General features: G+C 38.0%; 55 protein-coding genes and 1 other annotated feature (2 of these 56 only partly in view). Of the genes, 43 read left to right on the top strand and 12 right to left on the bottom strand.

Going from position 1 to position 57671, the window contains the following annotated elements; genetic code table 11:
* The 3 genes from BMSHG_RS13080 to BMSHG_RS13070 form a co-directional block, all read left to right on the top strand.
* A protein-coding gene (locus BMSHG_RS13080; RefSeq protein ID WP_019154914.1) for a response regulator transcription factor crosses the window boundary here: on the top strand, positions 1 to 170 show its 3' portion. 433 nt of this gene lie to the left of the window's left edge; the window shows 170 of its 603 coding nt (coding positions 434-603); the start codon falls outside the window, past its left edge; it ends in the stop codon at positions 168 to 170.
* A gap of 103 nt (positions 171 to 273) precedes the next feature.
* The gene (locus BMSHG_RS13075; RefSeq protein WP_019154913.1) at positions 274 to 582 is read left to right on the top strand and encodes a rhodanese-like domain-containing protein; all 309 of its coding nucleotides are present in this window, start codon (positions 274 to 276) and stop codon (positions 580 to 582) included.
* A 62-nt stretch (positions 583 to 644) separates the two neighbouring features.
* Complete coding sequence (locus BMSHG_RS13070) at positions 645 to 833, top strand: sporulation protein Cse60 (protein ID WP_019154912.1); 189 nt, start codon at positions 645 to 647, stop codon at positions 831 to 833.
* 18 nt (positions 834 to 851) lie between these two features.
* Here BMSHG_RS13070 and BMSHG_RS13065 read toward each other — a convergent pair whose 3' ends face one another.
* On the bottom strand, positions 852 to 2117 hold the full coding sequence (locus BMSHG_RS13065; RefSeq protein WP_019154911.1) for a BaiN/RdsA family NAD(P)/FAD-dependent oxidoreductase: 1266 nt from the start codon (positions 2115 to 2117) through the stop codon (positions 852 to 854).
* A 212-nt stretch (positions 2118 to 2329) separates the two neighbouring features.
* Between BMSHG_RS13065 and BMSHG_RS13060 the strand changes: the two genes are divergently transcribed.
* Entirely contained in the window at positions 2330 to 3949 is a 1620-nt protein-coding gene (locus tag BMSHG_RS13060) for a putative polysaccharide biosynthesis protein (RefSeq protein WP_019154910.1), read from the top strand.
* 60 nt (positions 3950 to 4009) lie between these two features.
* Positions 4010 to 4729, top strand: a complete 720-nt coding sequence (locus BMSHG_RS13055; protein ID WP_019154909.1) for a pseudouridine synthase — start codon at positions 4010 to 4012, stop codon at positions 4727 to 4729.
* A gap of 62 nt (positions 4730 to 4791) precedes the next feature.
* On the opposite strand, the gene BMSHG_RS13050 is transcribed toward BMSHG_RS13055, so the two are convergent.
* Complete coding sequence (locus BMSHG_RS13050; RefSeq protein WP_019154908.1) at positions 4792 to 5013, bottom strand: DeoR family transcriptional regulator; 222 nt, start codon at positions 5011 to 5013, stop codon at positions 4792 to 4794.
* A gap of 409 nt (positions 5014 to 5422) precedes the next feature.
* Here BMSHG_RS13050 and BMSHG_RS13045 point away from each other — a divergent pair, with 409 nt between their 5' ends.
* From BMSHG_RS13045 to pepV, 4 genes are all read left to right on the top strand, one after another.
* On the top strand, positions 5423 to 6697 hold the full coding sequence (locus BMSHG_RS13045; protein ID WP_019154907.1) for a M48 family metallopeptidase: 1275 nt from the start codon (positions 5423 to 5425) through the stop codon (positions 6695 to 6697).
* Positions 6698 to 6793: 96 nt separating this feature from the next.
* Positions 6794 to 7507, top strand: a complete 714-nt coding sequence (locus BMSHG_RS13040) for an ABC transporter ATP-binding protein (protein WP_019154906.1) — start codon at positions 6794 to 6796, stop codon at positions 7505 to 7507.
* The gene (locus BMSHG_RS13035) at positions 7500 to 8675 is read left to right on the top strand and encodes an ABC transporter permease (RefSeq protein WP_019154905.1); all 1176 of its coding nucleotides are present in this window, start codon (positions 7500 to 7502) and stop codon (positions 8673 to 8675) included. The genes BMSHG_RS13040 and BMSHG_RS13035 overlap by 8 nt, the downstream gene beginning before the upstream one ends.
* An 11-nt stretch (positions 8676 to 8686) precedes the next feature.
* Positions 8687 to 10084, top strand: coding sequence for a dipeptidase PepV (pepV, locus tag BMSHG_RS13030; RefSeq protein ID WP_019154904.1), 1398 nt, complete (start codon positions 8687 to 8689; stop codon positions 10082 to 10084).
* A gap of 31 nt (positions 10085 to 10115) precedes the next feature.
* On the opposite strand, the gene cysK is transcribed toward pepV, so the two are convergent.
* The gene (cysK, locus tag BMSHG_RS13025) at positions 10116 to 11051 is read right to left on the bottom strand and encodes a cysteine synthase A (RefSeq protein WP_019154903.1); all 936 of its coding nucleotides are present in this window, start codon (positions 11049 to 11051) and stop codon (positions 10116 to 10118) included.
* Positions 11052 to 11206: 155 nt separating this feature from the next.
* Between cysK and thpR the strand changes: the two genes are divergently transcribed.
* The 4 genes from thpR (at position 11207) to BMSHG_RS13005 (ending at position 14832) form a co-directional block, all read left to right on the top strand.
* Entirely contained in the window at positions 11207 to 11758 is a 552-nt protein-coding gene (gene thpR / locus BMSHG_RS13020) for an RNA 2',3'-cyclic phosphodiesterase (RefSeq protein ID WP_019154902.1), read from the top strand.
* Between the two features lie 23 nt (positions 11759 to 11781).
* Positions 11782 to 12741, top strand: a complete 960-nt coding sequence (locus tag BMSHG_RS13015; protein ID WP_019154901.1) for a nuclease-related domain-containing protein — start codon at positions 11782 to 11784, stop codon at positions 12739 to 12741.
* A gap of 21 nt (positions 12742 to 12762) precedes the next feature.
* The gene (locus tag BMSHG_RS13010; RefSeq protein WP_019154900.1) at positions 12763 to 13701 is read left to right on the top strand and encodes a diacylglycerol/lipid kinase family protein; all 939 of its coding nucleotides are present in this window, start codon (positions 12763 to 12765) and stop codon (positions 13699 to 13701) included.
* Positions 13702 to 14055: 354 nt separating this feature from the next.
* Complete coding sequence (locus tag BMSHG_RS13005) at positions 14056 to 14832, top strand: phosphotransferase family protein (RefSeq protein ID WP_019154899.1); 777 nt, start codon at positions 14056 to 14058, stop codon at positions 14830 to 14832.
* Here BMSHG_RS13005 and BMSHG_RS13000 read toward each other — a convergent pair.
* Positions 14829 to 15098, bottom strand: a complete 270-nt coding sequence (locus BMSHG_RS13000) for a YtzH-like family protein (RefSeq protein WP_019154898.1) — start codon at positions 15096 to 15098, stop codon at positions 14829 to 14831. The two genes, BMSHG_RS13005 and BMSHG_RS13000, sit on opposite strands and share 4 nt — an antisense overlap.
* Before the next feature lie 177 nt (positions 15099 to 15275).
* Here BMSHG_RS13000 and trmB point away from each other — a divergent pair, with 177 nt between their 5' ends.
* Together trmB and BMSHG_RS12990 are read left to right on the top strand one after the other, a co-directional pair.
* Positions 15276 to 15914: a tRNA (guanosine(46)-N7)-methyltransferase TrmB gene (gene trmB, locus BMSHG_RS12995; protein ID WP_019154897.1), complete on the top strand. Its 639-nt coding sequence runs from the start codon at positions 15276 to 15278 to the stop codon at positions 15912 to 15914.
* A 102-nt stretch (positions 15915 to 16016) separates the two neighbouring features.
* The gene (locus BMSHG_RS12990) at positions 16017 to 16856 is read left to right on the top strand and encodes a YtnP family quorum-quenching lactonase (RefSeq protein ID WP_019154896.1); all 840 of its coding nucleotides are present in this window, start codon (positions 16017 to 16019) and stop codon (positions 16854 to 16856) included.
* Positions 16857 to 16901: 45 nt separating this feature from the next.
* Here BMSHG_RS12990 and BMSHG_RS12985 read toward each other — a convergent pair whose 3' ends face one another.
* Positions 16902 to 17216 carry a PepSY domain-containing protein gene (locus BMSHG_RS12985; protein WP_019154895.1) on the bottom strand — a complete coding sequence of 105 codons (315 nt, stop codon included), beginning with the start codon at positions 17214 to 17216 and terminating at the stop codon, positions 16902 to 16904.
* A gap of 254 nt (positions 17217 to 17470) precedes the next feature.
* Between BMSHG_RS12985 and BMSHG_RS12980 the strand changes: the two genes are divergently transcribed.
* From BMSHG_RS12980 to murC, 8 genes are all read left to right on the top strand, one after another.
* Positions 17471 to 18538, top strand: a complete 1068-nt coding sequence (locus BMSHG_RS12980) for a M42 family metallopeptidase (RefSeq protein WP_019154894.1) — start codon at positions 17471 to 17473, stop codon at positions 18536 to 18538.
* Positions 18539 to 18585: 47 nt separating this feature from the next.
* Positions 18586 to 19104, top strand: a complete 519-nt coding sequence (locus BMSHG_RS12975) for a DUF84 family protein (protein ID WP_019154893.1) — start codon at positions 18586 to 18588, stop codon at positions 19102 to 19104.
* A 40-nt stretch (positions 19105 to 19144) separates the two neighbouring features.
* Positions 19145 to 19654, top strand: coding sequence for a hypothetical protein (locus BMSHG_RS12970; RefSeq protein WP_019154892.1), 510 nt, complete (start codon positions 19145 to 19147; stop codon positions 19652 to 19654).
* A gap of 183 nt (positions 19655 to 19837) precedes the next feature.
* On the top strand, positions 19838 to 20863 hold the full coding sequence (locus BMSHG_RS12965) for a PTS transporter subunit IIC (protein ID WP_019154891.1): 1026 nt from the start codon (positions 19838 to 19840) through the stop codon (positions 20861 to 20863).
* Positions 20860 to 21189, top strand: coding sequence for a thioredoxin family protein (locus tag BMSHG_RS12960; RefSeq protein ID WP_019154890.1), 330 nt, complete (start codon positions 20860 to 20862; stop codon positions 21187 to 21189). The genes BMSHG_RS12965 and BMSHG_RS12960 overlap by 4 nt, the downstream gene beginning before the upstream one ends.
* 107 nt (positions 21190 to 21296) lie before the next feature.
* The gene (locus BMSHG_RS12955) at positions 21297 to 22091 is read left to right on the top strand and encodes a DUF1444 domain-containing protein (protein ID WP_026073446.1); all 795 of its coding nucleotides are present in this window, start codon (positions 21297 to 21299) and stop codon (positions 22089 to 22091) included.
* Between the two features lie 506 nt (positions 22092 to 22597).
* Positions 22598 to 24784, top strand: a complete 2187-nt coding sequence (locus tag BMSHG_RS26180; protein WP_019154888.1) for a DNA translocase FtsK — start codon at positions 22598 to 22600, stop codon at positions 24782 to 24784.
* A 462-nt stretch (positions 24785 to 25246) separates the two neighbouring features.
* Entirely contained in the window at positions 25247 to 26545 is a 1299-nt protein-coding gene (gene murC / locus BMSHG_RS12945; RefSeq protein WP_019154887.1) for a UDP-N-acetylmuramate--L-alanine ligase, read from the top strand.
* A gap of 55 nt (positions 26546 to 26600) precedes the next feature.
* Here murC and BMSHG_RS12940 read toward each other — a convergent pair whose 3' ends face one another.
* Positions 26601 to 27716, bottom strand: a complete 1116-nt coding sequence (locus BMSHG_RS12940) for an aminopeptidase (protein WP_019154886.1) — start codon at positions 27714 to 27716, stop codon at positions 26601 to 26603.
* A 224-nt stretch (positions 27717 to 27940) separates the two neighbouring features.
* On the opposite strand from BMSHG_RS12940, the gene BMSHG_RS12935 reads away from it, so the two are divergent.
* From BMSHG_RS12935 to ytxJ, 3 genes are read left to right on the top strand one after another with little or no spacing between them, the layout of a single operon-like run.
* Positions 27941 to 28408 carry a DUF948 domain-containing protein gene (locus BMSHG_RS12935; RefSeq protein WP_019154885.1) on the top strand — a complete coding sequence of 156 codons (468 nt, stop codon included), beginning with the start codon at positions 27941 to 27943 and terminating at the stop codon, positions 28406 to 28408.
* Between the two features lie 21 nt (positions 28409 to 28429).
* Positions 28430 to 28873 (top strand): YtxH domain-containing protein, encoded by a 444-nt coding sequence (locus tag BMSHG_RS12930; protein WP_019154884.1) that lies wholly within the window; start codon positions 28430 to 28432, stop codon positions 28871 to 28873.
* 22 nt (positions 28874 to 28895) lie between these two features.
* Complete coding sequence (gene ytxJ, locus BMSHG_RS12925) at positions 28896 to 29219, top strand: bacillithiol system redox-active protein YtxJ (protein ID WP_019154883.1); 324 nt, start codon at positions 28896 to 28898, stop codon at positions 29217 to 29219.
* A gap of 544 nt (positions 29220 to 29763) precedes the next feature.
* On the opposite strand, the gene BMSHG_RS12915 is transcribed toward ytxJ, so the two are convergent.
* Positions 29764 to 31926 (bottom strand): cell division protein FtsA, encoded by a 2163-nt coding sequence (locus tag BMSHG_RS12915; protein WP_019154881.1) that lies wholly within the window; start codon positions 31924 to 31926, stop codon positions 29764 to 29766.
* Positions 31927 to 32165: 239 nt separating this feature from the next.
* Here BMSHG_RS12915 and BMSHG_RS12910 point away from each other — a divergent pair, with 239 nt between their 5' ends.
* Positions 32166 to 33242 (top strand): bifunctional 3-deoxy-7-phosphoheptulonate synthase/chorismate mutase, encoded by a 1077-nt coding sequence (locus BMSHG_RS12910; RefSeq protein ID WP_019154880.1) that lies wholly within the window; start codon positions 32166 to 32168, stop codon positions 33240 to 33242.
* A gap of 248 nt (positions 33243 to 33490) precedes the next feature.
* Positions 33491 to 34489: a catabolite control protein A gene (ccpA, locus tag BMSHG_RS12905; protein WP_019154879.1), complete on the top strand. Its 999-nt coding sequence runs from the start codon at positions 33491 to 33493 to the stop codon at positions 34487 to 34489.
* Between the two features lie 61 nt (positions 34490 to 34550).
* Here the strand turns inward: ccpA and acsA are convergent, their stop codons facing one another.
* Positions 34551 to 36269, bottom strand: a complete 1719-nt coding sequence (acsA, locus tag BMSHG_RS12900; RefSeq protein WP_019154878.1) for an acetate--CoA ligase — start codon at positions 36267 to 36269, stop codon at positions 34551 to 34553.
* A 232-nt stretch (positions 36270 to 36501) separates the two neighbouring features.
* On the opposite strand from acsA, the gene BMSHG_RS12895 reads away from it, so the two are divergent.
* The 3 genes from BMSHG_RS12895 to BMSHG_RS12885 are packed head-to-tail and all read left to right on the top strand — an operon-like array spanning position 36502 to position 38987.
* On the top strand, positions 36502 to 37134 hold the full coding sequence (locus BMSHG_RS12895) for a GNAT family N-acetyltransferase (protein ID WP_019154877.1): 633 nt from the start codon (positions 36502 to 36504) through the stop codon (positions 37132 to 37134).
* 42 nt (positions 37135 to 37176) lie between these two features.
* Positions 37177 to 37824 (top strand): acetoin utilization AcuB family protein, encoded by a 648-nt coding sequence (locus tag BMSHG_RS12890; protein WP_019154876.1) that lies wholly within the window; start codon positions 37177 to 37179, stop codon positions 37822 to 37824.
* Positions 37821 to 38987, top strand: coding sequence for an acetoin utilization protein AcuC (locus tag BMSHG_RS12885; RefSeq protein WP_019154875.1), 1167 nt, complete (start codon positions 37821 to 37823; stop codon positions 38985 to 38987). Before BMSHG_RS12890 ends, BMSHG_RS12885 begins: the two co-directional genes overlap by 4 nt.
* Positions 38988 to 39024: 37 nt before the next feature.
* Here BMSHG_RS12885 and BMSHG_RS26175 read toward each other — a convergent pair whose 3' ends face one another.
* The gene (locus BMSHG_RS26175; protein ID WP_034658780.1) at positions 39025 to 41937 is read right to left on the bottom strand and encodes a transglycosylase domain-containing protein; all 2913 of its coding nucleotides are present in this window, start codon (positions 41935 to 41937) and stop codon (positions 39025 to 39027) included.
* Between the two features lie 133 nt (positions 41938 to 42070).
* Positions 42071 to 42302: a binding site (T-box leader), on the top strand.
* A 53-nt stretch (positions 42303 to 42355) separates the two neighbouring features.
* Between BMSHG_RS26175 and tyrS the strand changes: the two genes are divergently transcribed.
* The 5 genes from tyrS to BMSHG_RS12855 all read left to right on the top strand — a co-directional run bounded on the left by tyrS (position 42356) and on the right by BMSHG_RS12855 (position 47452).
* The gene (gene tyrS / locus BMSHG_RS12875) at positions 42356 to 43612 is read left to right on the top strand and encodes a tyrosine--tRNA ligase (RefSeq protein ID WP_019154873.1); all 1257 of its coding nucleotides are present in this window, start codon (positions 42356 to 42358) and stop codon (positions 43610 to 43612) included.
* A 470-nt stretch (positions 43613 to 44082) separates the two neighbouring features.
* Complete coding sequence (locus BMSHG_RS12870; RefSeq protein ID WP_019154872.1) at positions 44083 to 44622, top strand: NfeD family protein; 540 nt, start codon at positions 44083 to 44085, stop codon at positions 44620 to 44622.
* 19 nt (positions 44623 to 44641) lie between these two features.
* Positions 44642 to 46159, top strand: coding sequence for a flotillin family protein (locus BMSHG_RS12865; protein WP_019154871.1), 1518 nt, complete (start codon positions 44642 to 44644; stop codon positions 46157 to 46159).
* 169 nt (positions 46160 to 46328) lie between these two features.
* On the top strand, positions 46329 to 47219 hold the full coding sequence (locus BMSHG_RS12860) for a hypothetical protein (RefSeq protein WP_019154870.1): 891 nt from the start codon (positions 46329 to 46331) through the stop codon (positions 47217 to 47219).
* A 38-nt stretch (positions 47220 to 47257) separates the two neighbouring features.
* On the top strand, positions 47258 to 47452 hold the full coding sequence (locus tag BMSHG_RS12855) for a hypothetical protein (protein ID WP_019154869.1): 195 nt from the start codon (positions 47258 to 47260) through the stop codon (positions 47450 to 47452).
* A 60-nt stretch (positions 47453 to 47512) separates the two neighbouring features.
* On the opposite strand, the gene rpsD is transcribed toward BMSHG_RS12855, so the two are convergent.
* Positions 47513 to 48115 (bottom strand): 30S ribosomal protein S4, encoded by a 603-nt coding sequence (gene rpsD / locus BMSHG_RS12850; RefSeq protein WP_019154868.1) that lies wholly within the window; start codon positions 48113 to 48115, stop codon positions 47513 to 47515.
* Between the two features lie 501 nt (positions 48116 to 48616).
* Between rpsD and BMSHG_RS12845 the strand changes: the two genes are divergently transcribed.
* Positions 48617 to 50494: a sensor domain-containing diguanylate cyclase gene (locus BMSHG_RS12845; RefSeq protein WP_019154867.1), complete on the top strand. Its 1878-nt coding sequence runs from the start codon at positions 48617 to 48619 to the stop codon at positions 50492 to 50494.
* 92 nt (positions 50495 to 50586) lie between these two features.
* Entirely contained in the window at positions 50587 to 50784 is a 198-nt protein-coding gene (locus BMSHG_RS12840; protein WP_019154866.1) for a hypothetical protein, read from the top strand.
* 38 nt (positions 50785 to 50822) lie between these two features.
* Here the strand turns inward: BMSHG_RS12840 and BMSHG_RS12835 are convergent, their stop codons facing one another.
* Positions 50823 to 51302 (bottom strand): GAF domain-containing protein, encoded by a 480-nt coding sequence (locus tag BMSHG_RS12835; RefSeq protein ID WP_019154865.1) that lies wholly within the window; start codon positions 51300 to 51302, stop codon positions 50823 to 50825.
* Positions 51303 to 51540: 238 nt separating this feature from the next.
* On the opposite strand from BMSHG_RS12835, the gene refZ reads away from it, so the two are divergent.
* Positions 51541 to 52176, top strand: a complete 636-nt coding sequence (refZ, locus tag BMSHG_RS12830) for a forespore capture DNA-binding protein RefZ (RefSeq protein WP_019154864.1) — start codon at positions 51541 to 51543, stop codon at positions 52174 to 52176.
* Positions 52177 to 52219: 43 nt separating this feature from the next.
* Here the strand turns inward: refZ and hisJ are convergent, their stop codons facing one another.
* Positions 52220 to 53011, bottom strand: coding sequence for a histidinol-phosphatase HisJ (gene hisJ / locus BMSHG_RS12825; protein WP_026073444.1), 792 nt, complete (start codon positions 53009 to 53011; stop codon positions 52220 to 52222).
* A gap of 281 nt (positions 53012 to 53292) precedes the next feature.
* Here hisJ and ezrA point away from each other — a divergent pair, with 281 nt between their 5' ends.
* The 4 genes from ezrA to BMSHG_RS12805 all read left to right on the top strand — a co-directional run.
* A complete protein-coding gene (ezrA, locus tag BMSHG_RS12820) occupies positions 53293 to 54987 on the top strand; it encodes a septation ring formation regulator EzrA (protein WP_019154862.1) in 1695 nt (564 codons plus the stop codon).
* A gap of 171 nt (positions 54988 to 55158) precedes the next feature.
* A complete protein-coding gene (locus BMSHG_RS12815; protein ID WP_019154861.1) occupies positions 55159 to 56301 on the top strand; it encodes a cysteine desulfurase family protein in 1143 nt (380 codons plus the stop codon).
* A gap of 1 nt (position 56302) precedes the next feature.
* The gene (thiI, locus tag BMSHG_RS12810) at positions 56303 to 57505 is read left to right on the top strand and encodes a tRNA uracil 4-sulfurtransferase ThiI (protein WP_019154860.1); all 1203 of its coding nucleotides are present in this window, start codon (positions 56303 to 56305) and stop codon (positions 57503 to 57505) included.
* Between the two features lie 136 nt (positions 57506 to 57641).
* Positions 57642 to 57671, top strand: partial view of an alpha/beta-type small acid-soluble spore protein gene (locus BMSHG_RS12805; protein WP_019154859.1) — the 5' portion only. 174 nt of this gene lie beyond the right edge of the window; only the first 30 of its 204 coding nucleotides appear in the window; its start codon is at positions 57642 to 57644; its stop codon lies beyond the right edge, outside the window.

Below are 57671 nucleotides of genomic sequence, written 5' to 3'. Positions count from 1 at the left end.
TAGAAGTTTTAAAGTTAGTCGCAGAAGGAAAAACAGCAAAAGAAATATCAAAAGAGCTGTACTTATCCTCTGGAACCGTAAGAAACTATATCTCTGAAGCGATTAATAAATTAAACGTCAAAAATAGAATTGAAGCCATTGCCGTTGCCAGGGAAAAAGGGTGGATGTAGAGTCTATCCTAAAAACACACAAGTCATGTGTGTTTTTTCATGTGCGAGATTATGATAAAATGTTTTTACTGTTTAAATAGTGATTAATGTGAGGTGTTGTGTGATGGAACCAATTAAGACCATTACAACGGAAGAATTAGAAAAGAAAATCGAAAATGGAGAGAACTTACTTCTCATTGATGTGAGAGAAGAGGAAGAGGTCGAACAAGGAATGATTGAAGGAGCGAAGCATATTCCAATGGGTCAAATTCCAAATCATTTGGATGAACTTGACAAGGACAAGGAATATATTTTTATTTGTCGCTCTGGGAGAAGAAGTGAAAATGTATGTCATTACTTACAGGATCAAGGCTATAAGGTGCGTAATATGGTTGGCGGAATGCTTGAATGGAACGGTGAAGTCATTCTCTAATTGTTATAGAATTCTCCTAAATTGACGATACTGGTAGTAAAAAAGATTGGGAGAGAGGATAAGTGATCCAGGTTAAAGTATTTGATCAGGAACATGAAAAGGATTTAGAAAGAGAAATGAATCGTTTTTTAGAGCGATTAGACGAAAAAAAATTACTCGATATTAAATACAATATTGCTGCATTTCCAGAGGATGAAGAGGACGAGGAACAGGTATACTGTTTTTCAGCGATGATTGTGTATAGAAAATAATAGAGCCGTTTGGCTCTATTATTTGTTTTTAGCAAAGGCAGCTGCATTGATACCAGCAAGTCTTCCTGTCACTAAAGCAGAGGTAATATTATAACCACCTGTGTAACCGTGGATATCAAGAATTTCGCCACAGAAGTAGAGGCCGTTCTTTTTCTTCGATGCCATCGTTTGTGGCTCAATTTCTTTCACAGAAACTCCACCACCTGTCACGAACGCTTTTTCTAAAGGCAGTGTTCCATTCACTTTAAATTCAAATTGTTTACAGCTTCGCGTGAATGTGCGGATTTTTTCAGAAGAAAGATTTGCACCTTGAATGGCTGGGTCAATTTCATTGTATTCAAGCAGAAACAATAAATATCGTTCAGGAAGTAATCCTTTTAAAATATTTTTCACGCTCTTTTTCGGCTCTGCTTTTATGATTTTCTGCAACTCTTGAAATAGCGGCTCCTCTTTTTTATCTGGAAGAGCATCTAAGCTCATTGTCACCTCAGATAGATTCCATTTTTTCATTGCCTTGACGACAAACTGGCTACATCTGAGAACAGCGGGACCACTGATTCCAAAGTGAGTAAAAATCATATCCATCTGATGAGTGATTATCGCCTTGCCTTTCGGGTTTAATACACTTAAGGAGACATCCCTTAACGACAACCCTTGCAATTCCTTTTTCTTAATAAAGGATTCTGATGAGGTCAACGGAACTTCGGTTGGGTATAAATCAGTGATCGTGTGCCCAGCCTTTATTGCCCACGCATAGCCATCACCTGTTGAACCAGTGTGAGGAACTGATTTTCCGCCTACGGCAATAATAACCGCTCCAGCTGTGTAGCACTGTCCATTATTCAAATGTACAGTGATTTGCCCCTCTTCATAGTCTATGTCAGCGACAGGGGAGTTGGTCTTTATTTGTACATTCAAATTCTCCAATCGGGTTAACAGAGCAGTAACAACAGACTGTGCTTTATTAGAAGCAGGGAACATTCTTCCGTGATCTTCTTCCTTTAATTCAATACCAAGTTTTTCGAAAAAGGCGATGATATCTTCATTATTAAAAATGGAGAAAGCACTATGTAAAAAGCGTCCATTTCCCGGGATATGTTTGATGATTTCATCGATCGGAAGTCGGTTTGTGACATTGCATCTTCCACCACCTGAAATCGCTAATTTTCTCCCAAGCTTGTCCCCTTTATCGATTAATAGAACTTTTGCGCCTTTTTCTCCAGCAGCAATGGCTGCCATCAGACCAGAAGGCCCACCACCAATGACGATTACATCAAATTGCATCTATTCATTCTCCTTAATGGCTCCGTTTAATTGGAGTATATTTATTTTGAAATGGGGCTTCTACTTTTGAAAAGCATCTAATCAGTATATTATAGAACATGAACGATTGTCATGAAAAGGATACATATAAAGGTAGAAGTTATTTTTAAAGAGGTGTAAACTGTTAAATTGGAAGCTTTTTTTTCGCTGATTTCTAATTAGGATGGGATGTTATGTCGTCAAAGCTGTTAAGAGGGACGTTTGTTTTAACCTCTGGTACATTTATTTCGAAATTTCTTGGGTTGTTCTATGTCATCCCTTTTTTCGCCTTAGTTGGGAATGAAGGAACGGCTCTTTATAATTATGCCTATATTCCCTATACGATTTTCATCAGTATAGCTACAGCAGGGATTCCGGCATCGGTTTCTAAATTTATTTCAAAATATAATGCCATTGAAGAATATGCCGTAGGAAGGAAATTATTTAAAACAGGTCTTGTTTTAATGGCGATTACAGGGATTATCTCCTTTCTTATTTTATATATAGCTGCGCCTACTTTAGCAGCGATGGTCATTACCGATCCAGATTTTATTGATCATATGGCTGATGTTACAACCGTTATAAGAGCGGTCAGTTTCGCTCTGATCATTATTCCGTTTATGTCCATTATTAGGGGATTTTTTCAAGGACATCAAACGATGGAACCGACAGCTGTTTCTCAGGTAGTTGAACAAATTGTCCGAATTGCTTTTGTGTTAGCTGGCGCCTTTATCGTTTTGAAGGTGGCTCAAGGTAGTTTAGTAACGGCAGTCAGCTTTTCCGTTTTTGCAGCTTTTATCGGCGGGTTAGGTGGACTTGCGGTTCTACTTTGGTATTGGGTTAAGAAAAAGCCGATGTTTGATGAGCTTTTATTACAAGATAGACGGACGATGGATATATCCGTTAAAGATATTTATAAGGAAATCCTCCTTTATTCGATTCCCTTTGTATTAGTCGGAATTGCCAATCCATTATTTCAATTTATTGACCAGCTAACCTTTAATCCAACAATGGTATCGATAGGATATGCATTTAATGATGCCGAATATGCTTTTTCGATTCTTAACTTTCAGTCTCAGAAACTCGTCATTATTCCTGTATCTCTAGCAACAGCTTTCTCGTTAACATTGATTCCAGCGATAACGAAATCCTACACAGAGCAAGATCAGTTGGGATTAAATCGTCAATTGAATCAAACGTTTCAAGTACTAACCTATTTAACTTTACCAGCTGCCTTAGGTCTATCATTGTTAGCTGAGCCTTTTTATACCGTTTTCTATAAGCCAGATGCTTTAGGAACGGAAGTGCTAGAAGCGTATGCACCAATTGGGATGCTGTTTGCTCTTTATGCGGTGACAGCAGCGATTTTACAAGGAATTGATGCGCAGAAATTTAATATTCTTAGTTTATTAGTCGGGATCTTAATTAAGCTCAGCTTAAATATCCCATTGATGAAAATGATGGAAACAAAGGGAGCGATTTTGGCAACAGCCATTGGTTATAGTACAGCGATTTTAATTAATTTATTTGTCATTAAAGCATTCTCAAAATATCGCTTCCGTCTTGTCTTTAGAAGAGGTATTTTAATCATCATTTTTACAGCGATTATGTATTTTGTGACAAAGCTAGTTTACAGTTTACTCACGCTGTTCCTTTCACCAGATGTGAAAATCGAAGCGCTAATTATCGTGATTATCTGTGCTTTAGCCGGTGCGGGCGTCTATTTCTTTCTAGGCTTAAAATCAAAACTGGTAAATTTCCTATTTGGTGCAAGGGTTGATAGAATTAAACAGAAACTAAGATTGAAAATATAGAACAAAAACAGGTCCTCACGTAAAGTGAAGGCCTGTTTTAACACTTTGTGGAGGATCAGAATGAGAATTGATAAAATGCTTGCTAATCTTGGCTACGGAAGTAGAAAAGATGTGAAAAAGTTGTTGAAGGATGGAGCCGTTAAAGTCAATGATAAGCTTGTGAAGGATGCGAAGGAGCATGTCAATCCTGAACAAGATACCGTTACCCTTAATGGAGATGTGATAGAGTATAAAGAGTTTATTTATTTAATGATGAATAAGCCACCTGGAGTGATTTCAGCGACTGAAGATAACTATGATCAAACCGTTGTTGATTTATTAGAGATGGAAGATGCGGTATTTGCGCCATTTCCGGTGGGGAGATTGGATAAGGATACAGAGGGCCTCTTACTTATAACAAATGATGGACAGCTTTCACATCGCTTGCTATCGCCAAAGAAACATGTTCCGAAAACATATTTTGCGGTTATTGATCAAGAAGTGACCGAAGAGGATGTTAAGGCATTTAAAAATGGAGTGGTGTTAGACGATGGATATGAGACGAAGCCAGGAGAACTCACGATTTTAAAGTCAGGACTTCATTCAGATATTGAATTAACGATCACAGAAGGAAAATTCCATCAAGTAAAAAGAATGTTTGAAGCGGTTGGAAAAAAGGTAATCTACTTGAAACGACTATCGATGGGACCATTGAAGCTTGATGAATCGCTCGAGCTTGGGGAATATCGTGAACTGACAGATGATGAGTTGCAGAGCTTATTGGAGTACGAAGTCAAATAGAATAAAGAAATCGCCTCATTGATGGAGGCGATTTCTAATTTTCCAAAGTCAATTAACTACATTTACGATGTCATTTTTACTTTCTTTTCTGTTGTTGTCCACTTACCACGACTTGGACTTTCTACTAAGTCGTTATAAGCCAAGACATTTAAATCTCGTTGGATCGTCCGAGGAGTTGTACCAAATTCTTCTACAAGCTCTTGAGTTGTTACAGTTCCTTGTTGATTAATAAACATGTAGACGGATTTGATTCGGTTTATCATCCGGTTAGTCGAAGGTTTCAAAAAACCACTCCCTATCCCTTTTTAAAAAACCTGTGGCATCATCCTACAACTGACAGCTTCTATGAGAATTATTCTCATACAATATGTACTCTTCTTTGCCCAAGACAACCCCTTTATCAATTTCTTTCAACTATACTTTCATGTTGAACCTTATAACATAATTCTAAACTTATTTTCTAATAATTTCTACTTTAATGTATAAATTGTTGAATTTCATTCCTCCTTTTCTTCATTTCTCTGTAAATACATATGGGAGTGTACAAGTTAATTATGAATGAAATTTGAAAATTCTCATAACTTTTTGTTAGCAATTCTTACGGTGTTTCTTCATAAATAAAATTCCCTCTATTCGTTCTTTTGCAGATCGGTTATAATTCATATCAGATTATATGAAAGGAAGATTTTGTATTTGGATACAACCATTGAAAATCAACTAGTAAACAGGAAGGAAAATTTTTATTTTGGAGTTGTTCTCCTATTTAGTGTTTTAACGTACATCATTTTAGCTTTTTCCATAATTGGTTTGCTTGTCATCGCTTTTATTTTATTTCTTTCTCTCGTGCTTCATGGTCTTTATATTGGAGGTATTCGAAGAAATGGTGTAAAGCTAAGTGAAGAACAATTTCCGGAACTGTATGAAAAAGCGTTGATAGTTGCAAAGGACATGGGGTTATCAAAAATTCCCGATCTCTATGTTGTGGAATCTGAGGGGATGCTCAATGCTTTTGCAACTCGTTTTTTTCAAAAGGATATGGTCGTCCTTTACTCTGGAATCTTTGATCTAATTGAAAAAGAAGGAGAAAAGGAAGTCCTTTTTGTTCTTGCTCATGAGTTTGCTCATTTAAAAAGAAAGCATGTTTTGATCAGCATATTCATTTTGCCAGCAATGTGGATTCCTTTCTTGGGAAATGCCTATTTACGAGCCTGCGAGTATACTTGTGATCGTTATGCAACCTATTATATTCAATCATTAGATGCGTCAATCAATGCGTTATTGATGTTAGCGATTGGAAAGGAACTGTATTCGAAGGTGAATCATGAAGTGTATATGAAGCAACTTCAAACAGAATCTGGATTTTTTGTTTGGCTGAGCGAAAAGCTATCTACACATCCTCATTTACCAAAGAGAATCTATGAATTATCTACCTGCTATTCCCCTGACACAACAGTAGAGTTAAAGGAGCCAAAGGGGCGCGTTTGGGTAGGATTAATCATAGCAATCATATCGATGATGATCATCATTACAGGTTTAACATTTGCCTATCAAGCGCTTGAAAAATCAAATTTCTTTTCAGAATTTGCCTCGGAAATGAATGGGAGTACGCCATTAATTGATGCGGCAATTGCTAATGATGTGGATAAAGTCGAATCTCTTTTGAATGATGGAGCTGATATGAATGAAATGGATTTAGAAGGCTCCACAGCTCTACATTGGGCAGTTGTTTATTCATCATATGAAGTAGCGGAATATCTTCTTCAAGCTGGTGCCGATCCAAATACAATGGACGATTATGAATTAACACCATTAATGAGTGCGGTTTTTAATGACGACATTGTGATGGTAGAAACATTGCTAGAATTTGAGGTATATACAGATATTGAAGACTCTACAGGTAAAACGGCTTATGACTATGCTATAGAAAACGGATATGATGAAATAGCATTATTAATAAAGGAGAATTAAAGAGTAGATAAGATCATCCCTTTTGGATGGTCTTTTTCAAGATATGGAAAACTTTCCCGATGTTCATTCGTATGTAAGAATAGGAGGTGTCTCGTTTTGAGTCTTTTAACCGTTAATATTGTACAAGCAGGCTATGAAAAAGAACAAGCGATTATTAAAGACATTCAATTTTCATTAAAAAAAGGAGAACTGATTGGCCTGATTGGACCAAATGGGGCCGGAAAAAGCACCACGATTAAATCGATTCTAGGATTAATGGGGAATATGGAAGGTGAAGCCCTATTCCACGATGGAGAGAAATACTCCTATATCCCTGAAAGGCCGATTTTTTATGATGAAATGACATTGTGGGAGCATTTAGATTTTGTTGCAGCAGTAGAAGAATTAGACGAAAAAGAGTATCAGATAAAGGTGAATGAGCTTCTTCGTGTATATAAATTACATGAGGCAGCCCATCAATTGCCAGCTACATTTTCAAAAGGAATGCAACAAAAAGCGATGCTTATTCTCGCTCAAATTACAAATCCTGCTGTTTATATTATTGATGAACCGTTTATTGGCTTAGATCCAAGTGCTGTGAAGCTTCTTCTATCTTCCCTTGAAGAAGAGCGAAAACGCGGTGCAGGGATTATTATGTCTACCCATGTATTAGATACGGCAGAAAAGGTTTGTGATCGTTTTCTCCTTATCAATAACGGAGTATTGGAAGCATCAGGGACATTAACAGAGATTCAACAGCAATGTGGGCTTATAGATGGTTCACTCTTTGACTGTTTTCATAAAATCGCTGAGGAACAGAGCAATGAGTAGCTTTCACATTTTTCGTCATCGTTTACTTCGAAATTGGAGATATCAAATCAACACCTTTCGTCAGATCGCCGATTGGACGATATGGCTTTATCTCATTATTCCAGCGAATGTGATCTCGATTTTTATTTATCGCTCATGGTGGTTAGAAGGGACTCCGGAGTGGATACAGTGGATGCCACTAGAATTGTTTTTTATTGTAGGTTATTTATTTACATGGACAGGGACATACCGAAGCTATATGGAAGAGGCAGACAAAGTTTTCTTAGTGAAGAAAAAAGAGTTATTTTACAGGCTGAAAAAGTGGGGATTTCAGTATTCATTACTATTTCAGGCGATGTCCACTTTCGTCATAATTGTAGTCTTCCTTCCTTTTTTAATGGAACATTACGAGTTAACATGGATTCACGTTGGTACATACTTTTTATTTTTGTTATCGCTGAAGTATTTGATTATGTATGTAAAGTTTCATATTAAAAAGATTGAGAGAAAAACGGTTAGAAGCCTAGCTTTTATTGGGGCTTTTATGGTGGTCAGTTGGTTTGTTCAATTGGTTGCAAGCTTTTGGTTGAATGCTCTCCTTTTCGTTTTCTTTTTAGCAATCATAATTGGATTGATGAGCATTTTTCTTTACTTCCCATTATTAAAGAAAAATTCTGTCATGGACGTAGAATTATTGATTGAAAGCGAGGAAAAGCAGAAACTTGTTAATCTTGTATATCAAATGTCTTATGATCTTGAAAAGACAAAAGTCATCACAAGGAAAAGACCATGGTTATTTCGAAAATCGCGGAGAATTTTTAGAAGAAGAACGGCAACAAATGGATTTATCGAACTTTTCGCGAAAGTGTTTATTCGAAATAGTTCGCATATCTTAACCTATTTCCAAATTTGCTCTGTGACAGCAGCTGCTGTACTTATCATTCCACCATTATGGATTAAGTGTGTCATTATAGGTGGTTTTTTAATCATGATGTGGAGTTGGCTAGTGGGGGTATGGGAGAGAATAGTATTATCCCATCCTTTTACGAAAAAATATCAAGAGCATGACGCCTATTTTTCTGCTAAAAAGCGGACTATTACGGTATTATTTGTATTATCTATATTAATTGTTGGGATTCTTTTTAGTATAGGTTCATTCTTTTATCACCATTTTTTAAATGTTAGTTGAGGAGGTTTCAAATGGATTGGAATAAAGAAGTGCTCGCTCGAAAAGAGGAGCTAATCAAAGATACACAACGTTTATTGAAAATCAAAAGTCTATTAGATGAAGAGAATGCAACTCCAGACGCTCCGCTTGGTGAAGGTGTGAAGGAAGCGTTGCAATTTATGCTCAAGCTTGGCGAAAAGGATGGGTTTGTCACAAAAAATGTCGACAACTTAGCTGGACATCTTGAATTTGGGCAAGGCGAAGAATTGATCGGAATCCTCTGCCATGTAGATGTAGTGCCAGAAGGAGACGGGTGGACAAGCGACCCATTTGGTGCTGAAATTCGTGATGGAAAGATTTTCGCCCGTGGTGCCATCGATGATAAAGGTCCGACTATGGCCGCCTATTACGCCATGAAAATGGTGAAAGAATTAGGACTGCCTTTAAATAAACGAGTACGCATGATTATTGGTACAGATGAGGAAAGCAATTGGCGCTGTGTCGACCATTATTTTAAACATGAAGAAATGCCGACATGTGGCTTTGCTCCCGATGCTGATTTTCCCATCATTTATGCGGAAAAAGGGATTGCTGATTATGATCTCGTTCAACAGGGTTTGGGGAGTAGTAATGACGGAAAGAATGTCCTTCTCTCTTTTGAATCGGGTCGACGATATAATATGGTTCCTGACTATGCCAAAGCGAATATTTCAGGAGATGGTTCCGATTTAGCTGGAGCTTTCGAACGTTTCTTAAATGAAAATGAAGTTACAGGTAAGCATTCTAATACGGCGGAAGGTTTCCTGTTAGAAGTAGAGGGCGTATCAGCTCATGGGATGGAGCCTGATAAAGGTAAAAACGCAGGACTCTTTTTAGCGAAGTTTCTTTCAGGTCAAGAACTTGATAGGCAAGCATCTGCTTATGTTCAATTTGTGACTACATATTTTCAGCAGGATTCACGTGGAAAAGCATTAGGCATTGCATATTCCGATGATATTACCGGAGATTTAACGATGAATGTCGGGAAGCTAAGCTATAAGAAAGACGTTGGTGGCACACTTGGACTTAATATGCGCTATCCTGTCACGACAAATCTAGATGAAACGCTCTCTAGACTAAAGGATAAGGTATTTAACGAAGGATTTGCGATTGAAAATTTCACGGATTCGAAACCACATCATGTTGATGAACAAGATTTCCTTGTGCAAACTTTAAAAAAGGTCTATGAGGAGCAAACAGGAGAAAAGGCTGAGCTTCTTTCGATCGGTGGAGGGACGTATGCACGCTCGTTAAAATCAGGAGTTGCGTTTGGTCCACTATTCCCTGGAAGACCGGACATTGCCCACCAAAAGGACGAATACATGATCATCGAGGACTTACTTAAAGCAACCGCTATTTATGCACAGGCTATATATGAACTGGCAAAATAAAAGGAAGCGCCAAATTTCGGCGCTTCCTTTCCTATTCTTCAAACCGGAATAAATCGCTTGATAAGTATCTTTCGCCTGTATCACAGGCAATGCAGACGATGGCATCTCCTGGTTGGAGTGTTTTTGCTACTTCTAGGGCAGCATAGCAAGCGGCGCCAGATGAAGGACCAACAAGAATTCCTTCTAGACTTGCGAGACGACGAGTAATATCGTATGCATCCTCATCAGTTATTTGATGAATTTTATCATAGACTTCTTGGTTTAACGTATCTGGGATGAAGCCAGGACTTGTCCCAACAAGCTTGTGCTTCCCTGGCTTTCCCCCTGATAAAACAGGTGAACCTGCGGGCTCGACGACATGTACTTGGATATCTTCATAATGCTCTTTAAGAACTTCTCCAGTCCCTGTAATCGTACCACCGGTTCCAGCGGTTGCTACAAAAGCTTTAAGTGGCTTTCCAATTTCCTTCATGGCTTCCATGATTTCTAATGCCGTTGAATGACGATGGGCATCAGGATTGGCATCATTTTCAAATTGCATCGGGATAAAGCTGTTTGGAATTTCAGCAGCTAATTCTTCAGCCTTGCGGATCGAACCCGGCATTTTTTCATCGCCAGGAGTAAGGACAACCTCTGCCCCATATGCTTTTAATATATTGATTCTTTCTTTTGTCATTGTATCTGGCATAACGAGAATGGATTTATAGCCTCTGGCAGCTGCATTCATTGCCAAGCCAATTCCAGTATTTCCGCTTGTAGGCTCAATAATCGTAGCGCCCTTTTTTAATAATCCTTTCTTCTCAGCTTCAATAATCATATTGAAAGCAGCTCTATCTTTAACACTGCGACTTGGATTATAAAATTCTAGTTTTAAATATACATCGACTCCATTTTCAGGAGCTAGACGATTTAGTTTTACCATTGGGGTATCCCCGATTAAATCGGAAATATTTTCAACAAACTTCATCAAATCTTCCTCTCTAGGTTTATCAACGAATTAGTCTCTTTCCTATCATATCGAAAACATATGATTCGGGGCAACTGGGTTGATTATGAATTTTTTGGTGGTTATGATGAAAAGAATAAGAAATACGTTTAATGTTTTTCAGAAAGGACGATATAATGGAAAGAAAACAACATTTTTTTTATGCGCTAAAGCTTCCAAAAGAAGTGAAGACCTATTTGGAACACACTTGCGAAAAATTACAGCAGGAGTTTCCTTTTAGCAGTTGGGTACATCGTGAGGATTACCATATTACGTTAGCTTTCTTAGGAAGTGCGAATCTAAAACAGCTGGCAGTCTCGATAAACACTATTGAGAAAGAGCTTGCGGAGTGGACCTCTATTTCATTAAAGCTCAATCATTTTGGGGTGTTTGGAAAAAGCGATTCCCCGAGAATTTTTTGGGCGGGTTTAGAAAAAGAAGAAAGTCTGTCTTTGCTTCGGAAAAAAGTGTATCAGGCCTGTATGCAGGCAGGATTTCAACTTGACACAAGAGATTTTAACCCTCATATCACCCTTGCTAGAAAATGGAAAGGGGAACAGCCCTTTTCGATGGAGAGCTTGACTAGAATAGAGCCTATTTCATTTATCGCAAATGAAGTTGTTTTATATGAAACGCATGTCCAAAAGCTTCCAAAATATGAGGTGAAAAACTCATTCTTTTTAAAGTAATGTAAAGTAAGGAAGGTCAAATAATGGGTCAGCTAATAAAGCTACAAGACTATGTTTCGCGATATGAACAGGATATTTTCTTATATCCTTCCCGATTTGTGAGATTGAAAACGCAACAATGGGACAAATGGAAGAGAGCATGGGAAAATGGGGACAGCCTTCAGGAAAGAGTGGAGACGCCTGCTGTTCCAGAATGGTATGAAGAGGAGAAAGAGCCTTTTTTTACACGAATTAAAGATTTATTTAAAAGAGGAAAAGAAGAAGAGGAGGAGGAGATTTTTGCGAAAGTCCCAACTAATACCTTTTCATTTTCTCCCTCTCTGTCGACTCAACCAAATACATTGGATGAATTAAAACGAAATTTTTTAGACCAGTTATATGCATTTCAATTAAAATGGGCAACGACAACGATTGCTGAACAATCCTTTATTGATAAACACTTTTATGAGGATGTAAGGCTGAAATATTTTTTACAAAGATTTCCGGATACCTATTTAGTCCTGTATCACCCTATTTTCCTATTAAAAACAGCACCTGTTGAGGTAGAAATTATCCTTATTACTCCAACTGAAGTTTGGTGTATTACCTTTTTAGAGGAAGAGGATCGGGCTGTGTTTGTGGGCTCCAATGAACACTTTTGGTTGAAACGCAATCAGGAGCAAGAGCAGAAGGTTTTAAACCCGTTGATTGCTTTAAATAGGACGGAGAAAGTAACGAAAAATATCTTAAATCATTACGAAATTGAGCTCCCGATTCAAAAAGCGGTCTTAACTCGTAATGGATATATCGATTACCCGTCTGCTCCTTATGATACAAAGTTTATTGAAAGACGCAATTATGAAAAATGGTTTCAGAACATGCGCTCACAACGCTCTCCTTTAAAGCATATTCAATTGAAGGCAGCACAAGCTCTCTTAAATTACTGCCAAACGACTAGTGTGCGCAGGCCTGAGTGGGATGTAGAACCGGAACAAGAATATTGATGAAAATGTAGGTTTTAGAGAATGAACAATATCCATTTCATTATTAACCCTCAAGCAAAAAATGGCTATTCGATGAACGTATGGGAGAAGGTCGAAAAAGAGCTTATATCAAAGCATCTACCTTATCATGCAGCATTAACGAAATATCGAGGACATGCTGTAGAAATGGTCAAATCCATTCATAGGAACCTCGCTCCTAAGGAAACGGCGCTGATTGTTGCCATTGGGGGCGATGGAACAATACACGAAGTTATAAATGGTGCATCTCAGGTGGAAAATGTCATGATTGGATTTATACCTGCTGGTTCAGGAAATGATTTTAGGCGGGGATACGGTATTCCAAAAGATCCTCTCACTGCGCTACAGTTTATTTTAGAACAAGTAAAAGAACTACCTTTACTCGTAGATGTTGGTGAAATCGAAAATTGTAATGGGAAGAAAACGAGCTTTATCAACAATATGGGGGTTGGATTTGACGCTCTTATTACAAAGGAAGCAAATTCTTCTCGTTTGAAAGGAATGCTGAATCGTTTTCATTTAGGAAGTCTTGTTTATGCCTATTTTGTGATGAAAGAATTGTTTTCTTTTAAGTGTAGCGATGTATTGGTGAGTATAGACGGGGAGAGCATCTCTTATAAAAACGTTTGGTTTGTGACGGTTTCTAATCAGCCTTTCTATGGAGGTGGGATGAAAATCTCCCCAAGGGCAAATGTTCGAGATGGTTTGTTAAATGTAACGATTGTACATAATCTCTCAAAGCTAAAATTTTTGCTTGTCTTTATAACCGTGTTTTGGGGTGGCCATACGAAATTTAAAGAAGTAGAGGAAATGGTCGGAAGGCAAATCTCGATTCAAACGAATGCCCCCTTCTATGCCCACGCAGACGGAGAATACATAGGAGAAACTCCTCTTACGATAAAGGTAAAACGTCAAGTCATGCCATTAATACTGAAAAAATAGATGAATAGCATGATTAAGAAGGTTGATAGATTTGTTTAGTAAGTGCTAGAAAGCTAATAATCAGCTTGCTGCTCAGATAAAGATAACAGTTGAAATTTTAATGAGGACTTGACGGAAATTGGTATTAGGAGATAAAATTTAAAGGATGAAGAATCCGTCTAAAATGAAAATGATTCATAGAAAGTCAAAAAAACATTTGTCTTTCAATTATCTTTCATTTATTATGAAGTTTGCACAAGATAGCTATTGTAGATCGTATCAGTAGCTGTCTTTTTTATTCGAACGAAGCAAGTTACTTAATTTCATTTCATAATGATGAACATTGTGAAATTTACTTACTGAAGGTGAACAATTTTGGAACACTTATTTGGACAAGAATGGGAAATTGTCCCTGCTGGAGGGGCAACGGGTGAAGCGTTTTTTGCACAACATGAAGGACAAAGGCTATTCTTAAAGCGAAACTCCTCACCGTTTCTAGCCGTCTTATCAGCAGAAGGAATTGTTCCGAAGCTTATTTGGACTAAGAGACTGGAGAGCGGAGATGTCATCACCGCTCAGCAATGGTTAGAGGGAAGAGAGCTTAAGCCACCTGAAATGAACGGTGAAAGAGTGGCCAAGCTCCTTCAAAAAATTCATGGTTCCGATCCCCTACTCGGAATGTTAAAACGAATGGGGAAAACTCCGTTACAACCAAGTCATCTTCTCGATTCATTAGAAAAAGCGTTGGATCAGGAGCTTCTTTGGCATCCCATTGTTATTTCATCGTTAAAATTTTTAAAAGAAGAGCTCTCGAATATCCCAACCCATCTTCAAGTTGTTTGTCATGGAGACGTGAATCACAACAATTGGCTATTAACGGAAGATAACCAATTGTATTTGATCGACTGGGACGGAGCGATGATTGGTGATCCTGCTTTTGATTTAGGAATGCTCCTTTATTGGTATGTTCCCGAAGAACAATGGGAGGATTGGGTTCACCTCTATGGGATTACATTAAATGATCATCTGCGATTGCGGATGAAATGGTATTTCATTGCACAAACATTACTGACCATTCAATGGTCAAAAAACAAGGATCGTACCGAAGAAATAGAGAAATGGCTCACGGTCATTAAGGATCTTTCAAATTAAGAAAATGTTTCAACATCATTAACCCATTGTGATAGTTGTTGTTGATGGGATTCAATATGATTATCTAAGTTGCTTGAATGAATGCCATTTTGGCTGTAGTTGTAGATTTGTTCTAATACATCATTATTCATATTTGAATCGGCCATTAATGATTTCACTAGGCGTTCTAATTGTTCAAGTTCTGATACAGACCCACAACAATCGACTTGGTGGTTGTTTAATATATCTTTCAATAATTGAAGTTGATCTTGTTGATTTAGTGGCACCTCGTACACCCTTTCAATAAGTCCAGATTTTTATAAGGAATTCACATCTAGCATGTGAATTCCTTATCTTGTTTATTCACGGTTCGATTCCACTTCGTTCTATTTTTAACTTGCGTGAAAACCTTCTTAATGATATGGTTTGTACGAATATTTATTTTTGATTTTAGGGGTGTACAGATGCGTTTACGACATAAACCGTGGGCAAGAGAAATGCTGGATTCACATCCCCAGTATGTCATCTCTTCTCCAGAACAACATAAAGGAAATTGGAAGGCTGTTTTTGAAAAGGACCAGCCAATCCATATTGAAGTAGGAACTGGGAAAGGTCGATTCATAACGGAAATGGCAAAGGCCAATCCACATATTAATTATATCGGCATTGAGCTTTTCGAAAGCGTCATTGTCTCTGCTCTTGAACGTTTAATTGAAGCTGACTTACCTAATGTTAAGTTATTAAATATAAACGGTGAAAAGCTAACGGAATACTTCGCAAAAGGTGACGTTAGTCGAGTGTATTTAAATTTTTCCGATCCTTGGCCAAAGAACCGCCATGCGAAAAGACGTTTAACATATAAAAGCTTTTTAAAACTGTATGAGGATATTCTTATTGATAATGGAGAAATCCATTTTAAGACCGACAATCAAGGATTGTTTGAATACTCCCTTATGAGTTTTTCAGAATATGGTCTACTACTGAAATATATAAGCCTCGACCTTCACAATAGTGACTTTGAAGGAAATATTATGACGGAGTATGAAGAGAAGTTTTCGCAAAAGGGTAGTCGGATTTATCGCTGTGAAGTACAGTATCGATAAAAGGAAAAAAGCTGTTCCTTTCCTTAAGGAGTAGCTTTTTATTTGTTCATAGTTTTCTAAATTTTGAACAAATGGTAAGATGTTTTTAAGGAGGGGATTTTAATGGAAACGTTACAAATTGGTGAGTACAAATTGACCTGGCTCCGTGGAGGAGTAACCCATCTCGACGGTGGGGCGATGTTTGGAGTTGTACCAAAGGCGTTATGGTCAAAAAAATATCCACATAATGAGAAGAATCAGATTCCATTAAGAACAGATCCAATATTAATACAAGGTAAGGGTGAAACCTTTTTAATTGAATCAGGAATTGGTGTTGGTAAGCTGACAGATAAACAAAAAAGGAATTTTGGCGTATTAGAAGAGTCGACAATCGAGCTTTCATTAGAGGATTTAGGCTTAACGACCGCTGATATTGATTATGTGCTGATGACCCATCTTCATTATGATCATGCGAATGGACTTTCAAAGCGTGTAGGGGAAGAGTATCTTTCCGTTTTTCCAAATAGTAAAATCATTACATCCAAAATAGAATGGGATGAAATGAGAGAGCCGAATATCCGCTCAAGGAATACATACTGGAAAGAAAACTGGGAACCCATTCAAGCTCAAGTGGAGACATTTGAGAACGAATGGACGTACGGTCCAATCAAAATGGTACACACCGGTGGTCATAGTGATGGACATTCGATTGTGATCCTAGAAGATGGAGGAGAAACGGCCTTACATATGGCTGATATCATGCCGACACATGCTCACCAAAATGTGCTCTGGGTGATGGCCTATGATGATTATCCGATGACCTCTATATATGCAAAACAAAAATGGCTTGAATTCGGACTATCCCAAAAAGCATGGTTCACATTTTATCATGATGCCGTTTATCGAGCAGTAAAATGGAATGAAGAGAATAAACTCATACAAACGGTGAAAAGAGTGGAGTAGAAGGACTCAAAATGGGACAGGAGGCGATCTCCTGTCCCATTTTTCTTAGCTTATTTCTTTAGTTTCAATAATGCTTCCGGTAGCAGCGTCAGCAATAAACTCATATTGCTTCATGCTGTCATCCGTGAATCGTGAGATACCACCTTTATAGACAGTATAAGTTAAATTGTGATTCTCATACGGCTCTGCTTTCATTTGAATCCATGAACCACTTATCGGTCCAGATTGCTTAAATAATTCTTTTGCATTTGCTAATGCTTTTTCAGGAGAAACATAGGTTTTCGCATCCAATAATTGCTTAGTGGCAAAACCACTTATAACTCCCACACCCAGTCCTAAGAAAAAAGATTTCCAATTCAAAGAAAGGCCCCCCCTCTAGAAAGTATGCACGATATCCATCATATCACCAAGACATATCAAAAAAAAATCAGCCTTAATCGTAGAGTTCATGCCCCCATTTTAACATAAACTAAATACAGAAGGTGGTAAGTCGAAAGAAACTTCTGTAAAATAAAAAGTATACGCTACATTTCAGTACCTAGAAAAAGCGAAATCGCCATGGACGAATAGATTGTGGATTTTTACATAGGATGGCATGAGAAGGAGTCGAAAAAATGAACGAAAATACGAAAGCACTCTTTAAAACATTAACGGAGCTTCCTGGAGCACCAGGGAATGAACATCTAGTTCGTAAGTTTATGAAAGAGCAACTATCAAAATATAGTGATGAAGTTGTTCAAGATAAATTAGGTGGAGTGTTCGGGATAAGAAAAGGTGACGGTCCTACGGTAATGGTCGCAGGACATATGGACGAGGTTGGATTTATGGTAAGTGCGATTACCGACAATGGAATGCTTCGTTTTCAAACATTAGGCGGATGGTGGAGCCAAGTACTTTTGGCCCAACGTGTCCAAATTATCACTGAAAACGGACCTATTATTGGAGTAATTGGCTCAATCCCTCCACATTTATTAGATGAAGCAAAACGTAGCAAGCCGATGGAAATTAGTAATATGTTAATCGATATTGGTGCCGATGATAAAGAAGATGCAATCAAAATCGGGATTAAGCCAGGGCAACAAATTGTTCCTATTTGCCCATTTACACCGATGGCTAATGAGAAAAAAATCATGGCCAAATCATGGGATAATCGATATGGCTGTGGACTATCGATTGAATTATTAGAAGCATTAAAAGATGACGTGCTTCCGAATACCCTTTATTCTGGAGCAACGGTTCAAGAAGAGGTTGGATTAAGAGGAGCGCAAACAGCAGCAACAATGATTAAACCGGATATTTTCTTTGCTTTAGATGCTTCACCAGCAAATGATATGACAGGTGACAAAAAGGAATTCGGACAGTTAGGAAAAGGAACACTGCTTAGAATACTAGACCGTTCAATGGTCACTCATCGTGGTATGAGAGAATTTATCCTTGATACGGCTGAGCAAAACGATATTCCTTATCAATACTTTGTTTCCGCCGGCGGGACGGATGCAGGACGTGTTCATTTAACGAATGAAGGAGTTCCTAGTGCTGTAGTGGGGATTTGTTCACGCTATATTCATACTCATGCTTCAATCATTCATGTAGATGATTACGCAGCTGCAAAGGAATTGCTGATCAAATTAGTGAAGTCCTGTGATCGAACGACGGTAGAAACGATTAAGCAAAATAGTTAAGTCTATCATGAAAAAAGAGTTATTTTTTGAAAGAAGGAAGAGCAGTAATGAAAGTAGTCATCGGTACGAAGAACCCAGCGAAAATAAAGGCGGTACAAGCTGCTTTTGAAGGATATGATGTCCACTTTGAAACACGAAATACAGCCTCTGGGGTCAATGAACAACCACTTTCCGATGAGGAGACGATCAAAGGAGCAGTGAATCGTTCTATAGCAGCCCTTAAAGAGGGAAAAGGGGATATAGGCATAGGTCTTGAGGGCGGTGTTCAAGAGCATGGAGGAGAGCTGTTTCTTTGCAATTGGGGAGCTTTAACGATACAGGGAAAAACGCCTTTTGTAGCAGGTGGGGCACGAATCCCACTACCGAAGGAAATCGCCGATCGCTTAAGAGCTGGTGAGGAGTTGGGGCCAGTCATGGATCAGTACACTCAAAAAGAAAACATTCGTAAGCATGAAGGAGCTATAGGGATCTTTTCGAACGGAAGAGTTAATCGAGCGGAGATGTTTTCTCATGTAATGAAGCTGTTGATTGGTCAATACGAGTTCTATAGGAAGAATAATAAATAAATTGTTTTTGGTTAGTGCTTTTATGCAAGGAGGAAAAGGTATGAGAAATCACGATAAAGCAATTCTGCTTTTTGTGATGGTCACCATATGGCTTACGGGCTGCTCTGCATCATTTGAAGAAGAACAAGCTGATGCGACTGGAGCGGTCGAAGAAGCCTTTAAAGAAGCGCCTAAAGAAAGTAACCATGAAAATGAGGATATCCAATATTACTTACCATTTGGATTCGAGGTTGAGGAAGAAACGGCCAATAATATTATATTAAAGAATGGGGCAAAAACCTATATTCTATTCTATAATCTCCAAGAAGACATGAATAGTGAAGTTGTTTTAAACGCTACTCTACAACAAAAGGAATTTGATGTTGATCAGCGTTTAACTGAAGGCGACAAATTAGGCTATTTCCTGATTGAAAAAACAAGTGAAAAAGATAATGAAGTAATCGTAGGGATTGGTGGAGTAAAGCTTACAAGTGAAGTGAAAACAAAAAACTTATCATCTGAAGCAGAAACGATGATGCGCATTGCCAACTCCGTCCAGTTTAATCTCTAATTATAAGCCATGACATAAGTTCAGCCATTAAGCTGAACATGTCATGGCTTTTTTCGTTAAATGTAGATAATCCAACTTGAGATAAGGAATATTAAAAAAGTAGTTCCCTTTTCTGTTAGCTAAAGATAAAATAGATATCATTACAAGTGTAAAGACACCTGTTTGAATGAGAGGGGAAAAAGAATGAGAGATTTTATACATAGAAAAGGAGTCAGTTTATCTCCGAAAGTATACTTTATTGATGCATTAAGTAGTATGGCGCTTGGTTTATTTTCATCTTTAATTATTGGGTTAATTATTCAAACAATCGGAAACCAGTTCCATATTGATTATTTGACTGAAATGGGGACATTGGCTATGGGTCTTATGGGTCCAGCCATTGGGGTAGCAGTGGCCTACGGGTTAGGTGCTCCACCACTCGTTATTTTTGCTGCAATTGTTAGTGGAGCGGCAGCTGCAGCATTTGACGGCGGTCCAGCTGGGAGCTTTGTAGCAGCCCTTATTTCAACGGAAATCGGGAAGTTGGTAAGCAAAGAAACGAAAATTGATATTATCGTTACACCATTAACAACCATTTACGCTGGCTATACGACTGCTTATTTTATTGGACCTGCAGTGGGGTCTCTCATGAAAGGATTAGGAAATCTTATTATGTGGGGGACTGAACAAAGACCTATTATTATGGGAGTTGTTGTCGCTGTTCTAATGGGACTTGCCCTTACAGCCCCTATTTCGAGTGCTGCAATCGCCTTAATGCTTGATTTAAATGGGATAGCAGCAGGAGCAGCTACAATTGGGTGTGCGGCGCAGATGGTTGGCTTTGCTGTTAGCAGCTATCGGGAGAATAAATGGAGTGGTTTAGTTGCTATAGGAATCGGGACATCGATGTTGCTTGTACCGAATATTATCAAAAACCCAAGAATATTAATCCCACCAACCATTGCTGGAGCTTTGTTAGCCCCCATTGGAACGACCCTTTTCATTTTGCATAACAATGCTGCAGGAGCAGGAATGGGAACAAGTGGATTTGTCGGTCCGATCATGACGTTTACAACGATGGGCTTTGGAGGAGATGTGATTTTCAAGGTCATCTTGTTGCATATTATTGGACCTGCTATCATTAGCTTGTTACTATCAGAATATATGAGAAAAAAAGGTTGGATAAAAGCAGGTGATCTGCTTATTCAAACAGAAGGAGCAAAAAAATGAAAAAGCTAGAAAGCATGGAGCAATTTGAACAATTACGTAATGAAGGAAAACATATTTTTATGTTCTCAGCGGATTGGTGTCCGGATTGTCGTTTTATTGACCCATTCTTACCAGAACTTGAAGAAAAATACAAAGACTACACATTCATCTATGTAGACCGTGATCAGTTTATCGATTTATGTGCTCAAGTGGATGTTTTTGGTATTCCAAGTTTTATCGCCTATGGAGATGGAAAAGAACTGGGTCGTTTTGTTAGCAAAGATCGAAAAACACAAGAACAAATTGAACAATTTATTGAAGGACTAGCAAAAGAAATATTGATTTGATTGTACGAGCATGGAGCCTCCGTCTTTGAGATGGGGGCTTTTTTATTGTAAAATAGATGAGATTGGGATTGAGAAGACTCCATCTTGAGGAGGAAATGAAGTTGAAAATGGATAGCGTGAAGATGAAAAGAGAGTTAGAAAAAAGACTACAAAGTCCTGAACGGACGTTTACTTACGACAAAAAGAATGACCAACTAAGGATTGAAAATAAAGAAACAGGAAAAGGAATTACGATTTCATTACCGGGAATTGTCGGAAAGTGGGAAGAACAAAAGGAAAAGGCCATAGATGCGGTTGTTTATTATGTTGAACAAGGGCTTTTAGCGATGGTCGAACCACTCACGTTGGAAGGGCATGAAAAAAGAATATATCCGGTCATCCGCTCTACCTCTTTTCCAACTGTATCAGAAGATGAGGTGGAACTTTTACACGATGAGCATACAGCAGAAACAAGAATCTATTATGCTCTAGACTTGGAAAAGACATATCGATTAATTGATCAGAAGCTGATGGAAAAAGAAGGTTGGGAGAAAAAGCGGATTAAAGAGATCGCATTGTTCAATGTACGCTCTTTACGTACCGATTTAAAAAAAGATGAAGTAGCAGGTAATATTTTCTATTTTTTAAATAAAAACGATGGGTATGATGCTAGTCGTATCTTAAATGAATCATTTTTGAAAGAAATGGAACAGCAAATAACAGGAACGATGGCAGTTGCAGTGCCTCATCAAGATGTGCTAATTATCGCTGATATTCGCAATGATACAGGCTATGATATTTTAGCACAGATGACAATGAGCTTTTTTGCAAGTGGTAGAGTTCCCGTTACAGCTCTTTCCTTCCTGTACGAAAATGGGGAATTAGAACCGATTTTTATACTAGGAAAAAACAAGAAAAAATAACAATTAGTGGAAGGGTCAGACCGATTTCAGGTGGCCCTTTTATCTTTTTTGAAAACTTGCACGCAAAGGGTTTTCGCTTGCATAATAAGTAAAAGTACTTGGCAAAAAAATAAAAAAATAAAACAGGTATTTAGAACCGTTCCTTCAGATTTGTCTCGATATTTTTATTTTTATTGCTAAAATAAACATAAGAGTTATACTAAGATGTTGATATTTTCATATTGAAGAAATCTTCCAAACGATTTTTAAGATTAGGATTAGAAAGAGTGATTGATTTTGAGTTGGTTTAAGAGATTGTTACATTATTTTAAAAGTGAGGAAGATGAATACATAGATGAGCTACCTCAAAATAAGAATGAGGGAAATCGAGATGTGGACGCTAAGGTGATTTATCAATACCCTAAAGGCCAATTTCGTTTTCCTTTAATTCCAGATGAGGAGCTTAAGAAAAAAAGAAAAAAAGCAATGAGGAGAGGAAAGAGAACCGAAAGCATTCAAATGAAACCATGTCTTCGAGAAGGGAAACGAGGCGAAATACACCAGCCGTACAGGAAGCTCGTGCTAGAACAAGTCATACTCCGGTACAAAAAAAGCCAAGTCCGTCTTCTCGACCATTTCGTCCGACAGAAATTCCTTCTCCTATTTATGGATTTGATAAACATCCGAAACGGACCGCACCAGTTGAATTTGAATTGGACACTTTTTCTTCTCATCTAGAGGTTGACCCTCAGCGATTAGCGTCAGAACGAGAAGAAAAAAATACGGCGCGAGTTGAAGAAACACCTCTTATGACACCTACTAAGAGAACAATGGCAGAGGAGTTATTGGAACCACAGGAGGAAAAGTATGTTGAAGTGGCCCCTATACAAGAAGCAGATAAGGTTCTAGAGGTCGAAGACGAATTATATATCGAGGAAGAAACGAGCTTACAACAGCAAGAACTTGTCCAGCAGTTCGCCAATCGAGAGTTAGAGTATCAATTCGATGTCGAAGAAGAAATCATAGAGGCGGAAGCAGAAGATGTGTTTGCGGATCATATTGAGCAAGAAGAAGTGATCCAAGAAGAGCTAATCGACCAACCAGAGTCCGAAAGAGTGACCGAAGCTTCTGAATCAAATAGGAGATCCCATCTTCCCTTTAATGTTCTTATGCTAAAGGAAGATAAAAGAAAGCTTGCAGAACGTTCAACGGCAAGGAATGAGATTACTCGCTCAACAGAAGAGGCTGCCGTTACTGTTGAGAAAGCAATAGCTGACGACGAAGAGACGAGTGAGGAAGAATACTATGTTCATCCTTCCTATGACCTTTTGAAGCCACCTGTTTTTAAAAGTGTTGATCGTGAATGGTTAGCATTGCAAGAAGAGCAACTGAATGAAACGCTTTTCCATTTTAACGTAAGAGCAAGTGTTGCAAACGTGACACAAGGGCCATCGGTTACAAGATTTGAGGTGCATCCAGAGCCTGGAGTAAAGGTGAATAAAATTACGAATCTTGCTGATGATATTAAGCTAAGCTTGGCAGCGAAGGATATACGGATGGAAGCGCCGATTCCAGGGACGCATATGATTGGAGTGGAAGTCCCGAACGAATCGAGTCGACCTGTGTTTATTAGTGAGATTATCGGAAGCGATGAATTTGCTGCTTCTACATCTCCCTTAACAGCCGTTCTTGGACTTGATATTTCTGGAAAGCCGATCGTCACCGATTTAAGAAAAATGCCTCATGGGTTGATTGCGGGAGCAACTGGTTCAGGAAAAAGTGTTTGCATTAATTCCATTCTTGTTAGTCTTCTCTATAAGGCGAACCCAAATGAAGTGAAATTGCTATTGATAGACCCAAAAATGGTTGAGCTGGCACCGTATAATCAAATCCCACATCTTGTTAGTCCGGTTATTACAGATGTGAAAGCGGCGACGGCGGCACTAAAATGGGCGGTTGAAGAAATGGAAAGACGGTATGAACTCTTTGCCCATGCAGGGGTTCGAGATATTACTCGTTATAATGATATCTGTGAGCAACAAAAGAACTATTCGGTGAAACTCCCTTATATCGTGATTATTATTGATGAGCTTGCTGATTTAATGATGATGTCGCCAGCCGATGTTGAGGAAGCGATTTGTCGGATTGCCCAAAAAGCGCGCGCTTGTGGAATTCATCTAATTATTGCCACGCAGCGACCATCGGTTGATGTTATTACCGGGCTCATAAAAGCCAATGTGCCAACAAGAATTGCTTTTTCTGTTTCTTCTCAAATTGATTCTAGAACGATCATCGATATTAGCGGGGCAGAAAGATTACTTGGGCGTGGTGACATGTTGTTCTTAGAAAATGGCTCTTCAAAACCGGTGCGACTGCAAGGAACTTACGTATCTGATGAAGAAATTGATGCCATTGTCGCTCATGTAAGAAGAGAGCAAAGTCCACAATATTTGTTTGAGCAAGAGGAGTTATTGAAAAAAGCAGTCGTGACGGAAGAAGAGGATGAATTATTTTACGAGGCGTGTGAGTTCATTGTAGAACAAGGTGGAGCCTCTACTTCCAGTCTTCAGCGTAAATTTAAGATTGGTTATAATCGTGCGGCAAGACTTATTGATATGATGGAGGAACAAGGCTTGATTTCTGAGGCGAGAGGAAGTAAGCCTAGAGATGTATTAATTACTGAATCAGAGCTTGAATCGATGCAAGATGAATGAATTTGAAGGATAGGCTCTTTTCTTATAAGGAATCGAACATCAATATGTTTGAGAAGAGAGCCTTTGTTTTATAATAAAGTAAGAAGAGCATGTCTGTTACATGGGATTCGATTTCCCTTTTTACGCCATAGTTTTTATGAACGATTGGTGCTATAATATTTTAACATGAGCTTGTTTTGTATACATATGAGAAAATCGATTGTTAATGTGGATTTTTTTTCGTACATCCTATAATGAGCAAAATTTAATCATAGTCATATACTGATTTACAGAATGGCTCTTTTAGAAAATAACGCGATCAGGAAAATTTCAATACGATTTAACGAAGAACTAGTTAATAAAATGAGAGGTTCGTTTATCATTTTAAAGTGAATTCCTGAGTATATATTAATGGCAACTTAGTAAATGCTGTTTTGAAACGAAAAGCAGCGTTACAGGTAGAAGATGGTTGGAGGTTCTTATATGACAATTTACCACTTTGTAGGTATAAAAGGATCAGGAATGAGTGCTCTCGCACAAATTCTCCATGATATGAATTACGAGGTACAAGGTTCAGATTATGAAAAGCGATTTTTCACGCAAAAGGCACTTGAAGAAGCGGGAATTAAAATTCTCCCCTTTCAAAAGGAAAATATTGAGCCTGGTATGACAGTTATTGCGGGAAATGCCTTTCCTGATACACATGAGGAAATTGTTAGAGCGATGGAATTAGGATTACCCGTGATTCGTTATCATCGTTTCTTAGGGCAATTTATGCAAAACTTTACGAGCGTAGGCATTACAGGTGCTCATGGAAAAACATCGACTACTGGATTGCTTGCTCATGTTATGGGCGGAGCAAAACCAACATCATACTTAATTGGTGATGGAACAGGGAAAGGAAATAAGGATGCGGAATTTTTCGTATTCGAGGCTTGTGAATATCGCCGACACTTCTTATCCTATTTTCCTGACTATTGCATCATGACAAATATTGATTTTGATCATCCTGATTATTTCGCCAATATTGAGGATGTTTTTTCTGCGTTCCAAGAAATGGCGGTACAAGTTAAAAAAGGGATCATTGCTTGTGGTGATGATGAGCAACTACAAAAAATTCAAGCAAAGGTACCTGTTCTTTTCTATGGCTTTGGCGAAGAAAATGATTTCCAGGCTAGGAATGTAGAAACAACAAGTGAAGGTACTACTTTTGATGTATTTATTCGCAACACTTTTTATGATACGTTCTCGATTCCAACTTTTGGTGATCACAATATATTGAACGCTCTTGCAGTTATTGCATTATGTCACTACGAGGAAATAGATGCGGAAATTGTGAAAGAGCAATTACTTACGTTTAAAGGTGTAAAGCGCCGTTTTACAGAAAAAACGATTGGTTCGCAAATCCTTATTGATGATTATGCCCATCACCCAACTGAAATTCGGGCAACGATCCATTCAGCAAGACAAAAATATCCTGATCGAAAAATCATCGCAGTTTTCCAGCCACATACATTTACTCGAACACAAACGTTCTTAAATGAATTTGCAGAGAGCTTAAATCTCGCTGATAAATCGTTCTTATGTGAAATATTCGGCTCTGCTCGGGAAAATCATGGTCAACTTTCGATTGAAGATTTAAGAGATCTTATCCCAAATGCTGAAATTATTAATGAAGATGAAACGAATGTTTTAAAGGAATATGAAAATAGTGTCATCATCTTTATGGGGGCTGGCGATATTCAAAAATTCCAGAGCGCCTATGAAAAAAGCTTAGAGTAATCAAAAAAAGCTGATTTAGTGAGGAGTAATGATCCTTCTAAATCAGCTTTTTATTTTATTTTAGATTTTCAGGGTTTAATGATTCTAGTTCTGGGATGACAAAACGACCGTCTTTACGAATCAGGATGTCATCGAAATACATTTCTCCCCCGCCGTATTCAGCTCTTTGAATGTTAACCATATCCCAATGTATATTGGAATGATTGCCGTTAAAGGCATCGTCATAACATTGTCCAGGTGTAAAGTGGAAGCTTCCATCTATTTTTTCATCAAATAAAATATCTTGCATTGGATGGGAGATATATGGGTTTACTCCAATCGCAAATTCTCCGACATAGCGAGCGCCTTCATCTGTATCAAAAATTTGATTAATTCGCTTTGTATCATTGGATTCTGCCTCTACAATTTTTCCATCCTTAAACGTGAGCTTGACGTTTTCAAATGTAGTGCCTTGATATGGAGATGGTGTATTATACGTAATCACACCATTTACAGAATCACGTACAGGTGCAGTATACACTTCTCCATCTGGAATATTCATTTGTCCAGAACATTTGATGGCTGGGATGTCCTTAATCGAGAAAGATAAATCAGTACCAGGTCCAGTGATACGAACTTTATCGGTTTTGTTCATGAGCTCGACTAAGTTGTCCATTGCTTTATCCATTTTTCCATAATCTAAGTTACAAACATTAAAGTAGAAATCCTCAAAGCCTTCTGTACTCATTTTTGCTAGTTGGGCCATCGAGGAAGTTGGATAGCGAAGGACCACCCATCTTGTTTTTGGAACACGAATGTCGCGGTGGACCTTTTTACCAATTGTAGAACCATGGATCTTCATTTTGTCATCTGGTACATCAGCATGTTCGTTAATGTTATCACCAGAGCGTAATCCTATGTATGCATCCATTTTGCTCATAACATTTGCTTCAAAATCTGCAATCATATTAAATTGCTCTTCATTTGCTCCAAGAAGTAGCGCACGGTCTACGATGTGATCTTTTAAGGATACAAATGGGTAGCCGCCTGCTTTGTATGCTTCATCGACAAGTGCCGTAACAAGCTCCCGCTGAAGGCCGAAGTTTTCGATCAGTACTTTTTCCCCTTTTTGTAATTTTACAGAGTAATTAATTAGATTTTTTGCCAGTGTTTCAATTCGTGGATCTTTCACGTTTTATCCCCCCGTTGAATAATCGACTTCTTGTTTGATTTAATGTTCTAAATCAGATCTATTTTACCCCTTTTTCGCTGTTTTGTTTTAAAATTTTGCTATTTCCTCAATAAATCGCATCCATCAAACCTGAAACAAGTGCACTTTTATGTTAAGATTTTCTTATAGAGGGAAATGCTAGAGTATAATAGAAGACAGATGGATGTTAGTGGAGGTGCTCATTTTTGGAAATAATTCTTTATTTAAGTGCAGCAGTGGCTGCAATTGCTTTTTTAATTTTAGTCCTGTTTATTGGAAGGACGTTGAAATCACTGCAAGTAACGCTTGATAGCGTTTCAAAAACATTGATTGGTCTCGAGCAGCAGCTAGAAGGTGTAACAAGGGAAACAACAGAATTATTATCGAAAACAAATGTACTCGCTGAAGATTTACAGAAAAAATCGGAGAGTCTCAACGGAGTAGTAGAAGCAGTTAAGGATGTTGGAGGTTCTTTAAAGAAACTAGGTGGAACCTTACAAAACGTTACATCATCCGTTGACAAGCAGGTTGAGCAAAATAAAGATAAAGTTTCACAAGTGGTGCAATGGAGTCAAGTTCTTCTCGAATTAAAAGAGAAATGGGCAGCGAAGAAATCTCAGACTAAAGTCATTTCCGAGAAGAAAATGGAAAGAGTAAGAGAAAGGGATAACTAATCTTAAGGAGGTTTTTTTAAGATGCCAAATAATGAGAATCAGCAACGGGAAAAAACGGAAAGTGGTGTAAATACGAAAGATTTCTTGATTGGGGCGTTCATCGGAGGCATTGTTGGTGCCGCAACAGCTTTATTTCTAACACCAAAATCTGGCAAGGATATACGAAATAATTTATCAGAACAGGCTCATTCTATCAAAATTAAAACCGATCACCTTCGTGAGGCCGCTGTTATGAAAAGCTCCGAACTAGCAGAAGTAGCGAAAGAGAAGACAAATACAATTGGACAAGCAGTCTCTAAACAGTCGAATCAAATTCTTAACAAGGTGAAAGCATTAAAACCAGCTGGTGAATTAAGTGAAGGTGAAAACAAAGGAGCTCCAACGAGTGAGCAATCTGATATTCAAAGAAAGTTAGAAGAAACAAAACGAGCATTTGATGAAACAGAACATCAGCTGAATCACTAAGTGAATGTTGGAGGAAAGATGAATGGAAAAATTGGAGTCAATTGAACAATTTGAAATAACGTTAAAGGAGAATCCACGATTTTTCTTTTTAAAGCATTCTTTAACCTGCCCGATTAGTCAAGCGGCATTTGAAGAATATGAAAGCTTTGCAAAGCAACATGAAGAGTTGAATTTTTATTATTTAGCTGTACAAGAAGCTCGTCCCTTATCGAACCATATAGCCGAAACGTTCCAGGTAAAACATGAGTCACCACAAGCGCTGCTATTTAATCAAGAATCAGTTGCTTGGCATGCATCTCACTGGAAGATCACAGAGGACACCTTGGCGAAAGCAGTAGAAGAATGATCCATAAAATAGAGGCTGGGTCAAAAAGTCGGTGGTAACGACTTTTTGATTGCAGTTTGGAATGTATAAATTCCCTCGACTTGTGGATAATGTATCCGTATAAACAGTTGGCATATCGGTATGAAAAAATAACAGGAAAAATTCCGCTTAATGAGCAAGCATCATGAAAAAGAGCCGAAATAACAGGAAAATTTCCTGCTATCCCCTCAAAAAATGCCAAAATAAACGATTTTGTCCTCCATAAGCGGAAAATCTTCCGTTATTTCCCCTAAAAGGGACTCCAACGAGAAGATAACAGGAAAAATTCCGCTTAATGGTGAGAAATGGTTGGAGAAAAATAGGGTCTTCTAGTCGAAATTTAGACAAAGCGGAAATCAATTGGATTCTTTAAGGCTAATTTGAGTTTCCCTCGATTTTTTTGTACGAGGAAAATCGAAGGTCTTGCGTTAATGGCAAAATTAATAGACAAAAATAGAGAAAGGTGAATTCGAGTACCCTCAGGATTCACCTTTCTCATGATTTGAAGCCTCTTTATAGGGATAAATTAATCCTTTTTCACGGTCTTTGGCCAGACGATTTCAAGGTGATCACCAGGTTCAATATCTTCAAAGAAAGTGGTTTCTTCATTGTTTTTAAGTAATTGAAAACTTCCGCTTGCTTTAGATGGCATCTCGATCTCGACAAAATTAAAGAGATCTTGAAAGATGAATGGTTGCAATGGCTTTTGATTAGTCGTAATGTCATCGCCATCTTCAATAACGTCTTTTTCCTTAAGGATATGCCCATTTTTCTTGAACTCAGTAACTATTTTGGTAACTTGAATTTCTTTTCCATTAAAATAAACAGGAATAGATTGAGAGAGCATTAATTGCTTTTTGTCAGCAAGTTCTTTAATCGTTACTGATTTTTTTTGTTCAATCGTAATGTTGTCGAGATCTTCTATCCCATTGCTAAGCCTAGCTTCTAAACCATTTTTATACAGTTTCCCTGAAAAAGATGGGATAATCGTCTCTTTTTGATTCAATGTAATCCGAAACGGCTTCAGTTGTTCAAAATAATGTTCTACCTGCAAGGCGATGAAGGCTTCCTCAATGGTTTCAGGCATTTTGCACTCGATATTATCTCGGTCTTCAATCACAACTTCAGGGCTGACGATGTGGCCATTACGGGTAATTGTTGGTTGTATTTCATAATTCTTCCCATTAATCGTAATGGCTTTTGTCGGGAGTTCATCAAGTAATTCGTGTATTCCCAATACCGTTTTTTCACCATCATGCCCTCGCTCAAGGGTTAAAATATCCCCGTTTTGGACCTCATCATCAAATGAGCAGGCATTTCCATTCATAAATAATTTTGGTGGATGTCCATGTTGCCCAGGGATTGTAATTTGCTGACCATTCAATGTAATGATCATCGCTAATCCCGGTCTTCCATAAAGTTTATTCATTTTAATACCAGCGGCAAGAAGACAATCACCGACGGTTAATTTTTTCACTTCGAACAACCGCACTGGCTGTTCATTTACATATACGGTTACGTAATGAACCGGTGTTTTCTGTGCCGCAATCGCAATACCAATTGGCGTTACTAGTTCAGGACCTCTTGCAATGCTGTCGTCAAGCGTTAAAGACGTAATAGCATCGATTCCACGAATCGCAACACGATTGCCAGGTAAGTTTAATCGTTCGGCAATTCTCCGTGGTAAATCAGGGGTTAAGCTCCCACCACCGACAAGCATAACGGCTTTAGGGGATTTGTGACCATTTAATTGATAGATTTCATCACAAATGGATGCGGCAAGTCGATCGATGGCTGGACCTACTTGGGCGATCATTTCTTCTTTAGAAATTTCGGCTTCAAAACCTAAAATATCTGTAATCGTAACACTTTCTTTTGCGTTAATTTCTCGTTTCGCTAATTCTGCTAATGGAAAGTCTAACAAAAATTGATCACTAATCGCTTCCGTAATTTCATCTCCGGCAACGGGGACCATCCCATAGGCAATGACTGTACCTGAATCGGTTAGGGCGATATCAGAGGTTCCTGCTCCAATATCAACGAGAGCGACGTTTAATCTTCTCATGCTCGGCGGAATGAGCACATTAATCGCTGCAATTGGTTCAAGCGTCAATGCTTCCATTTCAAGTCCTGCACGATGAAGGGCGGAAATTAAGGATTCCACAACTACCTTCGGTAAAAAGGTGGCAATGATTTCGACAGACGCTTCGTCCCCTTGCTGATCAATCAAGCTTCCAATTTCCTCTCCATCTAATCGATAGTAGAGGACGGAATAACCGACACAATAATAATAATGACTAGATTCTTCTTCATGTCTTTCGGCAACAAGACTTTGCGCTTTTTGAACCGTGCTTAGCTCAAGGTGAAGAATATCTTCTTTCTGAATCATCGGTTTTCCCTTAATATCAATGGCTACTTTCGCCCGTTCTGTTTTCAAGGCTCTACCAGCTGCAGCAACACTAACCCTTTTTAATGGTCCATGTTTTGGTTCTAGCTTCTCTTTAATTTCTGTTATGATTTTTGATACCGACAAGACGTCATGAATTTGGCCATCTAACATGGCGCGTTCCGAATGTTCAATGGAGAGCATATCAATGACATGATAGGTTCCTTGATGCTCTTCTAAAATGATTCCGACAACGGAACGGGTACCGATATCTAAGGCAAACAATTTCTTTTTATCTGACAAAATGATACACCTTCTTTAACTATTAATCATACGATTAATCATATACTTTCAAAATACTTTAACACTTAAAAGCGTTTAATTATTAAAGAAAAGTACGTGACATTAACAATAAATTCATATATAATAACTCTAATTATACAGAAATGTATCTTTTTTAAACAGATCATGAACGAATATTCCTTTTATATCTGTGAATAGATTATGAAGGGCAAAAAAGTTTTCGAAAGGACGGGAAAAAAATGAGCAATATGAAACTGGAAGAATTACGAAATCGTGTTGACGAACTAAATGTGCAACTACTGAATTTAATCAATGAAAGAGCTCGACTTGTTCAAGAAATCGGACGTGTTAAAGAAACTCAAGGTGTTAATCGTTATGATCCGGTTCGTGAACGTAAAATGCTAGATTCTATACTTGAGAAGAATGACGGTCCTTTTGAAAAATCTACCCTACAGCATCTATTTAAAGAGATTTTTAAAGCTGGACTAGAATTACAAGAGGATGATCACCGTAAAGCTTTACTTGTTTCACGTAAAAAGCATCCGGAAAATACAATTGTTGAAGTGAAAGGAGCACAAATTGGTGCTGGTGCACAGCAATTGGTTTTTGGACCTTGTGCAGTTGAGTCTTATGAGCAAGTCGCAACAGTTGCGGCAGCCGTAAAGGCAAAAGGATTAAAGCTGTTGCGCGGGGGTGCTTACAAGCCAAGAACTTCGCCGTATGACTTCCAAGGTTTAGGTGTGGAAGGGTTGAAAATTTTAAAACGAGTGGCTGATGAATACGATTTAGGAGTCATTAGTGAAATTGTCAATCCAGCAGATATTGAAATGGCAGCGCAGTATATTGATGTCATTCAAATTGGTGCCCGTAATATGCAAAACTTTGAGTTATTGAAAGCAGCAGGCGCGGTCAACAAGCCAGTATTATTAAAACGTGGATTAGCTGCAACGATTGAAGAATTCATTAATGCGGCTGAATATATTATGGCACAAGGAAATGGACAAATTATTCTTTGTGAGCGTGGAATTCGCACTTACGAGAGAGCGACAAGAAATACATTAGATATTTCAGCAGTTCCGATCTTGAAGCAGGAAACGCATTTACCAGTACTTGTCGATGTGACTCATTCTACAGGTAGAAGAGATCTTCTCCTTCCAACAGCGAAGGCAGCATTAGCGATTGGAGCGGACGGTGTGATGGCTGAGGTTCATCCAGATCCTGCGGTTGCTCTATCTGATTCAGCACAACAAATGGATCTGAAGCAATTCGATGACTTCATGGAGCAACTAGTTGCTTCATCACTTGTGCGCGTGTAATAATGTAAACTAAGAAACAGTCTTCTGCTTCGTGCAGAAGGCTGTTTTTTGAGTACAAATAACTTACTATTTATCGTGAAATATGATATTGTGACATCAATTTTCGACTTTTTTGTAAAAAAATTAGTCTTGACATTGCGAGAGATAGCGGAGTGAAGTATTATTAAGTACATAATTACACACTAAAGCGTGTTAATATGGGTTAAAATAATAATAAATAATCGTTTTAGAATAAGGAGTCGATTGTAATGAATATTACCATATACGATGTGGCCAGAGAAGCCAACGTATCGATGGCTACAGTTTCACGGGTAGTGAACGGAAATCCAAATGTAAAGCCAGCAACAAGAAAAAAAGTATTAGAAGTAATAAGTCGTTTAGGCTACAGACCAAATGCAGTTGCAAGAGGTCTTGCGAGTAAGAAAACGACGACAGTAGGTGTTGTCATTCCTGACATCTCAAGTACCTTTTTCGCTGAACTTGCGCGAGGAATTGAAGATATCGCTACAATGTATAAGTATAATATCATTTTGAGTAATTCGGATCAGAACAAGGATAAAGAGCTTCACTTATTAAATACGATGCTTGGAAAACAAGTAGATGGAATCGTCTTTATGGGTGGAAACATCACTCAGGAGCATGTAGAGGAATTTGAAAAATCCCCAGTGCCAATCGTTTTAGCTGGTTCAATTGAAGAATCGGAACAAGTGCCATCTGTTAATATTGATTATGAGCAAGCTACATATGATGCGATATCTTCCTTTATTGAAAAAGGTCATAAGAAAATTGCTTTCGTCATTGGACCATTTCATGAGCCAATTAATGACAAGAAGAAGTTGTCAGGCTACAAGCGTGCTTTACAAGAGGCAGGTATTGAGTATAGTGAAGAGTTAGTGGTAGAAGGTGATTATACGTACGATTCAGGAATTGAAGCGTTCGAAAAGCTAATGGAGCTTGAAAACAAGCCAACTGCCATCTTTGTAGGTTCAGATGAAATGGCGTTAGGAGTTGTCCACGGAGCTGAAGATCAAGGGTATAAAATCCCTGATGATTTTGAAGTGATTTCATCCGATAATACAAGACTAGCTTTGATGGTACGTCCACAGCTTACGACCGTTGTTCAACCGTTATATGATATTGGTGCAGTAGCGATGCGTCTATTAACAAAACTTATGAACAAAGAAACTGTATCTGAACAAACCGTTATTCTCCCACATCGCATTGAGCAACGTAGTTCTACTAAATAATATGTGAAAGAAAGAACAAAAACACGAGGAAGTCCTGATCATGGACTTCCTCGTTTTATATTTAGTCTTCCATTGTCGATAAGTCACCAGTTGGAAGGTCTAATTCCCATGCTTTTAATACTCTACGCATAATTTTTCCGCTTCGAGTTTTTGGTAGTTTGTCGCGGAATTCGATTTCACGTGGAGCTGCATGTGCAGCAAGCCCTTTTTTCACAAATTGACGAATTTCTTCCTTCAAATCATCGCTCACATCGTAACCATCCCGAAGAGCGATAAAGGCTTTAATAATTTCACCACGAACGGGGTCTGGCTTCCCAATTACGCCCGCTTCAGCGACAGCGGGGTGCTCGACAAGCTTACTTTCGACCTCAAATGGACCTACACGCTCACCAGAAGTCATAATCACATCATCGACACGACCTTGGAACCAGAAATATCCGTCCTCATCCATATAGGCAGAGTCACCAGAAACATACCAATCACCTGGCATGAAATAGGACTCATATTTAGCCTCATTATTCCAGATCGTTTTCATCATGGATGGCCAGCCTTTTTTAATAGCTAAATTGCCCATGCGATTTGGTGGAAGTTCATTTCCTTGGTTATCAACGATCGCCGCTTTAACACCTGGAATCGGTTTACCCATAGAACCTGGACGAATTTCCATACATGGATAGTTGGAGATCAACTGTGCACCAGTTTCTGTCATCCACCAGTTATCGTGAATGCGGCGGTTAAACACTTTCATACCCCAACGAACAACTTCTGGATTGAGTGGTTCTCCAACACTAAGAACATGTCGTAAATGACTTAGATCATAATTCTTAATGATTTCATCTCCAGCGCCCATCAACATCCGGAAGGCAGTAGGAGCACTATACCAAACAGTGACCCCGTATTCTTCAAGCATTTTGTACCATGTATTCGGATCAAATCTTCCGCCAACGATGAGATTGGAAGTTCCAGTCAACCATGGTCCAAAAATTCCGTACGAAGTCCCAGTTACCCAGCCAGGATCAGCCGTACACCAGTAAACATCGTCGTCCTTTAGATCCAGTACCCATTTAGCCGTTTGATAGTGTTGTAGCATCGCATTATGGACATGTAAAACCCCTTTAGGCTTTCCTGTTGAACCAGAAGTATAGTGAAGAATTAATCCGTCTGTTCTTTCCACCCATTCGATCTCAAGTTTAGTGCTAGCTTCTTGAAGTCGTTTATGGAAATCAACATATTTATCATCCTCGGTGATTTCGTTACCGACAAGGAAAATATGTTTTAAAGCTGGTAATTCATCAACAGGAACACGCTCAAGCAGTTCTGGTGTTGTGACAAGTACTTTGGCTTCACTATCTTCCAGTCGGTCGCGAACAGCACCTTCCATAAATGCTTCAAATAGAGGTCCAACGATCGCCCCTAGCTTGATCGCTCCAAGTACGGTAAAGTAAAGCTCAGGAGAACGAGGCATGAAAATAAAGACCCGATCCCCTTTTTCAACATCCCCATATGTCTTTAGCATATTTCCTGCTTTATTCGTGAGATCTTTCATTTCCTTAAAGGTATACTTTTCATTTCGATTTGCATCACGATAATACAAGGCAACTTTATTTTTTCGATAAGAATGAGCATGTTTATCGATCGCTTCATAAGCCATATTGACAAGTCCAGTTTCTGACCAGGAAAATTGTTTTTCAACTTCCTTCCAATCGAAACTTGCATATGTGCCTCGATAATCTTCTAAGTTATATTCTCCCTTAATAACTGGTAGCGTTTCCAATTTCATTTAAAAAGTATCCCCCTTTTTGATATAGTTACTACTTATTATATTACAAAGGATTCTTTTTCACAATTTTAAAAATATTCTTTTTGGAAAAATAAAAAATCGTAGTGGAAAAACAATTAAATACTGAAAATTTTGTGAAAGCGCTTAAATCTACTTTTATTCATGTATAATAGTAGTAATTATCTAGAAAAAACGATTCTCAACAGGATGATTAAAATTAGGTGGTGGAGCCGTGGAACATAAGAAAACATACAATGCAAAAGAATTAAAGACACCTCATGGAGAATTAATTATTGAAGGGCCGATTTCTCCAGAAGCGTTATCAGAGTTTGAGTTTCATGCAGATTTAGTTGCATTTCGACCTGCTCCTCAGCAGCATAAAGCCCTGATTGGGATTGCAGGATTACCAGAGGGCAGAATTATCGTTGCCAGACATAAGCAAATGATTGTTGGATATGTAACATATTTATATCCTGATCCACTAGAAAGATGGTCAGAAGGAAAAATGGAAAATTTAATAGAATTAGGAGCTATTGAAGTAATCCCTCAGTTCCGTGGATGTCAGGTTGGCAAAAATTTATTAATCGTTTCGATGATGGATGATGCCATGGAGGACTATATTACGATCACGACGGAATATTATTGGCATTGGGATTTAAAGGGTACAGGATTAAATGTATGGGAATACCGTAAAGTGATGGAGAAAATGATGAATGCAGGTGGGTTAGAATGGTTCGCAACAGATGACCCGGAAATCAGTTCACATCCAGCTAATTGTTTAATGGTAAAAATCGGAAAAAGAGTTGATACAGAATCGATTCAAAAATTTGACCAACTCCGTTTTATGAATCGATTTATGTATTAGAACGTCATGACGATTGAATAGTGCGTTTTAGGAGGTTTAATGATGATTGTTGAAGAGATCATGATTTCAGATGTATGTACATTAGAGAAAGAGAATACGATTGAAGAAGCGATTCAATTGATGAAAGAGAAAAGGATAAAGCATATTCCCATCATTGATCGAAAAAGGCACTTAATCGGCATTGTTACTGATCGAGACATCAAAGAGGCGATTCCATCTATTTTTTTCTTTGAAGAAAATAAAGAAATTTTACAAAAACCGCTTGAAGCAATTATGGTATCAGACGTTATCACTGGTCATCCATTAGATTTTGTCGAAGAGGTGGCAGCGATATTCTATGAAAGTAAAATTGGTTGTCTCCCGATTATAAAGGATAAAAGATTAGTAGGCATTATTACACAAACAGATCTCTTGCATACATTAGTAGAGTTGACAGGAGCACATCAGCCAGGGTCACAAATTGAAATTCGGGTTCGCAACAAAATGGGAATGCTGTTTCGTCTCTTTTCTGACATTCAAAATTGTAAAGTCAATATATTAAGTGTGCTCGTCTATCCTGATAAAAGAGATGATGACTTTAAAATTATCGTATTGAGGATCCAAACGATGAATCCATTGCGCTTAATTGAGGAACTTGAGAAATCTGGACATGAGGTGCTATGGCCAAATCTTCCGGGGATGGAAGCATGATGCAGGATTCTATTTTTATTTTTTCTGAAGAGCAATTAAACTATAAATTTAATCAAGAGCATCCTTTTAATCAAATAAGATTAAAGCTTACATTGGATTTGCTAAAAGAAATAAATGCTATTTCTACGAAGGAGATTGTTGCTCCTCGGCTTGCCACAGATGAGGAGCTGGAGCTTATCCATGACCCGAATTATGTAATCGCTGTCAAGAAGGCAGGAAAAGGGGAACTTTCTGAAGAGATAGCGGAAAGCTATGGTTTAGGTACAGAAGATACGCCGATATTCTCTGGTATGCATGAGGCAAGTGCGTTGCTCGTTGGTGGAACGCTAACCGCTGTTGACTATGTAATGGGCGGAAAAGCGAAGCATGCTGTAAATTTAGGTGGAGGGCTTCATCACGGATTTAGAGGAAAGGCATCAGGTTTCTGTATTTATAATGACAGCTCAGTGGCGATCAAATACATCCAAGAAAAATACGGGGCACGAGTCTTATATATAGATACAGATGCACATCATGGTGACGGAGTTCAATGGGCTTTTTATGAGGATCCTAATGTGTGTACTTTTTCGATTCATGAAACAGGTAGATATCTTTTTCCAGGAACAGGAAATGTGAATGAGCGTGGTCAAGGGAAAGGATACGGCTACTCTTTTAATGTTCCCGTTGATGCGTTCACAGAGGATGATTCTTGGTTAGACGCTTATACAACATCGGTTAGGGAAATAGCTGATTTTTTTAAACCAGATGTTATTTTGACGCAAAATGGAGCAGACGCTCATTATTTAGATCCGTTAACCCATTTATCTGCTACGATGCGAATATATCGAGAGATCCCAAAGCTTGCTCATGAAATTGCCCACCAGTATTGTGATGGGAAATGGATTGCTGTAGGTGGTGGAGGCTATGATATTTGGCGAGTTGTTCCGAGGGCATGGAGTTTGATTTGGATGGAAATGAAGAAGAATCCAAATAGCAATGGCGAGCTTCCAAAAGAATGGATTAAACGGTGGCAAGAAGAAGCTCCTGTTTCTCTTCCAACAGAATGGGATGATCCGAAAGGGATGTATCGGCCAATTCCAAGGAAAGAAGAAATCACTGAAAAAAATGCCCAAACAGTCGCAAATGCACTATATCCAATCCGGAATCGGAAAAGAAGTCAGTGAAAAGAGGACTGATTTTTTAAAATCAGTCCTCTTTCTATTAAGCCCCATTACCTTCGTTATTTTCAGGTTCTTTATCTGTATTGCCATTATTTTGATTTCCATCACCTGGCGGATTTGCAGGTGGATTTTCCGGTTTCGCTGGTTCTTCTGGTTTACTTGGCTTTTCAGGCTTTTTCTCTTCCTCTACTGGGTCGGTCACAACTGGTGTCTCCTCTGGACCGATTCGAATCTCGTCAGAAGGAGCTGACTCTTGCCCTGCAATATCTACTGCAGTGACATAATACAAGCCGTTGTCTCCTTTATAGGAAAGTTCTTCCCCAGCTTTAATGGAAGCTACCTTTTTCCCATCCTTATAAACACGGTAACCAACAATATCGTTTTCAGGATGCTTGCCCCATGTGACGGCAGTGCCTGAAACTTTTGCTGTTAGTTTCCCTGGTGCTTTCCCATTGTCTTCCATTTTATCATCTGGGAGTAGAATATTAGCCCAGCGCTCTTTATTTTTTGGTATGAGTTGTTGCATATTAACGCTTATGCCAAAGATTTTCTCAATGTAGTCTGGGTTTAAGATTAGACCTGATTCTGCAAATTCTTCAGGTGTAGAGTCTAGAGCTAAATACTTCTTATCCCCAATTTGCACATATTTACCCTCAACCAAGCTATCATCTACTTTGCTTGGAACATATTTTGCATTAAATAAATCTGTTTCAACTAGTCCAGCCTTTGTACAGGCGTCAGAAGGGAGTAAGCCAGAAATCGCACAGAAAGAACGTCTGACAATTCCGCCTGGCATTTTAACCGTTTCAGATGGATCAACTAATTCAGGAGCTACATCATAAGCCGCATTCATTAGTTTCGCCCATAAATAAATATTCCGATTTGAATAGGACAGACCTTTATAGGTAACTTGTAATGGCTTCGGTGTATCATAGCCAATCCATGTACCAAATGAAACATTCGGATTGGTTGCGACAAACCAAGCATCTTTGTATTCTTGTCCTGTTCCAGTCTTTCCAGCCCAATCAGAGCTGAATTTTAAGCGGCTGTTCAAGGAAGCTGCTGTTCCTGAACGAATAACATCACGCATCATGTCATAGATTAAATACGCTGTTTGCGGACTAAATACTTCGACTGGTTCAACTTCATGCTGATAAATCGTATTCCCATCTTTATCGACAATTTTTTCAATCATATAGCCGTCAATAAATTGACCATTGTTAGCAAATGTACCAAAGGCATTGACATTCTCTTCAACAGTGACTCCATTTGTTAAGCCACCGATGGCAGTAGAACGGTTTGTATAATCAGCTTCTACAAGAGATGTGAAGCCCATTTTAGTTAAGTATTCAGCAGGGCGCTTTCCTAAAATATCAATATACGCTTTTACTGCAGGGACATTGTAGGACCTTGCTAATGCATATCGAGCCGTAACTAGTCCGCTATAGCCACCACCATAGTTACTAGGCCATGGACTACTTGATGCAGGATTTAATTTTAATGGAAGGTCAGGTAAAATGGTACCTGGTGCTAAGCTACCAAGTTCAATGGCTGGTGCATACACAAGCAATGGCTTCATCGTCGAACCATTCGAACGTTTTGCACTTGTAGCATGATTCAATTGCTGCTGATTAAAGTCTCTTCCACCAACAAAACTAATAATTTTCCCTGTTTTGTTTTCGATAAGTGAGGCACCTATCTCTACAGGTTTATTAACGGTAACTTCTTCACCCGTTTCCGGATCGGTTTCGACGACTTGAATATCACTTCCGTAGTACTCAAATTCATTTTTAACCTTTTGCATCGCATCATATATATCTTTGTTAATAGTAGAGTGAATCTCATAGCCATTTTGACGCAAATCTCGATCAGCGAGAGTTAAATATTCATTTTTTAATTCGTCATCTTTTTGTAAATCCTCTTCTGTATACCCATCTTTTTCAGCAAGGAGAACGGACAATACATCGACAGCTCTTTTTTCAAGTTCAAAAGTCAAATAAGGATATTCTTCCTGTGGACTTGTTGTAGGAGCAATAAAATCTTGCGTGATATCATAGTTAATGGCTTCATCAAATTGTTCTTTTGTTATCGAACCGTTATCATACATTCTCTGCAATACGGTTTTCATACGCGTGATACCAGGTTCGAGATTGTTTTTGATTTCCCCTTTATTCGTAAATGGGGTATAACCAAATGGGCTTTGAGGAAGTCCAGCTATAAAGGCAGCTTGTGGAAGCGAGAGTTCTTTCGCTGTAACCCCAAAAACACCCTTTGCTGCTGCTTGAACTCCTCCGATATTTCGACCAGATGAGTTTCTCCCAAAGGTTGAAACATTTAAATACGCTTCTAAAATTTCCTCTTTATCAAAGAATTTTTCTAATCTTAAAGCGAGCAAAATTTCTTTCGCTTTACGTTCAAAAGAAACTTCATTTGTAAGAATTTGATTTTTGATTAATTGTTGAGTTAACGTACTCCCACCTGTTTGCATGGAAGAGTTGGTTACCTCTTGAAATATGGCACGCATGATCGCTTTTGGAACGACCCCTTCATGCTCATAAAAGTATTCATCCTCTGTAGCAACAACCGCTTTAATTAAAAAATCCGATACGTCTTTTAGTTTGACTTCCTCGCGCTCTAAGTCGGTTCGAAGCTTCCCTAAATAAACATTATCCGCGAAGTATAAATTCGAAGTTTCTTCGTAGCTGTAAATATCTTTTTTCATACTATCGTAGGAACGGAGCGGTTCATCTTTAACCATGGATGCAAAGTATCCGGCACCAACACCGCCTGCAAATGCACCACCAAGTATGGTTATGACAAGAAAAATAAGGACTAAATTCCATACTACTTGGTACGTAATGCTTGCTCCTTTTTTAGTTCTTTTATTAGAAAAAAAATCTTGGCAAGACTGAAGTATCTGTTTCCAGTTAAGTTTCTCTTTCAATCGAATCATTCCCCCTAAAATCACATACATTATAGCATAAAGAGAGGTACAAGTATTGCAGATAACGATAATTTTCTAATATTTCCTAATTTCTGGTTGACAAGTACAACCTTTTTATGTTAAAAATTGCTTAACTCAATATGAATAAGCGAAGATGGGAAACCATTTTAAGTAGTGCTTCTATCTCTGTTACAGAAAGCTGACGGCCGCTGTGAGTCAGTACATGTAGAGTGCATGAATTACCTCCCTGAGCTTTTACTGTGAACCCTAGAATAGTAGCAGTAAACGGAATTTCCGTTATCTTAATTAAGTGGAGAATGACTGTTTTTTGTTGTTCTCAAGTTGGGTGGTACCGCGTATTTAACGTCCCTTCGATTCAATCGAAGGGACTTTTTATATTGTAAAAAAGAGTTTGGAGGAAAAAATGATGGATTTAGTACAAGATTTACAATGGCGTGGGATTATTTACCAACAAACAGATGAAGAAGGCTTAAAAGAATTACTGGAAAAAGAGAAGATTTCTTTGTACTGTGGTATGGATCCGACTGGTGATAGTATGCATATCGGGCATCTGCTCCCGTTTTTAACCTTAAGACGATTTCAAAATGCAGGTCATCGACCGATCGTTCTTGTTGGTGGGGCAACGGGATTAATCGGTGATCCAAAGGCCACAGAGGAAAGAGTGTTACAGACAGAAGAAACGGTTCAGAAAAATGTTGATGCTTTAACGAAACAGCTAAAAATGATCTTTGATTTTGAAGGTGAAAATGGTGCGGTGATGGTCAATAACTATGATTGGACAGCACCGATGAATATCATCACCTTTTTAAGAGATTACGGTAAGCATATTGGCATCAATTATATGCTGGCAAAGGATACAATTGCTACCCGTTTGGAAACTGGAATATCGTTTACAGAATTCACGTACACGATTCTGCAGGGAATGGACTTTAAGCATTTATATGAAAAGCATAACTGTAAACTGCAAATCGGTGGAAGCGATCAATGGGGCAATATTACAACAGGGTTAGAATTAATTCGCAAAATGACAGATGAAAATTCAAAAGCATTTGGCTTAACGATCCCGCTTGTAACGAAAGCAGATGGAACAAAGTTTGGGAAAACAGAAGGCGGTTCTGTCTGGTTAGATGGAGGAAAAACATCTCCTTATGAGTTTTACCAATTTTGGATTAACACAGCTGATGCGGATGTGGTCAAATATTTAAAATACTTTACATTCCTTTCTAAAGAAGAAATTGAAGCATTGGAGCAATCTGTACAAGATGAACCACATTTACGCAAAGCACAAAAGACGCTTGCTGAGGAAATGACGCGTTTAATTCATGGAGAAGAAGCGCTCAAGCAAGCAATAAAAATTACTGACTCTCTATTTAGCGGCGATATCAAACGTTTAACCGCTTCTGAAATTAAAGAAGGCTTCAAGGATGTACCTTCTTATAAACAAGAAACAACAGAAGAGGTTGGAATCGTCGATTTATTGGTGAATGCACAAATCTCTCCATCAAAGCGTCAGGCTCGAGAAGATGTATCGAATGGGGCTATTTATGTAAATGGAGATAGAATTACCGAGCTGGATTATTTTCTCACTGATAAGGACAGAATCGAAGGTCAGTTCACCGTCATTCGACGTGGAAAGAAAAAATATTTCTTGATTGAAGCATAAAAGGGTTCTAGGAATTTATAATTTCCCGCCACTTAATCTTCGCATAAGCAGTAGCAGTATCGGTATGAAAAAATAACAGGAAAAATTCCGCTTAATGAGCAACCATCATGAAAAAGAGCCGAAATAACAGGAAAAATTCCTGCTATTCCCTCAAAACATGCCAAAATAAACGATTTTGCTCTCCATAAGCGGAAAATCTCCCGTTATTTTCCCTAAAGGGGACTCCATTGCGGAGATAACAGGAAAAATTCCGCTTAAGGGTGAGAGATGGTTGGAGCGAATGAGTCAAACCGAAGCTTCCTACATTTTGTAGGAGCTTTTTTCTCATAAAATTTTTATCGTGAATTTTGCGAACAGTTGAAACTTTTTACCAATTTAGTCGTACTAAAGGTATAGCGAAATTGATTTTTTCTAAAGGAGGAGGTATGTATATCACAATGAAATTTATTTTGTAGGAGAGGGTGATACATATGGAACTGTTTGGAGCCTCCATTCAATCTGTTTACTTGACGACGTTGATTATTGCTGGAGCGCTAACCTTGCTTTACATTTTATTAGGAGACTTACTTGAGGGCCTTGCTGAGCTGTTTCCTTTCATAAATCCAGCTCTTATCCTCGCTTTTATTACATTCTTCTCTGCAAGTGGCTATTTATTTGAATTATTGACCTCATTAAATAGCATGATTATTGTCATCATTTCGATTCTTATTGCGTTATTATTGGATACATTGCTAAATATTTTTGTCCTTATCCCATTATCTTCTGCCCAGGAGTCACTCGCCTATTCCAACGACTCTTTGAGAGGAAGAATCGGGAAGGTTATTATTCCGATTCCTGAAAATGGTTTTGGAGAAGTTATTTTAAAAAGTGCGAGTGGTACAGTCGCCAAATCAGCTGTAAGCTTCAAAGGTGAAAGTATCGAAGAGGGACAAAATGTATTAGTCGTCGAGGTCCAAAAAGGAGTACTCCATGTAGTGCCCCATGAAACACAAGAGGATTTTATATTTTAAATTATAAGGGGGAAGTTAAATGTTACCAATGTTAGCGATAATTGGTGTTGTAGCTTTTTTATTAATTGCATTAATTGCCGTGTTTGTGACAAAGTATCGTACGGCAGGTCCAGATGAAGCGTTAATCGTCACCGGTAGTTACTTAGGCAGCAAAAATGTTCATGTTGATGAATCAGGGAATAAGATTAAAATTATTCGTGGTGGCGGTGCTTTTATTCTACCAGTCTTTCAACAAGCAGAGCCTCTTAGTCTATTATCTAGTAAACTCGAAGTAACCACACCAGAAGTTTATACGGAGCAAGGTGTTCCGGTCATGGCTGACGGTACAGCAATCATTAAAATTGGTGGATCGATTGAAGAAATTGCAACTGCAGCAGAGCAATTTCTCGGTAAACCAAAAGAAGATCGAGAAAACGAAGCAAGAGAAGTTCTAGAAGGTCATCTTCGTTCGATTTTAGGTTCCATGACTGTAGAAGAAATTTACAAAAACAGAGATAAATTCTCTCAAGAGGTGCAAAGGGTTGCTTCTCAAGATTTAGCGAAAATGGGCCTTATCATCGTCTCCTTTACGATTAAGGATGTTCGAGATAAGAATGGCTACTTAGAATCATTAGGGAAGCCAAGAATTGCTCAAGTAAAAAGAGATGCCGATATCGCTACTGCTGAAGCGGAGAAGGAAACGAGAATTAAGCGAGCGGAAGCAGATAAAGATGCGAAGAAGGCTGAATTTGAAAGAGCAACAGAAATTGCCGAAGCAGAAAAAGAAAATCAAATGAAAATGGCAGACTATCGCCGTGAACAAGATATTGCAAAAGCGCGTGCTGACCAAGCGTATGATTTAGAAACAGCTCGTTCAAAGCAGGAAGTTACAGAACAAGAAATGCAAATTCGTATCATTGAACGTCAAAAGCAAATTGAGCTTGAAGAAAAAGAAATACTACGTCGTGAGCGTCAATATGACTCTGAGGTTAAGAAGAAAGCAGATGCGGATCGTTACTCTGTTGAACAGGCAGCTGCTGCGGATAAGGCGAAGCAATTAGCGGAAGCGGATGCCAATCAGTATCGAATTGAATCATTGGCAAAAGCGGAAGCGGAGAAGGTTCGTTTAGACGGTCTTGCGCAAGCAGAAGCAGAACGGGCACAAGGGGAATCTGAAGCAGATGTTATCCGCTTGAAGGGTCTTGCAGAAGCAGAAGCGAAGCGCAAAATCGCCGAAGCATTCGAACAATACGGTCAGGCAGCTGTTATGGATATGATCATCCGCATGCTTCCTGAATATGCGAAACAAGTTGCAAGCCCATTAGGCAACATCGAAAAGATCACAGTCGTCGACACCGGCGGCAATGGAGAAAATGGCGGGGCCAACAAAGTGACTGGTTATGCTACAAGCTTAATGTCCTCACTCCAGGAATCCCTTAAAGCATCTTCTGGCATTGACCTGAAGAATCTACTGGAGAATTTTTCTGGGAAAGGCAACATCCGTGACAGTATCGATCAGCTAGCTGACGAGTTAGGAAAAGAGAAGAATAACGACTAAATAACAAGAAACCTGTCGAAATTTGCGGCAGGTTTTTTGTTGAAAAAAATAAGGTTCCGAAGAGTCTAATTTTTATGTACTTTTCATGACTTTTTAGTAGAATGGTAGTAACAGGTTAAAGTGAAAATGAGTAATCACAAATTTAAAATATTTGTAATGAGGGATAATAATGAACAGTTTGAACACATATCTAATAGGGGATACATTAAAGTCATTCCGTGAATACAAAAAGCTTTCGCTTAAAGAACTATCAGAAGGTGTGTGTACAGAAGAGGAATTAATTTCCTTCGAAAAAGAAGTCGTTTATCCAGACTTAGAAACATTAAATCTATTATTGAGGAGATTAAATGTAGACCTAGCATATTTTTTCAATGTTGCATCAAAATCATCGATTAACTATGCGAATGCGGTTATTCGGCTGATAAATCGTTTAAAGCTAGAATGGAATTATGAGAGGGTACAAGAAATTATAGAAAAAGAACTTAGCAATCCAATATTCCAAACAGGTAAGTTAAAGCAATTTCTTATATGGCATCAAGGAATTTGTACGTTTTATTTAGAAAAGGATCTTCCAAAAGCTTTAGAGCAACTATATAACGCAATAGACATAACGAACAAAAATCGAACTGATTTTAATGAAAGAGAAATAGAAATATTAACAAGTATAGCAATTTTACATAAGGAATCTGGAGAATTCGAAGATTCGATCCAATTATTAAAGAAAGCTTTGGAATACTTGGAAACTCTTCCTGATATACTGGAGCCAAGAGGGAAAATCAGAGTATATTTTGGATTGGCACAAGCACTTACAGAGATTGGAGAATACGTAGAATCTTTACAATTTTGTAAGCTAGGTATTGATTATTGTATCACACAAGAACTTTTATATCTTTTACCAAGCCTATACTATCAATCCGGTGAAAATCTAATAAAATTATCTCGTATAGACGATGGAGTAGAACATATTAATAAAGCTATATACCTTTTAGAACTGCAAGAAAATATAAAATTCATTGAAATTATGAAAAATGAAAGAGACAAATTATTAAGTGAGTGGTAACATATAGTAGAATAGTATAAATTAGGAGGTTGATTTAGTTGAAAAAACTGGTAACTAAAACTTTATTAGCGGTTTCACTATTAGGAGTAGGTTTTGCATTTGTGAACTTCAGTGATTATGCAGGAATTCCATCTCAGCATAGCCCATTAAACAGTGTTTATAAATATGATGAAGTAGCAGGGATCCCATCCCAACATTCAATTGAACTAATGGGGATTCCATCTCAACATTAATAAGAACAAACAAAAAACCCTAGAGAATTTTTCTCTAGGGTTTTAATCGTTAAAAAGCTATTAACGAGAATAGTACTCAACGATTAGAGATTCGTTCACTTCAGCTGGAAGTTCAGAACGCTCTGGAAGACGAGTGAAAGTACCTTCTAGTTTATCAGCATCGAAAGTTAAGAAGTCAGGTACGAAGTTGTTTACTTCGATTGCTTCTTTGATGATGTCTAGGTTACGTGACTTTTCACGAACGCCAATTGTTTGGCCAGCAGCTACGCGGTAAGATGGGATATCTACACGCTTGCCATCAACTAAAATGTGACCATGGTTTACAAGCTGACGAGCTTGACGACGAGTACGAGCTAAACCTAAACGGTAAACTACGTTATCTAAACGAGACTCAAGTAGAGCCATGAAGTTTTCACCGTGTACACCAGCCATTTTGCCAGCTTTGTCGAATAGGTTACGGAATTGACGCTCGTTTACGCCATACATATGACGAAGCTTTTGCTTCTCTTGTAATTGTAAACCGTATTCTGATAATTTCTTACGTTGGTTTGGACCATGTTGTCCGGGAGCGTAAGGACGCTTTTCTAATTCTTTACCTGTACCGCTTAATGAAATACCAAGACGGCGAGATAGTTTCCAGCTTGGACCTGTATAACGAGCCATGAATGACTCCTCCTTGTGTTTTTATTTGGGTAAAATAAAAACAGACGTGACAGCAACATTTATGATCATTTTGTTTTCATGTACCTTCGCCCTCGCAGCAGAGGGTTACACAGTACCCCATCATCGAAACTCTTCAGATTGAGGAACAAAATGAAACACAAAAGGTGTTCACATAGGCTGCGATATTTTACACAAAGAATATTATATCTATAATTGGGAATAGAAGTCAAGGAAAGAATAAAAAAAGAATAAAGTTTCTAATAATCCAAGAAACATATGTGGTATAATAGGAATTGTTGTCTTAATTAGGAGTACGAATGTCTATCATAAATGTACAAGCTAAGAAAATCAATGTTGTAATTTAAATCATTCGTATGCTGTGACAAACATCGTTTTTTGAAACTAAATTGACAAAAATTCGACAAAAATTCAATACATATTATTATAAAATAAAGTATAGCGATCGTTTAAGAAAACGGATGATAATAGGTGATGATAGAAATGAATTTGCTTGAAAAAGAGTTAATAATGAACCTAAAAAGTCGCTTTTTTGATTTGATAGATCAGGACAAAGGCATCCATTCCTACGAAGAACTACTAAAGGAAATGCTTCTTGTTATACAAAACTTTGTACAATCTGAAGAATTAACATTTTTTAACCTTCAGGATTGGAGCAAGGAAATGTATGTCATCACTTCAACGAATGAAGTGCGAAAAACAAGTGAATCCATTTACCAATTGATTAGTGAGGACCTAAAGGAACTTGTTCTAAATAATTCTATCATTCGCCAACCAATCCCTTTTTCACCATTTGATAAGTATGATCTGTTATTACCAATACGTAGGGATAATGATAACCTTGAATTACTAGCTATAAAAGGCATGGCTGAAAAAATTTACAGTTCTGACTCTCTAATAGAGCATTTAGCAATGGAATGTACAACATTTTTTCATAAAGCAAAAGGAATTTGCGAAGTGATATTAGAAGAGAAGAGATATAAGCAATTATTTAGGGTAACGGAAAAATTCCATTCTTCCATGAACATGGACGATGTACTAGGAGAAATTATTTTTACCCTTCAAGAAGTCTATCCTAGCTTCACTTACTATTTAATGCTGTCCCATGATAATAACAATAATGCAAAGTTGCCTATTAAGGATTTAGAATATGATAGTGAAAACATATCAGCGATGCAAGCTTATGTTACAGGAACAATCCAATTAGAGGACTCTGTCCAAGAACGGAAATCGATCCTTTATGCACCTTTAAAGGGAAAACAGGGTGTGTATGGTGTCCTTCAGGTTATTGCGCCAAATACACAGACTTTCCCAAATAATGAAATGGAGTTTATCATGCTCCTTGCCAATACAGCAGGTTCGGCTTTAGAAAATGCCCAGTTGTATCAGCAATCGAGAAAGTTGATTTCCGATCTTCAATTGATCAATGAAACAACGCGTCGTTTAAATTCTGACCTTCGTTTAACTGAAACGATTAATTTCATGACCGGGCAAATCCAGACATCCTTTGTTGCAGAGGAAGTAGGCTTTATTCTTGTTTCTGACAATTTTGAACAAGTAAAAGTTCTCAAAGGAAGTACAGACTTCTTTTTTTCTGATGATTCGCAAGTATATCTTGAGTATATTGCAAGGAAAATAAAAACGGAAAAAGATTCGATTTTTCTTGGAGACCTTCTTCTTGAAAATGCCTCAATCCAATTTCGTTCAGTAATGGCTGTGCCAATGGTGCAAACCGATGTTATTATGGGATTTGCTTTAGTTCTACACCGATTGCCGTATCATTTTTCATTTGAAACGTTTAAGCTTATGCAATCATTGATTCATCATTCTACGTTGGCATTCTCGAATTCCATGCTTCGAGAAGAGTTAGAAAAAATGGTGATTACCGATCATTTAACGAAATTGCACTCTCGAAACTATTTAAATGAAAATATTCACCGTTCGATGACTGAAGATGCTTTCGGAAGCTTTATTTTGATTGATATTGATAACTTTAAGCAAATTAATGATTCTTATGGACATCAAGTGGGAGATGAGGTCCTTATTCAAGTGGCTTCTATCATCCATGAAAATATTAGGGAAAGCGATATTGGCGCTAGATGGGGTGGGGAAGAGCTTGCTATATATCTTCCGAGAATTCCCTTGCGTGTAGCAGTATCGATTGCTGAAAGATTAGTAATGAAAGTAAACGAGTTGACCGCTCCTCGCATTACGATATCCTGTGGTGTTTCATCTTGGACGAAAGAAAAGGATGATAGCTATACAAGATTATTCAAAAGAGCTGACCAAGCTTTATATTTAGCAAAAGAAACTGGAAAAAATAAAGTCGTCGTACAGGAAGATGAAGAACTAATCAATTAACATTTAATGATGTAGAGTTAACAAGGCTATTCTTCAAGGAAGATGGTCTTGTTTTTATATACGCTTTATATTTGTCGATCAGAGGTTTTGAGATGAAAAAATACAGATTGAAAAATAAATTTAAGGGGTTCAAAAAAGGAACGCTATTTTATATAGTAGTTGAATCGGAATTCATCGGTGTAAAAGAATTTATTTTAAGAACAGAAGATCTCTCTGCGAGAATTAGTATTTCGGAGGAAGAATTAGAAAAGAATTTTTACTATGTAGCAAATAAATCATTTTTCTCCTAAAAAAGGCTAGATGAGTTAATCATCCAGCCTTTTACTATTTAGAGAAAACGAATAAGCTCTTTAACAAATGTTTCTAAGTTTTCTTGATCTACTTCATCAAAACGATTCTTTTCAGGAGAATCGATATCAAGTACTCCTATTACCTTTCCATCCTTAATGAGTGGAATAACCATTTCAGATTGGGAAGCAGCGTCACAAGCGATATGCCCTGGGAATGCGTGAACGTCCTCAATGCGGAACGTCTTCATTTGACTCGCACTAGTGCCACAAACTCCTTTCCCAAAAGGGATTCTTACACATGCTGGTAACCCTTGAAATGGTCCTAAAACGAGTTCGTTTTCCTCTGTTAAATAGAACCCAACCCAATTAATTCTATCTAGAAATTGGTTCAAAAGCGCTGCCGCATTGCTTAAATTTGCAATTTGGTTTGACTCTCCTTCTAATAAAGCAACAAGCTGCTTGTTAAGGAGGTTGTATTGATCCTGACGATTGCCATCATATGATTGTACTTTAAACATAATTCTCCCCCTATAAAAAATGATTTTCTCATTATGCCACAAATTATGATAAAAAACGAACATGAACAACTGAGAAATTTCCTTCATTGTAGCAGAAACAGTAGAAAAATAGGGGACTTTGTCTATTTTTTTATAAAGGAAAAAAGTATTAAAACAAGAAGTTTATATAGTGGGAAAATAAGTTTATATATTCGCTTGAATTTAATTATAGAGACTCGGTGGAAAAGGCGGTGCTAATATGGTTCAAAATACGAAAAAGGATATCCTCGAAGCAGCTATTCATCTGTTTAACACAAAGGGATTTAATGGCACTTCTATAAGGGATATTGCGAGCAAAGCAAAGGTCAATGTGTCCAATATTTCCTATTATTTTCAAAGTAAGGAGGGCCTTTTAGAACATTGCTTTACAACTTATTTTGAAAAGTATTTACAACTTATTGAAGAAGGCTATCATGATGGGATAAAGGAAGGGGCATTAGGGCAATTGCGGCAAATCACGGAAAAAATTCTTCATTTTCACTGTGAACATATACAGCTGACAAGACTCGTTCTTAGGGAAATATCAATCGATTCACAAATGGTTAGAGAAGTCATGTCAACATACATTTTGAAAGAAAGATATTACTTAAAAAGTGTATTTGAAGAGGGAATTCGGGCTAAGGAGTTTCATTCCTTCTCTGTAAACTATATGTTGATTCAATATAAAAGCTTAATTACGATGCCCTTTCTCAATAGCTATTACTTAACGGAAGTCCTTCAAGTGATTCCGAACGAAAGTTATTTTGTAAAAAGGTATTTAAAGGATATGAATGGCTGGTTTGAAGGCGTTATCTGTCGGAAGCCAAGTCGTAGTTTGTCTGTTGCCAATAACTAACAATACCAAACGGCAAGCAAGGCCGTTTGGTATTGAGGTTAATCTACTGGATTAACTCCACAAAGCCTTGTTTTAGTTCCTTTGCTTGGTGAGCATCTGAACCGTATATGAGAGGAATTCCAAGTTTAACGGCTTCTTCTGCCACCCATTGTGGTGGATAGGTTTCACGACATAGTGGCTTAGCTGTTCCTGCCCCATTATAATCAAGTTCATAGCCCTGCTCTTTAACCTTTTTAAGAATATCCATTAGTTCTTTTTTATTGTCAGCAACTGAAGGAAACTTCTTTTGGAATTTCTTCACTAATGTAATATGCCCGATTCGCTTCGGTTTATATGGTCCAAGGTCAGCTTGAATCGAAAGGAATACCGTTCGATAATAATTTTGATAGACGGCTTGTAGAGATCCGTACTTTTGAATCATTTGCTCAAAGACATCGGGACTATAATCTAAACAATCATAGGTATTTCTATATTTTAGGAAATGGACGGATAAGATCGCATCGTCAAGTCTAGAACCATATTGAGCAAGAAATTCTGTGATCTCCTTTTCAAAACCTTCGATATAATCCACTTCTAAACCACAATTTATCCGAATGGAATTTTTATAAGTGCGCTTTAATTTCTCAATGCAATCTAAGTATGCTTCTAAAACATCTAGCCTCATGCCACTATCCTCATCAGGAGTTGTATCGATAAATCCAGTTGGAAGGGGAGCGTGCTCTGTAAAAGATATCTCCTCAAATCCTAATTGAATCGCGTTTTCGATATATTGTTCGAAAGAATCCTTTGTTCCATGTGGACAAAAAGGGGTGTGAACATGCCCGTCCTTTAGCATCATTAAGAAGCCTCCTTAATCATATTTCCTATTTTAATAGTCGAAATAAGGCATTTTACGTCTTACTATGAGAGAAGTCTAGAAATTTTCTAGTGTTTAATACAAAAATTTTGAAATTAATAGTCAAAAAATGTCGTTTACATGGTATCATAAAAACATTGAAATACACTACAGTTTGGTTAGAAATATTAAATTAGTTTGAGAATTCTAAATGATAACTCCCACGTATGGGATATATAAGATTTTTTCGAGCCAGTTTTGAGCTGGACAGGAGGCTTAACATGGAATATATTATCGGCGCATTAGTTTTCATTCTTATTCTATATATAACAGGTTATTTTTTAAAAAAGAGGTTTTATAAAGAAATTGATCGACTAGAAGCTTGGAAGATTGATATTATGAATCGTCCAGTATTAGAGGAAATGTCAAAGGTTAAGAAATTGAATATGACGGGACAAACAGAAGAGCTTTTCGAAAAATGGAGAAGAGATTGGGACGAAATTGTTACTTCTGGCCTTCCTGATGTAGAAGAATATTTGTTTGATGCAGAAGAGTATATTGATAAATATCGATTTAAAAAGGCGAAGACATTTCTTATAGCGATCGAGAAAGATTTACGAGAAACTGAAAATAATATTCAAGCATTAATTGATGAAATTACCGATTTAGTTGGTAGTGAAGAGAAAAGTAGAGTTGAAATGGAAGAACTAAGAGAAATTTATCGTTTAAATAAAAAAACACTCTTAGCTCATCATCTAAATTATGGAATTGCCGAAAAGAATTTAGAAAAACAACTTGATGAAATCATCTTGAATTTTCAGGAATTTGATGAACTGACAAAGAGCGGGAACTATCTTCAAGCTCGAGAAATGGTCGATTCCATCAAGACAAAACTTGAAGCTGTCACGCTTAAATTAGAAAAGATTCCGAATCTCCTTGTAGAGTGCCAGTCAAGAATTCCAGCCCAGCTGGAGGAGTTGAAAGATGGATTCCGAGAAATGGTACAGCAAGGTTATGTGTTAGAACATGTGCAAATGGATCAAGAACTTGAAAAACTCGAAAAAGAACTGGAAACCTTTAAGCAATATTTAGAGAAAACTGAAATAGAAGAAGTGGAAAATGGCTTTGAAGATATGAAGGAACGAATTGAGTTCCTTTATGATTTACTAGAAGCGGAGGTCACGGCAAAACAATTCATCAAGGACACTGAAGAAGAAACAAAGCAATTGCTGGAAGCTACGTTACAAGCTAGTGTTGATTTGAAAACTGAAATTGAATTGGTTAAGCATAGCTATCATCTTCCGGAAAATAAGCTTGAGGAAGAAGGAAAATTAGAGAAGCTTGTCCATCAATTACAGAAACGTTATGAACTTTTGGAGCATAAGATCTTGCAGGATGAAACAGCTTTTTCCTTTTTAAAAGAAGAATTAACGAAAATTAAGGAAGAGTTAGAAGCTGTAAGTTTGGAGTATGTGACGTTTAAAGAAAATCTTCAAATGCTTAGAAAAGATGAACTTTCAGCACGAGAAAAGGTGCAAGAATTAACGAGAAAAATGGCAGAGTCGATCAAACTCGTATCGAAAAATAATATTCCTGGGTTGCCAGAAGACTATGTTGTCCTTTTTGACGATGCAAAAGAAAGTATTGAAGATGTGAAAAAGAAGCTAGAGGAAAAACCATTGGATATTCCGAGCGTTCTAAATGTTCTAGAGGTAGCGGATTTACATGTTGAAAAGACCTATGAAATGACAAATGAAATGGTTGAGACGGTCATGTTAGTGGAAAAGGTCATTCAGTATGGAAATCGCTATAGAAGTAGATATCCTTCTGTAGATAAAGGGTTAAGAGAAGCTGAAATATCGTTCCGAGGTTATGACTATCAAACTTCATTGGAGCAAGCTGCTACATCGATCGAAGAGATTGAACCAGGTGCTTTGAAAAAAATTGAAGCTTTACTTGAAGAGCATGTATACTAAGCGAATTCTAAAGCTGACTTGAAAGTGGTGAAAGCACTTTTTAGTCAGCTTTTTTATACGCAATCGCCTTCGTATGATTTTCAAATCAAATGATGTATGTTAACATTTACTGTTAGCGAAAGCGTCAAACATACTTCAAAAAAATGAGTACCTAGGTTTAGGGGGAAAGTGATGATATATTTCGATAATAGTGCGACAACAAAACCGTATAAAGAAGTAATCGATTCTTTTCTAAAGGTGACGACAGAATATTTTGGCAATCCTTCTTCATTACATCGAATGGGTGGGGAAGCTGAAAAACTGTTAAATATGGGAAGAAAGCAAATTGCCGATCTATTAGAAGTGAAAGCGAATGAATTGATTTTTACATCTGGTGGAACGGAAAGTAATAATTTAGCTGTCAAAGGTGCAGCATTGATGCATCGAAAACGGGGCAATCATATTGTCACAACGGCGGTAGAACACGCCTCAATTAAGGAATCGTTTCAGCAATTGGCGGAACTCGGATTCAAGGTGACCTATCTTCCCGTTGATCGAGAAGGAAGAGTTCATGTTAAAGATGTCGAACAGGCGATTTCGAACGATACGATTCTTGTATCGATCATGCATGTCAATAATGAAGTGGGAACGGTCCAACCAATAGAGGAAATTGGAAAGATATTAAAAAAATATCCGAAAATATTATTCCACGTTGACAATATTCAAGGGATTGGAAAGGTTCCGTTACATTTGCAAAAATGTTCAGTTGACCTTTGTTCTTATTCAGCTCATAAATTTCATGGTTTAAAAGGAACGGGACTTCTCTACATACGAGAGGGAGTAAACATTTCACCGTTGCTTACAGGTGGAAATCAAGAACGAAAACATCGTAGTGGGACAGAAAATGTCGCAGGGATGGTTGCTCTCGCTAAAGCCCTCAGGATGACGTTAGAAAACGAAAAAAAGCAGTCTGACAAACTCCTTCAGATTAAGGAGGCGCTTATCAAAGGACTTTCTGAACTCGAGGAGGTAACCATTCATACTCCAGCTAAAGACTCCGCCCCTCATATTATCAATTTTTCGATGAAAGGTTTTAAGGCAGAGGTCTTTGTCCATGCCTTAGAGGAAAAAGATATTTATGTATCAACGACCAGTGCGTGCTCTTCAAAAAAACAAGCTGTAAGCAGTACATTAATTGCAATGGGCGTTCAAGAAGAAGAAGCGAAGAGTGCAATTCGTATTAGTTTATCCTATGATAACACAATAGAAGAAGCGCATTTTGTGATCAAAGCGATAAAGGAAACGGTAAATAAATTGAAAGAGGTTATGAATTAAGATGAACTATGATCGAATTTTAATACGATATGGTGAAATTTCAACAAAAGGGCGCAACCGTAATAAGTTTGTGGAAAAACTCAAAAAAAGCATTCAACGTGCAATAAGTGATTTTCCTAACGCGAAGGTTCAAGGGCAAAGGGAACGGATGTATATCGTCTTAAATGGGGATAACGGTGATGAAATCATTGAGCGGATTAGAGGGATTTTTGGCATTCAATCCTTTAGCCCAGCAATTAAAACAAGCAAAGATTTAGAAGAAATGAAGAGCGCAGCCTTACAGCTTTTCCGTGAAGTTTATACAGAAGGAAAAAGCTTTAAAATTACGGCGCGACGTGCAGATAAAACATATCAACTTGATACCAATGAATTGAATCAAGAATTTGGGGCCCATTTGCTAAAAAACGTTCCTGATTTAAAAGTAGATGTGAAAAATCCAGATATTGATCTTCGCGTAGAGGTACGTCCTGAGGCGACGTATTTGTCATGTGAAAATATTCAAGGGGCTGGCGGCTTACCCATTGGTTCAAGTGGAAAAGCTATGCTCATGCTTTCGGGAGGAATTGATAGCCCGGTTGCAGGTTATCTTGCAATGAAGCGTGGTTTAGAAGTAGAGGCCGTTCATTTCTTCAGTCCACCTTTTACAAGTGAACGCTCAAAGCAAAAAGTCATTGAGCTAGCCGAAAAGCTTGCGAAAGCCAACGGTGGATATTTTACTTTGCATATTGTCCCGTTCACCGCTACACAGCAAGCGATTCAAAAACAGATTCCTGAGAACTATACGATGACGACTACGAGAAGAATGATGCTAAACATCACCGATAAATTGCGAGTACGGCATGAAGGCTTAGCGATTGTGACAGGTGAAAGTTTAGGTCAGGTAGCGAGTCAAACATTAGAGAGTATGTATGCAATTAATGCTGTGACATCCACGCCGATTCTTCGTCCGCTCGTGATGATGGACAAAACGGATATTATTAAAATTGCTCGGGAAATTGACACCCATGATATTTCTATTCAACCTTATGAAGATTGCTGTACTGTTTTTGTGCCAGCTTCTCCAAAAACCAAACCCAAAAGGGAAAAAGTGGAGTATTACGAAAGCTTTTTTGACTTTGAGCACTTAATACAGGAAGCGGTTGATAAAACGGAAACGATTCGTATTAGTCCAAAAGAAAAGGCTGAACTAGAGGAGCTCTTTTAAAGTATTAAGACATAGTTATACCCTTCAAACAAACATAGTGGTTGTGCTTGCAAAATTTGTGAACAATTACCAACGATAAATTTGCATGAAGGTCATCAGGATAACACATTCTATATTCACAAGGAGGTGATATCCTATGGCAAACAACAGCAGCTCAAACCAATTA

This window comes from Robertmurraya massiliosenegalensis JC6, assembly GCF_000311725.1.
In the GTDB taxonomy this organism is placed as follows: Bacteria; Bacillota; Bacilli; order Bacillales; family Cytobacillaceae; genus Robertmurraya; species Robertmurraya massiliosenegalensis.
The sequence above is the reverse complement of the archived record's forward strand: the minus strand, read 5'-3'. Positions and strand labels throughout refer to the sequence as shown.

What these genes read in the sequence shown, in the direction of transcription:
- BMSHG_RS13075 (WP_019154913.1), top strand. Translation starts at nt 274, where the DNA reads ATGGAACCAATTAAGACCATTACAACGGAAGAATTAGAAAAGAAAATC.
- BMSHG_RS13065 (WP_019154911.1), bottom strand. Translation starts at nt 2,117, where the DNA reads ATGCAATTTGATGTAATCGTCATTGGTGGTGGGCCTTCTGGTCTGATG.
- BMSHG_RS13060 (WP_019154910.1), top strand. Translation starts at nt 2,330, where the DNA reads ATGTCGTCAAAGCTGTTAAGAGGGACGTTTGTTTTAACCTCTGGTACA.
- BMSHG_RS13055 (WP_019154909.1), top strand. Translation starts at nt 4,010, where the DNA reads ATGAGAATTGATAAAATGCTTGCTAATCTTGGCTACGGAAGTAGAAAA.
- BMSHG_RS13035 (WP_019154905.1), top strand. Translation starts at nt 7,500, where the DNA reads ATGAGTAGCTTTCACATTTTTCGTCATCGTTTACTTCGAAATTGGAGA.
- pepV (WP_019154904.1), top strand. Translation starts at nt 8,687, where the DNA reads ATGGATTGGAATAAAGAAGTGCTCGCTCGAAAAGAGGAGCTAATCAAA.
- cysK (WP_019154903.1), bottom strand. Translation starts at nt 11,051, where the DNA reads ATGAAGTTTGTTGAAAATATTTCCGATTTAATCGGGGATACCCCAATG.
- thpR (WP_019154902.1), top strand. Translation starts at nt 11,207, where the DNA reads ATGGAAAGAAAACAACATTTTTTTTATGCGCTAAAGCTTCCAAAAGAA.
- BMSHG_RS13015 (WP_019154901.1), top strand. Translation starts at nt 11,782, where the DNA reads ATGGGTCAGCTAATAAAGCTACAAGACTATGTTTCGCGATATGAACAG.
- BMSHG_RS13010 (WP_019154900.1), top strand. Translation starts at nt 12,763, where the DNA reads ATGAACAATATCCATTTCATTATTAACCCTCAAGCAAAAAATGGCTAT.
- trmB (WP_019154897.1), top strand. Translation starts at nt 15,276, where the DNA reads ATGCGTTTACGACATAAACCGTGGGCAAGAGAAATGCTGGATTCACAT.
- BMSHG_RS12990 (WP_019154896.1), top strand. Translation starts at nt 16,017, where the DNA reads ATGGAAACGTTACAAATTGGTGAGTACAAATTGACCTGGCTCCGTGGA.
- BMSHG_RS12980 (WP_019154894.1), top strand. Translation starts at nt 17,471, where the DNA reads ATGAACGAAAATACGAAAGCACTCTTTAAAACATTAACGGAGCTTCCT.
- BMSHG_RS12975 (WP_019154893.1), top strand. Translation starts at nt 18,586, where the DNA reads ATGAAAGTAGTCATCGGTACGAAGAACCCAGCGAAAATAAAGGCGGTA.
- BMSHG_RS12970 (WP_019154892.1), top strand. Translation starts at nt 19,145, where the DNA reads ATGAGAAATCACGATAAAGCAATTCTGCTTTTTGTGATGGTCACCATA.
- BMSHG_RS12965 (WP_019154891.1), top strand. Translation starts at nt 19,838, where the DNA reads ATGAGAGATTTTATACATAGAAAAGGAGTCAGTTTATCTCCGAAAGTA.
- BMSHG_RS12960 (WP_019154890.1), top strand. Translation starts at nt 20,860, where the DNA reads ATGAAAAAGCTAGAAAGCATGGAGCAATTTGAACAATTACGTAATGAA.
- BMSHG_RS12955 (WP_026073446.1), top strand. Translation starts at nt 21,297, where the DNA reads ATGGATAGCGTGAAGATGAAAAGAGAGTTAGAAAAAAGACTACAAAGT.
- BMSHG_RS26180 (WP_019154888.1), top strand. Translation starts at nt 22,598, where the DNA reads ATGTCTTCGAGAAGGGAAACGAGGCGAAATACACCAGCCGTACAGGAA.
- murC (WP_019154887.1), top strand. Translation starts at nt 25,247, where the DNA reads ATGACAATTTACCACTTTGTAGGTATAAAAGGATCAGGAATGAGTGCT.
- BMSHG_RS12930 (WP_019154884.1), top strand. Translation starts at nt 28,430, where the DNA reads ATGCCAAATAATGAGAATCAGCAACGGGAAAAAACGGAAAGTGGTGTA.
- ytxJ (WP_019154883.1), top strand. Translation starts at nt 28,896, where the DNA reads ATGGAAAAATTGGAGTCAATTGAACAATTTGAAATAACGTTAAAGGAG.
- BMSHG_RS12910 (WP_019154880.1), top strand. Translation starts at nt 32,166, where the DNA reads ATGAGCAATATGAAACTGGAAGAATTACGAAATCGTGTTGACGAACTA.
- ccpA (WP_019154879.1), top strand. Translation starts at nt 33,491, where the DNA reads ATGAATATTACCATATACGATGTGGCCAGAGAAGCCAACGTATCGATG.
- acsA (WP_019154878.1), bottom strand. Translation starts at nt 36,269, where the DNA reads ATGAAATTGGAAACGCTACCAGTTATTAAGGGAGAATATAACTTAGAA.
- BMSHG_RS12890 (WP_019154876.1), top strand. Translation starts at nt 37,177, where the DNA reads ATGATTGTTGAAGAGATCATGATTTCAGATGTATGTACATTAGAGAAA.
- BMSHG_RS12885 (WP_019154875.1), top strand. Translation starts at nt 37,821, where the DNA reads ATGATGCAGGATTCTATTTTTATTTTTTCTGAAGAGCAATTAAACTAT.
- BMSHG_RS26175 (WP_034658780.1), bottom strand. Translation starts at nt 41,937, where the DNA reads ATGATTCGATTGAAAGAGAAACTTAACTGGAAACAGATACTTCAGTCT.
- tyrS (WP_019154873.1), top strand. Translation starts at nt 42,356, where the DNA reads ATGGATTTAGTACAAGATTTACAATGGCGTGGGATTATTTACCAACAA.
- BMSHG_RS12870 (WP_019154872.1), top strand. Translation starts at nt 44,083, where the DNA reads ATGGAACTGTTTGGAGCCTCCATTCAATCTGTTTACTTGACGACGTTG.
- BMSHG_RS12865 (WP_019154871.1), top strand. Translation starts at nt 44,642, where the DNA reads ATGTTACCAATGTTAGCGATAATTGGTGTTGTAGCTTTTTTATTAATT.
- BMSHG_RS12860 (WP_019154870.1), top strand. Translation starts at nt 46,329, where the DNA reads ATGAACAGTTTGAACACATATCTAATAGGGGATACATTAAAGTCATTC.
- rpsD (WP_019154868.1), bottom strand. Translation starts at nt 48,115, where the DNA reads ATGGCTCGTTATACAGGTCCAAGCTGGAAACTATCTCGCCGTCTTGGT.
- BMSHG_RS12845 (WP_019154867.1), top strand. Translation starts at nt 48,617, where the DNA reads ATGAATTTGCTTGAAAAAGAGTTAATAATGAACCTAAAAAGTCGCTTT.
- BMSHG_RS12840 (WP_019154866.1), top strand. Translation starts at nt 50,587, where the DNA reads ATGAAAAAATACAGATTGAAAAATAAATTTAAGGGGTTCAAAAAAGGA.
- BMSHG_RS12835 (WP_019154865.1), bottom strand. Translation starts at nt 51,302, where the DNA reads ATGTTTAAAGTACAATCATATGATGGCAATCGTCAGGATCAATACAAC.
- refZ (WP_019154864.1), top strand. Translation starts at nt 51,541, where the DNA reads ATGGTTCAAAATACGAAAAAGGATATCCTCGAAGCAGCTATTCATCTG.
- hisJ (WP_026073444.1), bottom strand. Translation starts at nt 53,011, where the DNA reads ATGCTAAAGGACGGGCATGTTCACACCCCTTTTTGTCCACATGGAACA.
- ezrA (WP_019154862.1), top strand. Translation starts at nt 53,293, where the DNA reads ATGGAATATATTATCGGCGCATTAGTTTTCATTCTTATTCTATATATA.
- BMSHG_RS12815 (WP_019154861.1), top strand. Translation starts at nt 55,159, where the DNA reads ATGATATATTTCGATAATAGTGCGACAACAAAACCGTATAAAGAAGTA.
- thiI (WP_019154860.1), top strand. Translation starts at nt 56,303, where the DNA reads ATGAACTATGATCGAATTTTAATACGATATGGTGAAATTTCAACAAAA.